The organism is Mycobacterium sp. P4_H6 (genome assembly GCF_056400845.1).
Window position 1 is genome coordinate 1 of record NZ_JBFUKN010000054.1, and the last position, 41,601, is coordinate 41,601.

At 68.8% G+C, this 41,601-nt stretch carries 38 protein-coding genes; 21 read left to right on the forward strand and 17 right to left on the reverse strand.

Annotated elements, in window-relative coordinates:
• From AC1DTF_RS20840 to AC1DTF_RS20850, 3 genes are all read left to right on the forward strand, one after another.
• A partial coding sequence (locus AC1DTF_RS20840) for an acyl-CoA dehydrogenase C-terminal domain-containing protein (RefSeq protein ID WP_477475438.1) occupies positions 1–501 on the forward strand: 501 nt, incomplete at its 5' end.
• A 184-nt stretch (positions 502–685) separates the two neighbouring features.
• Complete coding sequence (locus tag AC1DTF_RS20845) at positions 686–1,285, forward strand: ClpP family protease (RefSeq protein WP_477475439.1); 600 nt, start codon at positions 686–688, stop codon at positions 1,283–1,285.
• A gap of 61 nt (positions 1,286–1,346) precedes the next feature.
• Positions 1,347–1,937 (forward strand): ClpP family protease, encoded by a 591-nt coding sequence (locus AC1DTF_RS20850; RefSeq protein WP_477475440.1) that lies wholly within the window; start codon positions 1,347–1,349, stop codon positions 1,935–1,937.
• 10 nt (positions 1,938–1,947) lie between these two features.
• On the opposite strand, the gene AC1DTF_RS20855 is transcribed toward AC1DTF_RS20850, so the two are convergent.
• Together AC1DTF_RS20855 and AC1DTF_RS20860 are read right to left on the reverse strand one after the other, a co-directional pair.
• Entirely contained in the window at positions 1,948–2,307 is a 360-nt protein-coding gene (locus AC1DTF_RS20855; RefSeq protein WP_477475441.1) for a helix-turn-helix domain-containing protein, read from the reverse strand.
• Positions 2,308–2,525: 218 nt separating this feature from the next.
• On the reverse strand, positions 2,526–3,482 hold the full coding sequence (locus AC1DTF_RS20860) for a TIGR03564 family F420-dependent LLM class oxidoreductase (RefSeq protein ID WP_477475442.1): 957 nt from the start codon (positions 3,480–3,482) through the stop codon (positions 2,526–2,528).
• Positions 3,483–3,554: 72 nt separating this feature from the next.
• Here AC1DTF_RS20860 and AC1DTF_RS20865 point away from each other — a divergent pair, with 72 nt between their 5' ends.
• The gene (locus AC1DTF_RS20865) at positions 3,555–4,613 is read left to right on the forward strand and encodes a TDT family transporter (RefSeq protein WP_477475464.1); all 1,059 of its coding nucleotides are present in this window, start codon (positions 3,555–3,557) and stop codon (positions 4,611–4,613) included.
• Between the two features lie 194 nt (positions 4,614–4,807).
• Here AC1DTF_RS20865 and AC1DTF_RS20870 read toward each other — a convergent pair whose 3' ends face one another.
• Positions 4,808–6,109: an acetyl-CoA C-acetyltransferase gene (locus tag AC1DTF_RS20870; protein WP_057169892.1), complete on the reverse strand. Its 1,302-nt coding sequence runs from the start codon at positions 6,107–6,109 to the stop codon at positions 4,808–4,810.
• A 46-nt stretch (positions 6,110–6,155) separates the two neighbouring features.
• On the opposite strand from AC1DTF_RS20870, the gene AC1DTF_RS20875 reads away from it, so the two are divergent.
• Positions 6,156–7,508, forward strand: coding sequence for a 3-oxoacyl-ACP reductase (locus tag AC1DTF_RS20875; protein WP_477475443.1), 1,353 nt, complete (start codon positions 6,156–6,158; stop codon positions 7,506–7,508).
• Between the two features lie 33 nt (positions 7,509–7,541).
• Entirely contained in the window at positions 7,542–8,387 is an 846-nt protein-coding gene (locus tag AC1DTF_RS20880; RefSeq protein ID WP_057169894.1) for a MaoC/PaaZ C-terminal domain-containing protein, read from the forward strand.
• On the opposite strand, the gene AC1DTF_RS20885 is transcribed toward AC1DTF_RS20880, so the two are convergent.
• From AC1DTF_RS20885 to AC1DTF_RS20895, 3 genes are read right to left on the reverse strand one after another with little or no spacing between them, the layout of a single operon-like run.
• The gene (locus AC1DTF_RS20885; protein WP_057169895.1) at positions 8,384–8,986 is read right to left on the reverse strand and encodes a TetR/AcrR family transcriptional regulator; all 603 of its coding nucleotides are present in this window, start codon (positions 8,984–8,986) and stop codon (positions 8,384–8,386) included. The two genes, AC1DTF_RS20880 and AC1DTF_RS20885, sit on opposite strands and share 4 nt — an antisense overlap.
• Positions 8,987–9,005: 19 nt before the next feature.
• Positions 9,006–10,166 (reverse strand): glycoside hydrolase family 3 N-terminal domain-containing protein, encoded by a 1,161-nt coding sequence (locus AC1DTF_RS20890; RefSeq protein ID WP_477475444.1) that lies wholly within the window; start codon positions 10,164–10,166, stop codon positions 9,006–9,008.
• Positions 10,167–10,206: 40 nt separating this feature from the next.
• On the reverse strand, positions 10,207–10,500 hold the full coding sequence (locus AC1DTF_RS20895; RefSeq protein ID WP_477475445.1) for a hypothetical protein: 294 nt from the start codon (positions 10,498–10,500) through the stop codon (positions 10,207–10,209).
• Between the two features lie 31 nt (positions 10,501–10,531).
• Here AC1DTF_RS20895 and AC1DTF_RS20900 point away from each other — a divergent pair, with 31 nt between their 5' ends.
• Positions 10,532–10,705: a DUF2613 domain-containing protein gene (locus tag AC1DTF_RS20900; RefSeq protein ID WP_082614413.1), complete on the forward strand. Its 174-nt coding sequence runs from the start codon at positions 10,532–10,534 to the stop codon at positions 10,703–10,705.
• Positions 10,706–10,739: 34 nt separating this feature from the next.
• Positions 10,740–14,897, forward strand: coding sequence for an alpha-(1->3)-arabinofuranosyltransferase (locus AC1DTF_RS20905; protein ID WP_477475465.1), 4,158 nt, complete (start codon positions 10,740–10,742; stop codon positions 14,895–14,897).
• Here the strand turns inward: AC1DTF_RS20905 and AC1DTF_RS20910 are convergent.
• Positions 14,869–15,939, reverse strand: a complete 1,071-nt coding sequence (locus AC1DTF_RS20910) for a PDR/VanB family oxidoreductase (RefSeq protein WP_477475446.1) — start codon at positions 15,937–15,939, stop codon at positions 14,869–14,871. The genes AC1DTF_RS20905 and AC1DTF_RS20910 overlap by 29 nt on opposite strands.
• The gene (locus AC1DTF_RS20915; RefSeq protein ID WP_477475447.1) at positions 15,936–16,832 is read right to left on the reverse strand and encodes a metal-dependent hydrolase; all 897 of its coding nucleotides are present in this window, start codon (positions 16,830–16,832) and stop codon (positions 15,936–15,938) included. Before AC1DTF_RS20915 ends, AC1DTF_RS20910 begins: the two co-directional genes overlap by 4 nt.
• An 86-nt stretch (positions 16,833–16,918) precedes the next feature.
• On the opposite strand from AC1DTF_RS20915, the gene AC1DTF_RS20920 reads away from it, so the two are divergent.
• Positions 16,919–17,896: a phosphotriesterase family protein gene (locus tag AC1DTF_RS20920; protein WP_477475448.1), complete on the forward strand. Its 978-nt coding sequence runs from the start codon at positions 16,919–16,921 to the stop codon at positions 17,894–17,896.
• Here the strand turns inward: AC1DTF_RS20920 and AC1DTF_RS20925 are convergent.
• Positions 17,890–19,053, reverse strand: coding sequence for an acyltransferase family protein (locus AC1DTF_RS20925; protein ID WP_477475449.1), 1,164 nt, complete (start codon positions 19,051–19,053; stop codon positions 17,890–17,892). The two genes, AC1DTF_RS20920 and AC1DTF_RS20925, sit on opposite strands and share 7 nt — an antisense overlap.
• A 215-nt stretch (positions 19,054–19,268) precedes the next feature.
• Between AC1DTF_RS20925 and pgfA the strand changes: the two genes are divergently transcribed.
• Complete coding sequence (gene pgfA, locus AC1DTF_RS20930) at positions 19,269–20,480, forward strand: cell envelope lipid trafficking protein PgfA (protein WP_057169902.1); 1,212 nt, start codon at positions 19,269–19,271, stop codon at positions 20,478–20,480.
• Positions 20,481–20,518: 38 nt separating this feature from the next.
• Entirely contained in the window at positions 20,519–22,108 is a 1,590-nt protein-coding gene (locus tag AC1DTF_RS20935) for an MmpA family trehalose lipid delivery protein (protein ID WP_477475466.1), read from the forward strand.
• A 59-nt stretch (positions 22,109–22,167) separates the two neighbouring features.
• Here AC1DTF_RS20935 and AC1DTF_RS20940 read toward each other — a convergent pair whose 3' ends face one another.
• Positions 22,168–23,340 (reverse strand): glycosyltransferase family 4 protein, encoded by a 1,173-nt coding sequence (locus AC1DTF_RS20940; RefSeq protein WP_477475450.1) that lies wholly within the window; start codon positions 23,338–23,340, stop codon positions 22,168–22,170.
• Between the two features lie 78 nt (positions 23,341–23,418).
• Here AC1DTF_RS20940 and AC1DTF_RS20945 point away from each other — a divergent pair, with 78 nt between their 5' ends.
• The 3 genes from AC1DTF_RS20945 (at position 23,419) to AC1DTF_RS20955 (ending at position 26,682) form a co-directional block, all read left to right on the forward strand.
• The gene (locus tag AC1DTF_RS20945; protein WP_477475451.1) at positions 23,419–24,180 is read left to right on the forward strand and encodes a class I SAM-dependent methyltransferase; all 762 of its coding nucleotides are present in this window, start codon (positions 23,419–23,421) and stop codon (positions 24,178–24,180) included.
• Positions 24,181–24,227: 47 nt separating this feature from the next.
• A complete protein-coding gene (locus AC1DTF_RS20950; RefSeq protein ID WP_477475452.1) occupies positions 24,228–25,700 on the forward strand; it encodes an aldehyde dehydrogenase in 1,473 nt (490 codons plus the stop codon).
• A gap of 178 nt (positions 25,701–25,878) precedes the next feature.
• Complete coding sequence (locus AC1DTF_RS20955; protein WP_477475453.1) at positions 25,879–26,682, forward strand: transglutaminase-like domain-containing protein; 804 nt, start codon at positions 25,879–25,881, stop codon at positions 26,680–26,682.
• A 73-nt stretch (positions 26,683–26,755) separates the two neighbouring features.
• Here AC1DTF_RS20955 and AC1DTF_RS20960 read toward each other — a convergent pair whose 3' ends face one another.
• Positions 26,756–28,591: an acyl-CoA dehydrogenase gene (locus AC1DTF_RS20960; RefSeq protein ID WP_477475454.1), complete on the reverse strand. Its 1,836-nt coding sequence runs from the start codon at positions 28,589–28,591 to the stop codon at positions 26,756–26,758.
• A 178-nt stretch (positions 28,592–28,769) separates the two neighbouring features.
• Between AC1DTF_RS20960 and AC1DTF_RS20965 the strand changes: the two genes are divergently transcribed.
• Positions 28,770–28,892, forward strand: a complete 123-nt coding sequence (locus AC1DTF_RS20965) for a hypothetical protein (protein ID WP_268766330.1) — start codon at positions 28,770–28,772, stop codon at positions 28,890–28,892.
• Here AC1DTF_RS20965 and AC1DTF_RS20970 read toward each other — a convergent pair.
• The gene (locus tag AC1DTF_RS20970) at positions 28,889–29,413 is read right to left on the reverse strand and encodes a dihydrofolate reductase family protein (protein WP_477475455.1); all 525 of its coding nucleotides are present in this window, start codon (positions 29,411–29,413) and stop codon (positions 28,889–28,891) included. The two genes, AC1DTF_RS20965 and AC1DTF_RS20970, sit on opposite strands and share 4 nt — an antisense overlap.
• Position 29,414: 1 nt before the next feature.
• Entirely contained in the window at positions 29,415–30,329 is a 915-nt protein-coding gene (locus AC1DTF_RS20975) for a helix-turn-helix domain-containing protein (RefSeq protein ID WP_477475456.1), read from the reverse strand.
• A gap of 110 nt (positions 30,330–30,439) precedes the next feature.
• Here AC1DTF_RS20975 and AC1DTF_RS20980 point away from each other — a divergent pair, with 110 nt between their 5' ends.
• Both AC1DTF_RS20980 and AC1DTF_RS20985 read left to right on the forward strand, forming a co-directional pair.
• Positions 30,440–31,585 carry an acyl-CoA dehydrogenase family protein gene (locus AC1DTF_RS20980; RefSeq protein WP_477475457.1) on the forward strand — a complete coding sequence of 382 codons (1,146 nt, stop codon included), beginning with the start codon at positions 30,440–30,442 and terminating at the stop codon, positions 31,583–31,585.
• Positions 31,582–32,568 carry an acyl-CoA dehydrogenase family protein gene (locus AC1DTF_RS20985; RefSeq protein ID WP_477475458.1) on the forward strand — a complete coding sequence of 329 codons (987 nt, stop codon included), beginning with the start codon at positions 31,582–31,584 and terminating at the stop codon, positions 32,566–32,568. Before AC1DTF_RS20980 ends, AC1DTF_RS20985 begins: the two co-directional genes overlap by 4 nt.
• 3 nt (positions 32,569–32,571) lie before the next feature.
• Here the strand turns inward: AC1DTF_RS20985 and AC1DTF_RS20990 are convergent, their stop codons facing one another.
• Positions 32,572–33,393, reverse strand: a complete 822-nt coding sequence (locus AC1DTF_RS20990; RefSeq protein ID WP_477475459.1) for an arylamine N-acetyltransferase family protein — start codon at positions 33,391–33,393, stop codon at positions 32,572–32,574.
• Between the two features lie 108 nt (positions 33,394–33,501).
• On the opposite strand from AC1DTF_RS20990, the gene AC1DTF_RS20995 reads away from it, so the two are divergent.
• From AC1DTF_RS20995 to AC1DTF_RS21005, 3 genes are read left to right on the forward strand one after another with little or no spacing between them, the layout of a single operon-like run.
• The gene (locus tag AC1DTF_RS20995; RefSeq protein WP_477475460.1) at positions 33,502–34,311 is read left to right on the forward strand and encodes a 1-acyl-sn-glycerol-3-phosphate acyltransferase; all 810 of its coding nucleotides are present in this window, start codon (positions 33,502–33,504) and stop codon (positions 34,309–34,311) included.
• The gene (fadD12, locus tag AC1DTF_RS21000; RefSeq protein WP_477475461.1) at positions 34,311–35,978 is read left to right on the forward strand and encodes an acyl-CoA ligase FadD12; all 1,668 of its coding nucleotides are present in this window, start codon (positions 34,311–34,313) and stop codon (positions 35,976–35,978) included. The genes AC1DTF_RS20995 and fadD12 overlap by 1 nt, the downstream gene beginning before the upstream one ends.
• Complete coding sequence (locus AC1DTF_RS21005; protein ID WP_477475467.1) at positions 35,956–37,167, forward strand: alpha/beta hydrolase; 1,212 nt, start codon at positions 35,956–35,958, stop codon at positions 37,165–37,167. The genes fadD12 and AC1DTF_RS21005 overlap by 23 nt, the downstream gene beginning before the upstream one ends.
• 70 nt (positions 37,168–37,237) lie before the next feature.
• On the opposite strand, the gene AC1DTF_RS21010 is transcribed toward AC1DTF_RS21005, so the two are convergent.
• The 3 genes from AC1DTF_RS21010 to AC1DTF_RS21020 are packed head-to-tail and all read right to left on the reverse strand — an operon-like array spanning position 37,238 to position 40,727.
• On the reverse strand, positions 37,238–38,017 hold the full coding sequence (locus AC1DTF_RS21010; protein WP_477475462.1) for a hypothetical protein: 780 nt from the start codon (positions 38,015–38,017) through the stop codon (positions 37,238–37,240).
• Positions 38,018–38,059: 42 nt separating this feature from the next.
• Positions 38,060–39,475 (reverse strand): WS/DGAT/MGAT family O-acyltransferase, encoded by a 1,416-nt coding sequence (locus AC1DTF_RS21015; RefSeq protein ID WP_057169917.1) that lies wholly within the window; start codon positions 39,473–39,475, stop codon positions 38,060–38,062.
• A 28-nt stretch (positions 39,476–39,503) separates the two neighbouring features.
• Entirely contained in the window at positions 39,504–40,727 is a 1,224-nt protein-coding gene (locus tag AC1DTF_RS21020) for an alpha/beta hydrolase (RefSeq protein WP_057169918.1), read from the reverse strand.
• Between the two features lie 126 nt (positions 40,728–40,853).
• Between AC1DTF_RS21020 and AC1DTF_RS21025 the strand changes: the two genes are divergently transcribed.
• Positions 40,854–41,601: acyl-CoA dehydrogenase family protein (locus AC1DTF_RS21025; RefSeq protein ID WP_477475463.1), on the forward strand; the 748-nt coding region annotated here is incomplete at its 3' end.

Here is a 41,601-nt window from a genome sequence, read left to right on the forward strand (position 1 = left end):
TACGAGGGCACCACCGCGATCCAGGCGCAGGACTTCTTCTTCCGCAAGATCATCCGCGACAAGGGCCAGGCGCTGGCCTACCTGTCCGGTGAGATCGACACCTTCGTGAAGAACGCGACCGGCAACGGCCGCCTGAAGGCCGAGCGCGCACTGCTGGCGACCGCCCTGGAGGACGTGCAGGGCATGGCCGCCACGTTGACCGGTTACCTGATGGCCTCGCAGGAGGATCCGTCCGCCATCTACAAGGTGGGCCTGGGTTCGGTGCGCTTCCTGATGAGCGTCGGCGACCTGGTCATCGGCTGGCTGCTGCAGCGTGAGGCCGCCGTGGCGATCGAGAAGCTCGACGCCGGCGCCACCGGTGCGGACAAGGCGTTCTACGAGGGCAAGATCGGCGCCGCGTCGTTCTTCGCCAAGAACTTCCTGCCGCTGCTGACCAGCACCCGCACGGTGCTCGACGCCATCGACAACGAAGTGATGGAACTGGACGAAGCAGCTTTCTGAGTCTCTGAGTTCCAAAGACCAAGGACCCCCGGCGATCCCGGGGGTCCTTGCGTTTGGTGGCGAAACTCGCGTACCCGGGGTAATCCGCGCTCGAATCGGCCCCGGTACGCGAGTTTCGCCGAGTCGTTCTGCTCACAGCAGCACCGCATGCGCGAATGCCGTTGCGCGCGGCAGTGTCTAACCCATGACCGAGAAACCACCCCTGTTCGGCCGGCAGCTACGCGAGGATCTGTACCGCAAGCGCGTCCTCGTGCTCGACGGCCCCCTCGACGACGACAACGGCGCCGTGCTGATGGCGCAACTGCTGACGCTGGCCTCCGATTCCGATGACGATGTCGCCCTGTGGATCCACTCCCCCGGCGGTTCGGTGCCGGCCATGCTCGCGATTCGCGATGTGATGCGGCTGATTCCCGCCGATGTGTCCACGCTGGCGCTCGGACTGGCCTGCAGCGCAGGACAATTCCTGCTGTCGTCCGGCACGCCGGGCAAGCGGTTCGCACTTCCGCACGCACGCATCCTGATGCACCAGGGGTCGGCGGGTATCGCCGGTTCCGCGGTCGAGGTGGAGGTGCAGGCCGACGATCTGCGGCACACCCGCGACACCGTGCTCGCCATCATCGCCGCGGATACCGGCCAGGACGTCGAGCGCATCTTCACCGACTCCCTGCACGATCGCTGGTTCACCGCCGAGCAGGCACGCAGCTACGGGTTCATCGACCACATCGTCGGCGAGTTCGGGCAGATCGCCCCGAACCGTAAGCAGCAGTTGGGAATTCACGCATGAGTGAGGCTCGCCGAACGAATCGACAGACGACATGCGGGACCCGAGCCTGCGAGGGAACCGCATGAGTACCTACACCATCCCCAATGTCATCGCGCGCACCCCCAGCGGCGAGCGCATCATGGACGTCTACTCGCACCTGCTCACCGAGCGCATCGTCTACCTGGGCACCGCCATCGATTCCGGCATCGCCAACGCCCTCATCGCCCAACTGCTGCATCTGGAGGCCGACAACCCGGAACAGGAGATCGGGCTCTACATCAACTCCGAGGGTGGCGATCTGTCGGCGATGCTCGCCGTCTACGACACCATGCGCTTCATCAAAGCCCCGGTGGCGACCACGTGCGTCGGGCAGGCCGTGGCGACCGGGGCCGTACTGCTGGCCGCCGGTGAGCCCGGGCGTCGTTCGGTGCTGCCGCACACCAGGGTGGTGCTGCACCAGCCGGCCGCCCAGGGCCGCGGCACCATCCCGGATCTGATCCTGCAGGCCGACGAGGTGGTCCGGATGCGCAATCAGCTGGAATCGATCCTGTCCCGGCACACCGGCCGCGGCGTCGAACAGCTCCGGCACGACACCGACCGCGACCGGGTGTTCGACGCCGAGGGCGCGGTGGCCTACGGCCTGGCCGACCGGGTGCTGGATCAGCGGGCCTAGGACCCGCCGCCTAGGCAGCCAGCAGCGTCACACCGCCGGTGCYCCCGTCGGGCAGGAGCGGAGCGACCCGGGAAGTCGCGGAAGTCGGGCGCCGGGTGAGATCGGCCGAGATGCCGCCGAGCAGCCGCCCGAGCTCGATGTTCAGCGCCCCGCACACGGCGGCGATCATCTCGCTGGACGGCTCCTTGCGGCCGCGCTCGATCTCGGAGAGGTACTGCGGTGACACCCCGGCACGGGCGGCGACGTCGACCAGCCGGTCACCGCGGCGCCGGCGGGTGTCGCGGAGCCGCCGGCCGAGGACTTCCCGCCACAAGGGCTCCGGCTCGCGCGACGGCCTGCGGTCCGGGTGGATGCGAATGATGTCGCCCATGCCAGCATCATGGCCGCAATCATCGGGCTGCGGCGCGTTGTTCACCATGGGCAGAAGACGTGTGGGCGGGTTCGGGAGGACTGTCGGTCTTTCGACCTCGAGGGCGTCCTCATATACCTTTCGGTATCTCGCGCGGCCGGAGTTTCACCTCGTCCCGGCTCTTTGGATGTGTCACTCCCGAACCCGTCGTGCGGTCGACTGTACGCCTGTGACGACAATCACACCAGAGGTTTTTCGGCGCCTTCCAGGTCGACGTCCAGCGCCCGCAACAACGCCCTCGTTCGGTCCCTGACCTCGGGCGACTTGTCGTAGACCACGCCCACATATTCGTGCACGCCGGCGGCGCGCAGCTCGTCGATACGGGCGGTCACGGTCTCCTCGTCCCCGATCAGCACGGCGTCTTCGGGCCCGGCGTAGCCCTCCCGGTCGAGCATGGCGCGGTAGGACGGCAGGTGCCCGTACATCGCGAACTGCTCGGCGGCCTGGCTGCGCGCGCCGTCGACGTCATCGGTGACGCTGATGGGCAGCGCGGCCACCACCCGGACCGAACGCCCTTCGGGGGCGGCCGCGGCCCGCAACGCCGGGCCGACATGTTCGGCCAGCGTTTTCGGCCCGGTCATCCAGGTCACGGTTCCCGCGGTGCGGCGCCCGGCAATTTTCAGCAGCTGCGGGCCCAGCGCGGCGATGTACACATCGGGTTGCGGTGCGCCGGGGATCTGCAGCGCGCCGCGGGTCGTGTAGATCTCGCCGGGCGCATCGGCGGGTTCGCCCGCCAGCAGCGGCAGCAGCCCGTCCAGATACTCGTTGAGCCGTCGCACCGACCGGTCCCACGGAATGCCCCACATGCCTTCGGTGACGGCCGCGTGCGTCATCCCCAATCCGAGGATGAAGCGACCTCCAGCGATCAGGTTGAGCGTCAGCGCGCGCTGCGCCAGCTGCATCGGATGTTGATTCTGGATCGGCACCACCCCGGTGCCGACCTCGATGGTGTCGACCTCACGCAGGGCCACCGCCAGCACGGTCAGCAGGTCCGGCTCGTACGGCATCTGGGTCATCCAGATCCGGCGGAAACCCTCGTCGCGCAACTTTGCGAATTCCGACACGACGCCGTCGACGAGGGACGTGCCGCCCGATCCGGACAGTGACCCGAGGATGCTGATCTGCATGCACCTCATGATGCCCGCCGAATCGTGACCGAAACCGAGACACGGCTGGGAAACTTCGGCCCGAACTGGTTCTCGTCGGTGATGGGGACCGGGATCATCGTCGTCGCGGGCGCGACGCTGCCGGTCCAGCCACCCGGGCTGCGGGTGTTCACCGACATCGTCTGGGTCTTCGCGGCGCTACTTCTGGTGGCGCTCCTCATCACGGTCACCGTGCAGTGGTTCCGCCACCCCACCGTCGCACGCGGGCATGCGCGCAATCCGCAGATGGCGCATTTCTACGGCGCCGCACCCATGGCGCTGCTGACCGTCGGGTCCGGCACCATGCTCGTCGGCAAGGATCTGATCGGCGAAAGCCTGGCCGTCGACATCAACTGGGTGCTGTGGTCGGCGGGCACCATCGGCGGTCTGTTCACCGCGATGACCATCCCGTACCTGATGTTCACCCAGCTCAACGTGGGCCCGGACGCCGCCTTCGGCGGTTGGCTGATGCCGGTGGTGCCGCCGATGGTGTCCGCTGCGTCGGGGGCGATGCTGATCCCGCACATGGCCCCGGGCACGGGACGGACGACCATGTTCTACGGCTGCCTGGCGATGTTCGGGCTGTCACTGATCGCCGCGCTGATCATCATCACGATGATCTGGAGCCGGCTGGCCCTGTACGGCACCTCCGGCACCGCGCGGGTCCCGACGCTGTGGATCGTGCTCGGTCCGCTGGGCCAATCGATCACGGTGGCCGGGCTGCTCGCCAACGAGGCGCACCTGGCCGTCGCACCGCAGCTCGCCGCCGGAATGGGGATCTTCGCGATCCTGTTCGGGGTGCCGGTCTGGGGTTTCTGCGTGCTGTGGATCGCCCTGGCCACCGCGCTCACGGTCCGCACCCTGCGGCGCGGGATGCCGTTCGCGTTGACCTGGTGGAGCCTGACGTTCCCGGTCGGGACATTCGTCACCGGGACCACCCAGCTGGCGGTGCACACCGGGCTGCCGGCGTTCGAGGTCGCCGCCTCGGCGGCCTACGCCGGCCTGCTGTGCACATGGGCCCTGGTCGCGGTGCGGACCGCGCGCGGCAGTCTGGCGGGCAGCCTGTTCGCGCCACCCGGAGCGGGGCCGGTCACCGCATCCAAGGACGTGGGCGAGAAATAGAGAAGCCCCGTGTTGCCGTCGGGTCGGGGGGTCAGACGGSAACACGGAGCTATCCCATGTATCGACGGTGCTCCGGCGAGCGTTACAGGAATCCGAAAAACTTTTTTCTGCAACTTTCCGGGCCGGGCCGAAACTGTATTCCAGCAGGGAAAACGCGAGTAGGCGCCGTCCGGAACACAGTTTCGGCGACGTGACTAGGCCTCCAGGATGGCCGTCACACCCTGCCCACCTGCGGCGCAGACCGAGATCAGGCCGCGCACCGGCTGCCCGGTCTCCTTCTTCTTCTCCGCCAGCTGCTTGGCCAGCTGCGCGACGATGCGCCCGCCGGTCGCGGCGAACGGGTGCCCGGCCGCCAGCGAGGAGCCGTTGACGTTGAGCTTGCTGCGGTCGATGGCACCCAGCGGGGCGTCCAGTCCGAGTCGGCCCTTGCAGTAGTCCGGTGACTCCCAGGCCGCCAGCGTGGCCAGCACCACGGAGGCGAATGCCTCGTGGATCTCGTAGAAGTCGAAGTCCTGCAGGGTCAGGCCGTTGCGGGCGAGCAGCCGCGGCACCGCGTAGGTCGGCGCCATCAGCAGCCCGTCCGGCCCGTTGACGTAATCGACCGCGGCGGTCTCCCCGTCGACGAAGTACGCCAGCACCGGGAGGTTGTGCTCGGCGGCCCACTCCTCGGTGGACAGCAGCGCCACCGATGCGCCATCGGTCAATGGCGTGGAGTTGCCCGCGGTCATCGTCGCGTCACCGTTGCGCACACCGAAGACAGGCTTGAGCTTGGCCAGCTTCTCCGGCGACGAATCGGCACGCAGATTGTTGTCGCGGTAGACGCCGAGGAAGGGGGTGACCAGGTCATCGAAGAACCCGCGGTCATAGGCGGCGGCCATGTTGCGGTGGCTGGCCGCGGCGAGCTCGTCCTGATCGACGCGCTTGATGCCCATCTCCTTGGCGGTGATGGCGGCATGCTCGCCCATCGACAGCCCGGTGCGGGGTTCGCCGTTGGTGGGGATCTCCACACCGAGGGCGGCGGGCAGCTTGCCGACCAGCTTGAGTCGATCGAGGTTGGACTTGGAGCGGCGCAGGCTGAGCAATACGCCGCGCAGGTCGTCGCCGAACGCGATGGGCGCATCCGAGGTGGTGTCCACGCCGCCGGCGGCAGCCACCTGGTAACGGCCGCGGGCGATCCCGTCGGCGGCGGCGATCGCCGACTGCAGGCCGGTGCCGCAGGCCTGCTGCAGGTCGATGCCCGGGGTGTAGGGCGACAGGGAGCTACCCAGCACGCTTTCGCGCATCAGGTTGAAATCGCGGCTGTGCTTGAGCACCGCGCCACCGATCACAGCGTCGAGCTTCTCGCCGCGCAATCCGAACCGTTCGGCGAGGCCGTCCAGGACGGCGGTGAACATGTCCTGGTTGGAGGCATTCGCGTAGGCGCCGTCGGAGCGCACGAAGGGGATCCGGTTTCCGCCGAGGACGGCGACGCGGCGGTCATTGGTTTCTGAAGGCATGCCCCAAGGTTACCCGCAAACCTTACTCTGGAGTAAGTTAGTACCCATGGCTTCCGACCTGTTCTCCCAAGTGGTCAATTCCGGGCCCGGATCATTCCTGGCCAAACAACTCGGCGTTCCGCAGCCCGAAGAGCTGCGCCGCTACCGCGCCGGCCAGCCGCCGCTCGCCGGATCGCTGCTGATCGGCGGGGAGGGCCGGGTGGTCGAACCGCTGCGCGCCGCCCTCTCCGACGACTACGACGTCGTCTCCGACAACATCGGCGGGCGGTGGGCCGACTCGTTCGGCGGGCTGGTGTTCGACGCCACCGGTATCACCGAACCCTCCGGGCTCAAGGAGCTCTACAAGTTCTTCACCCCGGTACTTCGCAACCTCGGCGCCTCGGGCCGGGTGGTCGTCATCGGCACCACCCCGTCGGGCACCGGCACGGCGCACGAGCACATCGTGCAGCGCGCCCTGGAGGGGTTCACCCGATCACTGGGTAAGGAACTGCGTCGCGGCGCGACGGTCTCACTGGTGTACCTGGCCGACGACGCCGACGCGGGCGCCTCCGGCCTGGAATCGACGCTGCGTTTCATCCTGTCCGGCAAGTCCGCGTTCGTCGACGGGCAGGTCTTCCGGGTCGGTGCCGCCGCGTCGCAGGCGCCTGCGGACTGGGACAAGCCACTGGCAGGCAAGGTCGCCGTGGTGACCGGCGCCGCCCGCGGTATCGGCGCGACCATCGCCGAGGTCTTCGCCCGCGACGGCGCCGCGGTGGTCGCCGTCGACGTACCGGCCGCCGAGGAGGCGCTGAAGGAGACCGCCGAGAAGGTGGGCGGCACGGCGCTCGCGCTGGACGTCACCGCGCCCGACGCGGTGGACCAGATCGTCGCGCATCTCACCGAGCACCATGGCGGCAAGGTCGACGTCCTGGTCAACAACGCCGGTATCACCCGCGACAAGCTGCTCGCCAACATGGACGAGCCGCGTTGGGATTCGGTGGTCGCGGTGAATCTTCTTGCGCCGCTGAATCTCACCGAGGGCCTGGTCGCCGCCGGTGTGCTCGGCGAGGGCGGCCGGGTGGTCGGCCTGTCGTCGATGGCCGGTATCGCGGGCAACCGTGGCCAGACCAACTACGCGGCGACCAAGGCCGGCATGATCGGCATCGTCGAAGCCCTGAGCCCGTCCCTGGGCGAGAAGGGCATCACCATCAACGCCGTGGCTCCCGGGTTCATCGAGACCAAGATGACCGAGGCCATCCCGCTGGCCACCCGCGAGGTGGGCCGCCGGCTGAACTCGCTGTTCCAGGGCGGCCAGCCCGTCGACGTCGCCGAGACCATCGCCTACTTCGCGAGCCCGGCGTCGAATGCGGTCACCGGCAACACCATTCGGGTCTGCGGCCAAGCCCTGCTGGGGGCGTGATGAGCGCTTGCGCGAAGAACAAAGGACACCGGTATGTCGCAACCTAACGGTCTCGTCAACATGGCACGGGCCGTCGCCGGCGCGCTGCCGTTCGTACCGCGTGCCGGTGGCCTGCCCGACCGCACCGTCCACGTCCCCGAACTCCGGATCGACCCGGCCAACGTCGCCGCGTACGCGAACGTCACCGGGCTGCGCTTCGACAATGCCGTGCCGCTGACCTACCCGTTCGCGCTGACCTTCCCGACCATGATGTCGCTGGCCACATCGTTCGATTTCCCTTTTGCGGCAATGGGTTCGGTGCACACCGAGAACCACATCACCCAGTACCGGCCGATCACCGTCAGCGATGCGCTGGACGTGTCGGTGCACGCGGAGAACCTGCGCGAGCACCGCAAGGGCCTGCTGGTGGATCTGGTGACCAGCATCAAGATCGGCAACGATCTGGCCTGGGAGCAGACCACCACCTTCCTGCACCAGCAGCGCACCAGCCTGTCCGGCGAGCCGCGGCCCGAGCCGCCCAAGCAGAAGAAGCTGCCACCGCCGAACGCGGTGCTGAGCATCTCGGCGGGCCAGATCCGCTCCTATGCCTCGATCGGCGGTGACCACAACCCGATCCACACCAGCTCACTGGGCGCCAAGCTGTTCGGGTTCCCCACCGCCATCGCGCACGGGATGTTCAGCGCAGCAGCCGTGCTCGCCAATATCGAGGGCCGGCTGCCCGATGCGGTGAAGTACTCGGTGCGCTTCGGCAAGCCGGTGCTGCTGCCGGCGCGCGCCGGGCTCTACGTGGACGCCACCGACAATGGTTGGGAGTTGGCGCTTCGGCACCTGTCGAAGGGCTACCCGCATCTGACGGCATCGGTGACCGGGCTGTCCTAACCCTTGTCGGTCGGCTTACCCTTCAGGCCGCGCCAGAACAGGTTGATCATCAGTTCGGTGGCGTCGTGCACGCCGGCGTCACCGGTGCTGACCCGGTCCGCGATGGCCTCGCCGGCACCCACCAGCGCAACGGCCATCATGTTGAAATCGGCGTCCGGCTCCGGGTTTCGGGTACCGGACTGCAACAGCCTGCCGACCAGATCGATGATCCGTTCCCGACCCTCACGCACGGTGTGCGCGAACGCCTGCGAACTGGTCGCCTGGCTGTAAAGCACGATCCACGACGCGCGGTTGCTGTCGATATAACCGAGGAACGCGCCAACGGCGTTGCTCAGCATGTCCTTTGGGCTTTGCGTGAAGTCGATCTTGCCGCGCACCTCGTCGACGAATCGGTTCAGTTCACGGTCCAGGCACGCCCCGAAGAGATCTTCCTTGGAGCCGTAATAGAGGTAGAGCATCGGTTTGGAAATCTGCGCCTCGGCGGCGATGGCATCCATCGACGTCTCGTGATAGCCGTTGATGGAGAACATCTGCACGGCAGCGTCGAGCATCTGCTGCTCGCGCACCGCGCGCGGCAACCGCTTGGTTCCACCGGCCATCGGCTCAGAGTACGGGTGATCAGCGGCCGCAGTTGGGGTTAGGCCCCTTGGAGGCCGCCACCCGCTGCACCGACGCATCCACCGCGGCCTGGGACAGCTCGCCGGCGGCGACCGCCTGCTCGAGGCGGTCCAGGACGGCGGGAACCTCGGCGGTGGTGATCCACAGCGCGACATCGGCGCCGGCCTGCAAGGACTTCAGCACCGCCGCCGCGACTCCGTACTGCTGGTTGATCGCGGCCATGCTGGACAGGTCGTCGGTGTAGACGAGGCCACCGAAACCGAACTCGGTGCGCAGCAGGTTGTAGGCCGCGGGACTCAGGCTGGCCTGCTCGCCGCCGGTCAGCCCGGGCACCTGCATGTGGCCCACCATCACCGCCACCGGCGGCTGGGCAGTCAACGTGCGGTACGGGACCAGGTCGTCGTTCTGCAGTTCGGCCAGCGGCGGGGTGGACACGGCACCGGTGTGCGAGTCACCCGAGGCGCGCCCGTGGCCGGGAAAATGCTTGAGCACCGGCAGCACGCCGGCGTCGCGCAGGCCGCGCGCATAGGCGCCGGCGTACTCGGTCACCGTCTCCGGATCGTCCCCGAACGAGCGGTCACCGATCGCGGCGCTCTCACCGGTCACGTCGACGACCGGCGCGAAATCCACGGTGATGCCCAGGCCGCGCATGGCCCGGCCGCGCTCGAGCGCGATCCCGTACACCTCGTCGGGGGTCTTGGTCTGGGCCAGCTCCCGTGCCGAGGGCTGGCTGCCGATCACACCGGCCAGCCGGGACACCCGGCCGCCCTCTTCGTCGACGCTGACGGCCAGCGACAGCGGGCCCGAGTTCGCCGCGATGTCGGCCAGTGGCGCACCGAGCATCGACTTGTCGGTCCAGCTGCCGATCATGATGCCGCCGACATGCTGGTCGGCGACCACCGCGCGGGCGTCGGCGGCGTTGCTGACACCGACCATCAGCAGCTGGGCGAGCTTGTCGCGCGTCGACAGGGTGGCGATATCGCAGGAGCCGGGCGCCGGTGCGGCCGGCAGCGGCTGATCGAAGGAGGCGTTGCTCGGCACGGGCGCGCCGCTGCTCGCCGGGGCCGGCGGGGCGGCCGCCTCCTGCGGTTCGGCGGGCGAGCAGGCCAGCAGGAGACCGGACAGCGCGGTCAGGGCACAGAGTGCGCGCGACATCGACATGGGTCTCGAGACTAGCGGTCCGTGCTCGATCGGCAGCCGTTCACCAGACCTGCAGTGCGCACGGGACCCCGTGGGACTGCAGCCAGCTGCGCTCGCCGACGGCCATGATCGTGTCGGCTGCGGCACACACCGCGTCGAGCAGGTCGGCGTCCGGACCGACGCCCAGTGCGGCCCGCAGCGCCGGCAGGTCCTCGGGGTCCACCGACACGTGATATTCGTATCCGTCCAGGTAGGCGCGGTCGAACCCGGCGAACACCACGGCGCCGGTGGGCCCGAGGCTCACCCACACGGTGCACGTCGCCGAGCGCCAGAACTCCCGCTCCGCCGAAGTCACCCCACCATTCTGACGTGCTAGGTTGGCGGGCATGGAACGGTTCGTCGTGCCCGCTGCGGCCAGCGTTGTGGTCGGCCTGCTGTTGGGCGCGGCGGCGATCTTCGGCGTGACGCTGATGGTCCAGCAGGACACCAAGCCACCGGTGCAATCGGGAGACCCGGCGTCCTCGGTGCTCAACCGCGTTGAATACGGCGACCGGGCCTGACCCGGGCGCGCCGGCAGCCGGAGTTCGGAATCAACTGTCGCGGCGTTGGCTGTGGCTGGTCGGCACCGCATTTCTGATACTGGCGTTCATCCAGTCGCCGGGCCGCATCTCTCCTGACACCAAACTCGATCTCACCGCCAACCCGCTGCGGTTCCTCGCACGTGCCGCCGATCTGTGGAACAGCGACCTGTCGTTCGGGCAGGCCCAGAACCAGGCCTACGGCTACCTGTTTCCGCACGGCGCGTTCTTCCTGGCCGGCGATGTGCTGGGCGTGCCGGGCTGGGTGACCCAACGGTTGTGGTGGGCGCTGCTGCTCACCGTCGGGTTCTGGGGCCTGCTGCGGGTGGCCGAGGCGCTGGGGATCGGCACCACCAGCGCGCGGATCATCGCCGCGACGGCGTTCGCCCTGTCCCCGCGGGTGCTGACCACCCTGGGCGCCATCTCCTCGGAGACGCTGCCGATGATGCTGGCGCCGTGGGTACTGCTGCCCGTGATCTACGCCATGCGAGGCGACGACCGGATCCGGTTGCTGGCCGCGCGTTCGGCAGCGGCCGTGGCGCTGATGGGCGCGGTCAACGCCGTCGCCACCCTGACCGGCTGCCTGGCCGCCGTCATCTGGTGGGCGGCGCACCGCCCGAACCGGCAGTGGTGGCGGTTCACCGCATGGTGGGCGCTGTGCACGGCGTTGGCCATCACCTGGTGGTCGGTCGCGCTGGTGATGCTGGGCCGCATCAGTCCGCCGTTCCTGGATTACATCGAGTCCTCCGGGGTCACCACTCGCTGGCTCTCGCTGACCGAGGTGCTGCGCGGCACGGACAGCTGGACGCCGTTCGTCGCGCCCACCGCCACCGCAGGTTCGACGCTGGTCACCAGTTCGGTCGCGGTGCTGGCCACCACCCTGGTCGCGRCGGCCGGGCTGGCCGGCCTGGCGATGCGCACCATGCCGGCCCGGGGCCGGCTCATCGCGATCCTCTTCGTCGGCATCACCCTGCTGGCCGTCGGTTACTCGGGCGGGCTGGGTTCCCCGATCGCCACGCAGGTGCAGTTGTTCCTCGACGCCGACGGCACCCCGCTGCGCAACGTGCACAAGCTGGAACCGTTGATCCGGCTGCCTCTGGCGCTGGGCCTGGCGCATCTGCTGGGCCGGATACCCCTGCCCGGCACCGTGTCCCGGCCCAGCTGGGTGCGCGCGTTCGCCTACCCCGAACGTGACAGGCGGGTCGCCGTCGGCCTGGTCATCCTGACCGCGCTGGCTGCGGGCACCTCACTGGCCTGGACCGGCCGGCTGACCCCGCCGGGGAGCTTCGAGGCGATCCCCGGCTACTGGCACGACACCGCGGACTGGCTCGATGAGCACAACACCGACCGCGGACGGGTGCTCGTCGCGCCGGGCGCCCCCTTCGCGACCCAGGTGTGGGGCAACAGCCATGACGAGCCACTGCAGGTGCTGGGCAGCAACCCCTGGGGTGTGCGCGACTCGATCCCGCTGACCCCACCGGAGACCATTCGGGCGCTCGACTCGGTGCAGCGGCTGTTCGCCGCCGGGCAACCCTCGGCCGGCCTGGCGGACACGCTTTCCCAGCAAGGTATTTCGTTTGTGGTGGTGCGCAACGACCTGGATCCGGACGCCTCACGGTCCGCACGCCCGATCCTGGTGCACCGTGCCATCGACGGGTCGCCCGGCCTGACCAGGGTGGCGGAATTCGGTGATCCGGTGGGGCCGGGAACCCTGGAGGGGTTCGTCACCGACAGCGGCCTGCGTCCCCGCTACCCGGCGATCGAGATCTACCGCGTCGACGACGCCCGGCCCGCGCCGTATCTGACCGACCTGGATGCGATGGCCCGCGTCGACGGCGGCCCGGAAGCCTTGTTGCGCCTTGCCGAACGACGCCGACTGATCGGGCGTGAACCCCTCGGGCCGATGCTGCTGACCGCCGACGCACAGCGTGCCGGTGTCGGCGCCCCGCTGGTGACGGTGACCGACACGCCACTGGCCCGCGAAACCGATTACGGCCGGGTGGACAACCATTCCTCGGCGGTGCGCACCCCCGACGAGCGGCGGCAGACCTTCAACCGGGTGATGGACTATCCGGCCGGCACCGACCCGCTCTATGCGAGGTGGACCGGCGGCAATATCAGCGTCTCCAGCTCTGCGGCGGATTCGACTGCGCTACCCAATGTTTCGCCGTCCTCCGGGCCGGCCGCGGCCATCGATGCCGATTCCTCGACAAGTTGGGTGTCCAACTCGCTGCAGACCGCGCTGGGCCAGTGGATGCAGGTCGACTTCGACCATCCGGTGACCAACGCCGCGGTCACCATCACCCCCAGCGCCACCGCTGTCGGCGCGCAGGTCCGCCGCATCGAGGTGTCCACGATCAACGGCACCACCACCCTGCGATTCGACGAGCCCGGTAAACCGCTGTCCGCGGCGCTGCCGTTCGGTGAGACGCCGTGGATGCGGATCACCGCCGTCGGCACCGACGACGGCTCACCCGGCGTGCAGTTCGGCATCACCGATCTGTCCGTGACCCAGTACGACGCATCGGGTTTCGCCCATCCGGTCACGCTGCGGCGCACCGTGGACGTGCCGGGTCCGCCCGCGGGATCGGCGGTCGCGCAATGGGATCTCGGCTCCGAGCTGCTGGGCCGGCCGGGCTGCGCGGAAGCACCCGACGGCACCCTCTGTGCGGCCACCATGGCGATCGCCCCCGAGGAGGCGGTGAACATGAGCCGCACCCTGACGGTGCCGGAGCCCACCGCGGTCACCCCGACGGTGTGGGTGCGGGCGCGGCAGGGTCCACGGCTGGCCGATCTGATCAGCGAGCCCGGAAACACCCGCGCGACCGGCGATTCGGATCTGATCGACGTACTCGGCTCGGCCTACGCCGCCACCGACGGCGATGTGCGCACCGCGTGGACGGCACCGCAGAACAATGTGCAGCTCAAGAAGCCGCCGACGCTGACGGTGAAACTGCCCGAGCCCACCGAGGTTTCCGCGCTGACCCTGACACCGAGTGCCACGGTGCTGCCGGCACATCCGACGATGGTCGCCATCGACCTGGGCGCCGGCCCGCAGGTCCGCCGCCTCGACGGCGACGGGCCCCAGACGTTCGACCTGTTCCCCGCGGTGACCGATACGGTGCAGGTGTCGATCCTGGACTGGACCGATGTGATCGACCGCACCGCACTGGGTTTCGATCAGCTCAAGCCCACTGGCCTGGCCGAGGTGACCGTCCTGGACGGCGCGGGCAAGCCGATTGCGGCGGCCGACCCGGCCGACGGGGGCCGCCCGATCACGTTGCCGTGCGGCAGGGGGCCGATCATCGGTGTGGCCGGGCAGTTCATCCAGACCTCGGTGGCCACCACCGTCGGTGCGCTGCTGAACAACGAGCCCATCGCGGCGAAGCCCTGCCAGACCGAGCCCGTCACGCTGCCTGCGGGACAGCAGGAACTGGTGGTCAGCCCGGGCGAGGCATTCGTGGTCGACGGCGTCCAGCTGGACACCCCGCGCGCCGGTGAACTGCGCCCGGCACCGATCGTCGACGCGCCCACCGGCAAGTGGACCTCCGATCACCGCGAGGTGGAGGTGGAYGCGGTGGATCACGACCGGGTGATCGTGGTGCCCGAGAGCGTGAATCCCGGCTGGGTCGCCCACAGCCAGGACGGCACGGCACTACGCGCCATCACCGTCAACGGGTGGCAGCAGGGCTGGGTGGTCCCCGCAGGCACCAGCGGCACGCTGACGCTGACCTTCCCCTCCAACCTGACCTACCGGATCGGGCTCTTCGGCGGGCTGGCGCTGCTCCCGATACTGGCTTTGCTTGCGCTGCTGCCGGTCCGGCGTGAGAGTACCGGCGAGTCGGTGCAGCCGTGGGTGCCCGCGCCGTGGCTGTCGGGCGCCGCGGTCCTCGCGGTGGGCGCGCTGATCAGCGGGGTCGCCGGGATCGCGGTGGTAGCGGCGGCGATCGGCGTGCGGTACCTGCTGGCGGGACGGGCCTGGTCGGAGAGGATCACCGTCGGGGTGTCCGCCGGTGGGCTGATCGCCGCCGGCGCGGCCCTGTCCCGTGGTCCGTGGCGCTCGGTGGACGGGTACCTCGGCCATTCGGTCGGCGTGCAGTTCCTCGCGCTGTTGTCGGTGGCGATGCTCGCGGCGTCGACGATTGCTATAGATCGAGCACGAGACGCGAAGTGAGCGAACGGGATACGCAGGTCAACATCGAGGTCTCACGCTCTTCGGCGGTGAGCCTGTTCTCGCGGTGCTCGGGTGTGCCGGCCAGCACCCCGACGCGGCAGGTACCGCAGAAACCCTGGCGACACGAGTAGGCGGTGTCGGGGCGGTGCCGTACCAGCGCGTCGAGCACCGATTCGTCGGCGGCCACCGGCAGCACCTCACCGCTGCCGGCCAGTTCGATCTCGAACGCCGTGCCGTCGCGCACCGGCGGAGCGCTGAAACGCTCGAAATGCAGTGCCGCGGCGCCGGATCCGTCGAAGTTCTGGCGCACCGTCTCGATCATCGGCGGCGGCCCGCACACGTAGACCGCCCCGCCGGCGGGTGCGTGACCCAGCAGGTCCTCGACGGTCGGCAGTCCGTGTTCGTCATCGAACCGGATGGTCACCCGGGACGGGTCCCAGGAGGCGATCTCGCCGAGGAACGGAATGCTCTCCGCGCTGCGCCCGCAGTACACGAAATGCCAATCGGTGCCCAGCCGTTGGGCCGCGAGCACCATCGGCAGCACCGGAGTGATGCCGATACCACCGGCGATGTAGAGCGCCCGGTCGTAGGGAATGAACGGGAAACCGTTGCGCGGGCTACGCACGCTGACCGAATCCCCCACCGACAGCGCATGCATCTCCAGTGATCCGCCACCACCGCCGGGGATCCGGCGCACCGCGATCCGGTACTGCGACCGGTCCTGCGGGTCACCGCACAGCGAGTACTGCCGGCGCCGCCCGGACGGCAGGTGCAGATCGAGGTGACTGCCGGGCTGCCACGCGGGCAGCGTGGCGCCGTCGGGCGCGGCGAAGGTCAGTGCGACCACGTCGTTGTCCTGGGCGACGACGGTGCGTCCGGTCACCTGCAGCGTGAGCGCGGCGTCAGCGCCGCGAAGGGCACGTTCGTCGCCGTAGTCGGCCTGGGTGACGCGCCCCAGCCAGAACCGTTCCAGAAGCGACACAACAAAATTCGTCGCCCGGTCGTCGAGCGGTGTGCCCAGCGGCGGTGCGGGACGCTTCACCGCGCCGCGGCCCGCGCGGCGGGCGAGGAGGCCAGGTAGGCGACGGCCTGGGCGGTATCCCCGACATCGCCGGGGTGATCCCGCGGCGAGAAGTACTGCATCCCACGCCATGCGGTGTGCGTGATCGACGGGGTGACGCCGCGGCGTCCGGAACGGATCAGGCCGCGCCAGATTGCTTTTCGCTTGCGCCGCGACATCGTCAGGTACGGGTCGACCCGCATCAGGTACCGGGTGGCCTGCCACAACAAGTACAACAACATCGGGCCTGCCACGACCTGCGCCCAGGCGCGCCGCGCGTAGTTGCGGTCGAAATAGCGCAGCACGTCGTGGGACACCATGCGGTGCTCGACCTCTTCGGCGCCGTGCCAGCGCAGCAGGTCGACGATCGTCGGGTGCGCCGTCTGGCCGTTGAGCCGTTTGGCGTTGAGCACCCAGTCGCCCAGGAACGAGAAGATGTGTTCCAGCGCGGCCATCACGGCCAGCCGCTCCACCAGATAGTTGTGCGCCTTGGCGCCGGTGGCGTCGCGCGGGCCCAGGAGGCTGCCGAACACCCAGTGCGCGCGGTCGAGCACCGGGGCCGGGTCGATGCCGTGCCGCTCCAGGTACTCGTTGATGCCGGAGTGGGCGTTGGCGTGCATGGCCTCCTGGCCCATGAAGCCGATGACGTCCTCGCGGAGTTTCTCGTCCTCGATGTGCGGCAACGCCTCTTTGAGGATCGAGACGAACCACTCCTCACCGGCGGGCAGCAGCAGGCTCAGCCCGTTGTACAGGTGCGATGCGTACGGGTCGTCGTACACACACTGCGCAGGCACGTCGGTGAGATCGAACTGCACCGCACGTGCGTGCAGCGCGATCGCCGCACCGTCCGGGGTGTCCGTGTCCAACTTCTCCATCGGCAAAACGGTACCCCGGGTACCGGGTAGATGTCGATACTCGCGAACCGCCTCGGCCGCCGTGGGCGGCTCCTAGCATCGGCGGGGTGGCCGATACGAACACCGCACGCGGGCCGGTCGATACCGCTGACCTCGGCGTCACGCTCATGCACGAGCACGTCTTCATCATGACCACCGAGATCGCGGAGAACTATCCGGAGGGCTGGGGCGATGAGGATCGCCGTGTCAGCGACGCCATTGCCCGGCTCAACGAGCTCAAATCCCGCGGTGTGGACACCGTCGTCGACCTGACCGTCATCGGGCTGGGCCGCTACATCCCGAGGATCGCGAAGATCGCGGCGGCCACCGAGATCAACATCGTGGTGGCCACCGGCCTCTACACCTACAACGATGTGCCGTTCCGGTTTCACTACCAGGGTCCGGGCACCCTGCTCGACGGACCCGAGATCATGACCGAGATGTTCGTCCGCGATATCACCGAGGGCATCGCCGACACCGGCATCAAAGCGGCAATCCTGAAGTGCGCCACCGACGAACCGGGCGTCACCGCGGGGGTGGAGCGGGTGCTGAGAAGCGTGGCCGCCGCGCACCGGGAGACCGGTGTGCCCATTTCCACCCACACCCATGCCGGCAGCCGGCGCGGCCTGGAGCAACAGCGGATCTTCGCCGAGGAGGGCGTCGACCTCAGCCGCGTCGTCATCGGGCACTCCGGGGACAGCACCGACCTGGACTACCTGGAGGAACTCATCGCGCGCGGCTCCTACCTGGGCATGGACCGGTTCGGCATCGATTCGATCCTGCCGTTCGAGCAGCGCGTCGACACGGTGGCCCGGATGTGCGAACGCGGCCACGCCGAGAAGATGGTGCTCTCCCACGACGCGTCCTGCTATTTCGATGCGCTCCCCGAGGACATGGTGTCGGTGGTGATGCCCAACTGGCATTACCTGCACATCCACAACGACGTGATCCCGGCGCTGAAAGAGCGCGGGGTGACCGACGAGCAGCTCAAGACCATGCTGGTCGACAATCCGCGGCGGATCTTCGAACACGGCGGCGGTTACTGAGCGGTGTCGCGCACCGCACTGTCCAGCGGCGCCGAACGACGGTGCCGGGCCTCCCAGCGCAGCAGCGCCTCCCGGCACGGTGACTCGACCAGGGCATAACTGACCGCTGCGATCGCGAAGCCGAAGATCAGCGTCAGCACCAACACCACCGGCATGTGGCCGTTGAACGGGAAATACCCCATGACCGGGAACACCATCGCCAGGGCAGCCAGGTGCCAGATGAACAGCCCGTAGGACCAGCGACCCAGCGTCACCATCACCGGGCTGCCCAGCACCCGGTGCGCGGTGTCGGGAGCGTCGAGCACCAGGGGTGCCAGCAACGTCCCGGCCACGATCGCGCCCATCGTGGTCTTCACCACGAACTGGCCCACCGTTCCCGGCGTCAGCCCCTCCGGGCCGGCCAGCGGCGAGGCCGCGATCAGAAACGCCCCCACCGCCACCGCCGCCATCAACAGCCGGCGCCGCGCCAGCCGGTGCGCCCAGCCGACCCGGCTCACCGACAGCTCGGCCAGCACGATGCCCGCGGCGAACCAGGAGAAGAAGGCCGGTGGCCAGTTGAGCGGGTTCACGCCGTAGGGCGGGTCGAACGGGATCAGCCCCCAGGCCAGGCTCGCCGCCGCCAGCGCGACGACGGCGGGGATGCGCGCACCCACCGGCAGCCGCCGGGCCAGCAGCGCCAGCACCGGTAGCGCGATGTAGAAGCAGACCTCCACCGACAGGCTCCACATCTGGGTGAGCCCGTTGGTCAGCGTCAGCGGAACATAGATCTGGGTGAGCGTCAGATTGGCCAGCCAGACCGTGAAGTCGGCGTTGGTATCGGGCATCAGCGTCAGGATCACGATGACGGCCACCAGGTAGCCGGGCATGATGCGGACCAGCCGCGAGCGCAGGTAATGCCCGGTCGGAGGGCGACGGCGCAGGCCGCGTTCTGCTGCCGCGTGCCCCCGCCACAGCAGGAAGCCCGACAGCGCGAAGAACACGGCGACCGCCAGGTCGAAGCGGCCCAGCAGCCTGCCCGTGACGCCACCGGTGTTGCCGGTCTGGAACGCCACGTGGGTGATGACGACCCCGACCGCGGCGCAGGCCCGCATTCCCTCGACGGCGGGCAGAAAGCTGCGCGCGGCACCTGAGGTGGTGCGATCGCCGGGCGCCGTCATGGGGACCAGTGTGCCTGCCGGCGGGCAGGAGCGAAGCGACCGGGGAATGAGACCGGCGGGCAGGAGCGAAGCGACCGGGGAATGAGACCGGCGGGCAGGGGGCACCACCCGCTTGCGGGGGAGAGCGAAGCGACCGGGGAGTGCAGAAGCCATCGTCACAGTTCTCGCCCTCACAGAGTGCTGTTAGGGTCGTCAGCGACCGAAGGGAGCACGGGTTGAACCGCGCCGTAGCCCTGCGAATTGCCGCATGTGGACTTCTGGGGCTGGGTGCTGCCCTGTTGATCGCAGCCCTGCTGCTGTCCACGTACACCCAAGGCAAGATCGCCAAGATCCCGCTGGATCTCGATGCCGACCTCATGAGTGAGGGCACCGGCACCGCGCTCGATCCGGCGTCGCTGTCCTCGGGGGAAGCGTTCGTCATCAACGAGAACGTCCCGGTGGCGCTGCAGCAGCAGCTCAGCGTGGAGGCTCCGGCCAACGCCGAGGTGGTGACCCTGCAGGTCGGTAGCACGCTGCGGCGCACCGACAAGCAACAGGACGAGGGGCTGCTGCTGGCCCTGGTCGACACCGTCACCCTGGATCGCGCCAGCGCGCTCGCAGTGTCCAGCGACACCAATCCCGGCGGCGCGGTGCAGAAGCCGCGCAGCATCGAAGATGACAACCCGCCGACCAACGTGGCGTTGCCGCACGAGGGACTGTCCTACCGGTTCCCGTTCGACACCGAGAAGAAGACCTACCCCTACTTCGATCCGATCGCGCAGAAGGCGTTCGACGCCAACTACGACGGCGAAGAAGACGTCAACGGACTGACCACCTTCCGGTTCACCCAGAACGTCGGCTACGACGCGGACGGCAAGCTCGTCGAGCCGGTCCGGTACGCCTCGCTGTACGACAACGACGAGGACGGTGAAGTGACCGCCCGCGCGTCGCTGTGGGGTGTGGAAGCCGAGAGCCCCGAAGATCCGATCACCATGACGCGTTACTACGCGGCACAGCGCACCTTCTGGGTGGATCCGGTGACCGGCACCATCGTGCGGGCCAAGGAACACGGATTCCATTACTACGCACGTGACGAGCTCAGGCCCGAGGTGACGTTCGCCGACTACACCGTGAACTCCACCGAGGAGACGGTCGAGTCGCAGGTCGCCGCCGCGCGCGACGAGTCCGATCATCTGGCGTTGTGGAGCCGGGTCCTGCCGATCACCTTCACCGCGCTGGGTCTGGTGGCCCTGGTGGGCGGCGTGCTGCTGGGCTCGTTCGCCTTGCGCGCCGAGTCCGCGCTGATCGATCCCGGCCTCGACGGATCGGACCGCGGCTTCTTCGGCCGGCGTGACGACGAATCCGGGCCGATGCCCGCAGCCGAGGCGCAGACCGAGAAGATCCCCACCCGACGGCCCACCGACCTGCCGCCGGACCGACCGGTCTGACCACCCCTGCATCACCGGCCACCGCCCACCGRCGGTGGATCGCGCCTGCATACGCGTTCGCGCTGGCGCTGATCGTCACCGGGCCACTGCTGGCACCGGGCTACCTGCTGCTGCGGGACGCCGTCTCGACCCCGCGGTCGCACCTCTCCGACGCCGCGCTGGGCCTGACCCAGGCCGCGCCGCGGGCGCTGCCGCAGGACTTCGTGATCGCGCTGCTCTCGCCGGTGATCGACGGCGGCGTGCTGGTGAAGCTGCTGCTGATCGGTGGGCTGTGGTTGGCCGGCTGGGGTGCGGCACGGCTGGTCGCGCAGGTGCTGCCGGAGGCCGGAGTGGCGGGTCAGTGCGTGGCCGCGACGGTGGCCACCTGGAATCCGTATGTCGCCGAGCGGCTGCTGCAGGGGCATTGGAGCCTGTTGGTCGGCTACGGCTGCCTGTCCTGGGTGGCCGCGATGATGCTGCAGCGCCGGTACTGGCCGGCGGTGTTCTGGATCGCGCTGGCGGGCCTGACGCCGACCGGGCTGCTGCTGGCGGCGGTGGTGGCGCTGGTGTGCTGCCGGGGGTGGCGCGATATCGCGATCACCGCGGCGGCGGCGGCCGGTGCGGCACTGCCCTGGCTGGTGGCCGCGGTGGTCGCGGACTCGCTCTCCTCGACGGCCGGTGCCGGGGTGTCGGCGTTCGCGGCCCGCGCCGAGCCCGGTCTCGGGACCCTGGGCAGCCTCGCCGGCCTCGGTGGTATCTGGAATGCCCAGGCGGTACCCGATTCACGCACAACACTTTTCGCGCTGCTGGGCACCGTCGTGCTGTTGGCCACGGTGTGCGCGGGACTACCTGCGGCGATCCGCTGTGCGCAGGCACGCCCCCTGCTGGTGCTTGCCGTGATCGCGGTGGTGCTGCCCGCGGCGATGGCCACCGGGCCCGGGATGGCGGCGCTGGAAGCGGTGATGCGCGCGGTGCCCGGAATGGGCCTGCTCCGGGACGGGCAGAAGTGGGTGGCGCTGGCCGTTCCCGGCTACGCGCTGGCCGCCGCCGGGGTTGCGCGCCTGGGCCGTTCGGCGGCGGTGCTGGGCTGCGTCGCCCTGATCGGGGTGCTGCCCGATCTGGCCTGGGGTGTGGGCGGGCAGGTGCGTTCGGTGACCTACCCGGCGGGGTGGACGACGGTCGTGGCCATGATCAACGCCGACCCGCGACCGGTGGCGGTGCTACCGCCGGACAGCATGCGCCAATTCTCCTGGGCGGGTGAGGCTCCAGTGCTCGATCCGCTGCCCCGCTGGGTGTCCGCCGAGGTACTCAGCAGCGGCGACCTGGTGATCGGCGGGCAGACGGTGCCCGGCGAGGGTGCGCGCGGCCGCGAGGCGACCCAGCTGCTGCTCGACGGGGCCTCCCAGCGTGAGCTGGCCGACGCCGGGATCGGCTGGGTGGTCGACGAATCAGGCTCCGGTGCACTGGATTTGCCGGTGGCCTACCGAGACGGCGACATCGCGCTGTATGACATCGGCGGGACGGCGCCGGCGGCTTCAGGACGTGGGTTGCTGATCACCGCGCACGTGGTGTGGCTGGCGATCCTGATCGGCGCCGGGGTGGGCGCGTTGGTAACGCGACGCCGACCGGTTCTCGTGCCTAGACTGTAATCCTGAAGGCGTTCACCCGCACTTCGCCGTCTGGAATACAGTTTCGGCGCGTGGGTTGGTCAGACGACGCCGCTGACGTAGCGGCCCGCATGCACCGATTCGAGGACGGTGCGCATCGCATCCGCGCTGAGCACCCAGGAGAATTCCGCGCTGCGACTCCGCGCCTTGGCGCCGAGTTCGTCGCGCAGCACCCGGTCGGTGAGCAACCGGCGCAGCCCGTCGACCAGTTCGTCGGGACCGTCCACCAACAATCCGGTGACACCGTCGACGACGGAGTCCGTCAGGCCACCGGAGCTGCGGTAGCCGATGGTCGGCACCCCGTGCTGGGCGGCCTCGATGACGGCCAGCCCCCACCCTTCCTTGCGGGAAGGCATCAGGTGAACCCAACTTTGCTGCACCACATGGTGTTTGGCTTCATCATCGATATGGCCGTGGAAGGTGACGGCATCGGCAATCCCGAGCACGGCGGCGTGGTCGACCAGCCGCTGTTCCCACCAGCCGCCGCCCACGATGTCGAGGTGCAGGTCCGGAATCCGGCGGCGCAGCACCGCGACCGCGTCCAGGGCGTCCTCGATCTGCTTGTGCGGCACCAGCCGTGAGAGCACCGCGACCCGCGGGGTGGCGGAGCGCTGCGCGGTCAGCGATGCCTGCGGCGCCTCATCGACCCCGTTGCGCACCACCGCAATCTGGGCGGGCGCCACACCAAGATCGGTGAGCTCGCGCGCCGAGGGCAGCGACACGGTGACGTACTGATTGCGCCGGTGCAGGGCCGGAGACAGCCGCGATTCGACGAACCAGCCGAACCGGCCGGTGCGCCGGCCTGCCACCGGCCACTGCTCGCGGTGGCAGTGGTGTACCAGCAGCACCGAGCGCGTGCCGTAGGCGAGCCGGGCCAGGAAGGGGATGCCGTTCTGGGTGTCGATGACGACGTCGGGCCGGGCACGGCGCAGCGGCCCCAGCCCGACCCGCGCGGCCACCATCGCCAGCCCCGCCCAGACGTAGACCGAGTAGGGCCCGCCGCCGCGGCTGACCGTCACCCCGTCCAGGCTGTCGCGGCGTGGGGCACCCGGGTAGCGGGCGGTGCGCAGGGTGACCGCCACCCCGGCGTCGGCCAGTTGGGCGCCGATGCGCTGCAGGTAGGCCTCGCTGCCGCCGCCCTGCGGATGCCCGGTGTCGCGCCAGCCCAGCAACAGCACACGCTGCACCTGGGGGTCACGGGATGTTCGGGGCATAACGTCGCCCAGCCTAACCGGCCCGCCGGCAACGCCTCGGCTCGCTGGTGGGCCACGGTTGAACCGTAGGCTGACCCGGTGCGGCCCACCCGTGACTTCGCCCGCCGGGCCACCCTGCGCCGCTCGGTCCGCCTGCTCAGCGCGTTCCGGTTCGAACAGTCCGACCCCGCCCGGTTCTACGGCGCGCTGGCCGAGGACACCGTCGACATGGTCGGTGAGCTGTGGACGGGGCTCAACGCCACCACCCCGGCCGGGCGCACCGCGCTGGACGTCGGCGGTGGCCCCGGGTACTTCGCGTCCGCGTTCACCGCGGCCGGGATGCATTACATCGGTGTCGAACCGGACCCCACCGAGATGCACGCGGGTCCGGCCGGCGAACCGGGCGGGGGCGCCTTCGTCCGGGCCTCGGGCACCGCGCTGCCGTTCGCCGATGACAGCGTCGACATCTGTCTGTCCTCCAATGTCGCCGAGCATGTGCGCCACCCGTGGCTGCTGGGCAACGAGATGCTGCGGGTCACCCGGCCCGGCGGCCTGGCGGTGCTGTCCTACACGGTGTGGCTGGGCCCGTTCGGCGGGCACGAGATGGGATTGACGCATTACCTGGGCGGGGCCAGGGCCGCCGACCGGTACGCCCGCAAGCACGGGCATCGGCCCAAGAACGACTACGGATCGTCGTTGTTCGCGGTGTCGGCGGCCGACGGGTTGCGCTGGGCCGCCAGCACCGGCGCGCTCGTCGCCGCTTTTCCCCGCTACCACCCTCGATGGGCCTGGTGGATGACCGCGGCGCCGGGCCTGCGCGAATTCACGGTGAGCAATCTGGTGCTGGTCCTGCAGCCCTGAACTGCAACAGGTTCTCGTTTCGCCGGATTCTGGGTAATGTGACGTCCATGACACAGACGGCGTTCAAGACAACGTGGGACAAGCTGTTCATCGGTGGCCAGTGGGTCGAACCGTCGACCTCAGAGGTCATCGAGGTCTTCTCCCCCGCGACCGAGCAGAAGGTCGGCCAGGTTCCGCTGGCCGCGAAGGCGGATGTGGACGCCGCGTGCGCCGCAGCGCGCACGGCATTCGACGAGGGCCCGTGGCCGCGGATGTCCCCGAAGGAGCGCGAGGCGGTCCTCGCCAAGGCCGTCGAGCTGATCGAGGCCCGCGCCGAAGAGTTCAAGCATCTGCTCAAGCTGGAGACCGGCCAGCCGCAGACCATCGTCGACATGATGCAGTACGGCGCGGCGATGTCGACGCTGCAGTTCTACGCCTCCGGTGCCGACAAGTTCGCCTGGCAGGACATCCGCGACGGGCTCTACGGCCAGACCCTGGTGCTCAAGGAGCCCATCGGCGTCGTCGGCGCCGTCGTGGCCTGGAATGTGCCGTTCTTCCTGGCCGCCAACAAGCTGGGCCCGGCCCTTCTGGCCGGCTGCACCATCGTGCTCAAGCCCGCCGCCGAAACCCCGTTGACCACCAACCTGATGGCCGACGTGTTCGCCGAGGCCGGCCTACCCGAGGGTGTGCTCTCGGTGGTGCCCGGTGGTGTCGAGACCGGTCGTGCGCTGACCGACAACCCGGCGCTGGACAAGTTCACTTTCACCGGGTCGAGCGCGGTCGGCAAGGAGATCGGCAAGATCGCCGCCGAGAAGCTCAAGCCGTGCACGCTGGAACTCGGCGGCAAGTCCGCCGCGATCATCCTGGAGGACGCCGACCTGGACTCGACGTTGCCGATGCTGATCTTCTCGGGCCTGATGAACTCCGGGCAGGCCTGTGTCGGGCAGACCCGCATCCTGGCGCCGCGGTCGCGCTATGACGAGGTCGTCGAGAAGGTCGCCGCTGCGGCGGCCGGTATGCAGGCAGGCACGCCCGACGATCCGGCCGCGATGATCGGGCCGCTGATCTCGGAGAAGCAGCGCGAGCGTGTCGAGGGCTACATCAAGAAGGGTGTCGACGAGGGCGCGCGCATCGTCACCGGCGGCGGCCGGCCCGAGGGCCTGGACAGCGGCTGGTTCGTGCAGCCCACCGTGTTCGCCGATGTCGACAACTCGATGACCATCGCCCAGGAGGAGATCTTCGGACCCGTCCTGGTGGTCATCCCCTTCGACGACGAGGCCGACGCGGTGCGCATTGCCAACGACTCGGTGTACGGGCTGGCCGGTTCGGTGTACACCACCGATTACGGCAAGGCCGTGGAGATCGCCAAGCAGATCCGCACCGGCACATACGGAATCAACATGTACGCCTTCGATGCGGGTGCGCCGTTCGGTGGGTACAAGAACTCCGGTATCGGTCGCGAGTGTGGCCCCGAGGGCATCTCGGGCTACTGCGAGTCCAAGAGCGTGCTGCTGCCGTTCGGGTACACCCCGGAGCAGTAGCTCCACCATCTTCTCTGCGCAAGCAGACACGAATGGCTCCCAAAACCGCGGTTTTGGGGGCCATTTGCGTCTTCTCACCAGCTAATTCGCCGTGTGCGGTGCGCTGCGGATCACAGTTTCGCCGGTTGACGGGCCGGGTAGACAGCGCCGTCACACTTACAACAGAAAGCACCAGCCCATGAAACGTGATGTGAGAGCCGAACTCGATGTGGACATCACCGCGCCGACCACCCTCGAATTCCAGATCGCCGTCGCTCCACACCCTGGTGCCGAGGTCACCGAATCGCTGACGTTCGTGTTGAACGGCAAGGAGATTCAAGCCCGCGAACTGTCCAGCGCGCACGGCACCCGGATCCATGTCTTCAACGCACCCGAGGGCAACCTCAAGGTCGACTACACCGCGACGGTGATCGGTCAGACCGAACCCGCGCCGGTGGCCGATGTCGACCTGTCCACCTACCTACGGCCCAGCCGGTACGCCGAGGCGGACAAATTCTTCGGTTTCGCCGCAACCGAATTCGGCCAGTACGCCGACTCGGCCACCTTGTTGGAGAAGGTGTCCTCCTGGGTGGGCACCCGGCTCAGCTACGTGCCCGGATCCAGCGATCCCATCGACGGCGCGGCGGACACCCTGTTGGCCGGGGCCGGGGTGTGCCGCGACTACGCGCACCTGGTGGTCGCGTTGCTGCGGGCGGTGAACGTGCCGGCCCGCTTGGTGGCGGTCTACGCGCCCGGGTGCTCGCCGATGGACTTCCACGCCGTCGCCGAGGCCTATGTCGACGGGCAGTGGCGCGTGGTCGACGCGACGTGCCTGGCCCCCAGGCAGAGCATGGTGCGGATCGCCACCGGCCGCGATGCCGCGGACACGGCCTTCCTGGACAACCACAAGGGTTCCATCACGCTGAACAGCGCGACGGTGACCGCCGTCGTCGACGGCGACCTCCCCCAGGATTCGATCGATCAGCTGGTGTCGATCCGCTGAGGCCCGGCGAAACCCGCGTACCCGGGGTTCCGGCGGCCCGGATTGCCCCGGGTACGCGAGTTTCGGCGAAGGGTCAGAACGCATCCTCCGGCAGGTCCATCGCACCCAGCTGCATCGACTCGATGACGGCGCGGTCCGAGGACAGCCGCGGAAGGATGTGCCGGGCGAAGAACTCCGCCACCCCGACCTTTCCCTCGTAGAAGGCGCGGTCGCGATCCGGTGCGCCCTCATCGAGCGCATCGAGGGCGATCTCGGCGTGCTCCAGCAGCAACCAGCCGATCAGCAGGTCACCGATGGCCATCAGGAACGGCACCGAGGCCAGGCCCACCCGGTACAGCTCGCGGGGCTCCTGCTGCGACTCGACCAGGTAGCCGATCAGCGCGCCGACCATGCCCTGGGCGTCGCCGACCGCCGTCGCCAAAGCCCCTCTGCCATCGGCGATCTCGGGCCGGGCGGTGTCCTTGTCCAGGAAGGCCTGCACCCGGCCCAGCAGGTGTGACAACGCGGCGCCCTGGTCGCGGGCGATCTTGCGGAAGAAGAAGTCCTGCGCCTGGATCGCGGTGGTGCCCTCGTASAGCGAGTCGATCTTGGCGTCGCGGATGTACTGCTCGAYCGGGTAGTCCTGCAGGWAGCCGGACCCACCGAAGGTCTGGAGCGAATCGGTGAGGTAGCGGTAGGCGCGTTCGGACCCGAACCCCTTGACGATGGGCAGCAGCAGATCGTTGACGTGTTCGGCCATCCGGGCGTCCGCCCCGGACACGATGGCCGCGACGCTCGGGTCCTGATGCGCCGCGGTGTACAAGTAGAGCGCGCGCAGACCCTCGGCGTAGGCCTTCTGTGTCAGCAGCGAACGGCGCACATCCGGGTGGTGCAGGATCGTCACCCGCGGCGCGGTCTTGTCCGTCATCTGGGTGAGGTCCGCGCCCTGCACGCGGGTCTTGGCGTACTCGAGGGCGTTCAGGTAACCCGTGGACAGTGTCGCGATCGCCTTGGTACCCACCATCATTCGCGCATACTCGATAATCTTGAACATCTGGGCGATACCGCTGTGCTCATCGCCCACCAGCCAGCCGACGGCCGGCGTGCCGTGCTGACCGAAGGTGAGCTCACACGTCGCGGAAGCCTTGAGCCCCATCTTGTGCTCCAGGTTGGTGACGTAGACGCCGTTGCGCTCACCGATCTCACCGGTCTGCGGGTCGAAGAGGAACTTCGGCACGAAGAACAGCGACAACCCCTTGGTGCCCGGGCCCGCGCCGGCGGGCCGGGCGAGCACCGCATGCACGATGTTCTCGTAGATATCCCCGGTGTCACCGTTGGTGATGAACCGCTTGACGCCGTCGAGGTGCCACGAACCGTCGGGCTGCTCGACGGCCTTGGTGCGTCCCGCGCCCACATCGGAGCCGGCATCCGGTTCGGTGAGCACCATGGTGCCGCCCCAGTTGCGTTCGGCCATCAGCGACGCCCAGTGCTTCTGCTGTTCGTTGCCGAGGCCGTGGACGATGTCGGAGAGCACCGGTCCGGAGTGACAGATGTAGGCCGCGGGCTGCGCGCCCAGTGCGAACTCACCGATGGCCCAGGTGAGCATGGCCGGCGCGGGCAGTCCACCCACGGCCTCGTCGAGCCCGACCCGGAACCACTCGCCGTCCTGCCAGGCCTGCAGCGCGGCCTTGAACGGTTCGGGGTAGCTGACGGTGTGCGTCGACGGGTCGAATGTGGGTGGGTTGCGGTCGGTTTCGGCGAACGCCTCGGCCAGCGGCCCTTCGGCGAGCCGGGCAGCTTCGCTGAGCATCTCACGGACCGACGCACCGTCGAGGTCGCCGAAGTCACCGGTTGCCAGCGCTTTGTCGATGCTCAGCGCCTCGAACAGGTTGAACTCGACATCACGGACGTTGGAAATGTAGTGCCCCATGCCGGTGAGAATAATCCGGCAACCGGCTCACGTCCCAACGATTCGGATAGCTGTGAATGCCGCACCGCGTCGGGTGTTCATCAGTTGTTCACGTGCGACCTGCGGGTATGCCGGAATATCGGATGCCGACCTCGGCGTTCATTCTTTATGCTTGACCCATAGAACAGGAGGGGCACCGATGTTGCTCATCGAGCTCAACGTCGCCGGCCGTCGCTTCACCCGACAGCTGGGTGATCGCCGACGCCCCGTGGAACTGCTCAACCGGCTCAACCGGCAGTTACGGTCCTCGCGCGCCGCTTAGGCGGCCGTGCGCCAGCGCGCACAGACGAATTCACCGTTGCGACCCACGTCGGCCAATACCCATTCCGAGCGCATCGGTAGCAGCCGCGCACCGGCCCCCAATGTGCACGGCGCGTAGGTGACCACCATCTCGTCGACCAGGCCTGCGGCCACGAATTGCGCCGCGGTCCGACCACCACCGACCACCCAGACATCCTTGTCCCCCGCGGCGGCCAACAGTTCGCCGTGCAGCCTCGTGATGTCGCCGTCGAACGTCTGCACCGGGTGCCCGTCCTGCACGATCCCGGGCCTGCTGGTGAGCACCCAGCTGGGCTGCGAGTACATCCACTGCCCCGGTTGATTTTTGACGATCCACTCGTAGGTGGATGATCCCATGGCCAGCGCGCCGATATCGGCGACGAAGGCCTCGTACCCGAACGGTCCGTTCGGGTCGAAATCACGGGTCAGCAGCCAATCCAGGCTGTCGTTCTCGTCGACGATGAACCCGTCCAGGGTGGAGGCCGTGAAGTAGATCGTTGCCATGTCAGTCCTTTCGCATCCATTCGAGTGGGTCGCCGCGGTGCACCGTGATGCCGTGGCGGATCAGCATGGCGCGCACCACTTCCCGGCGATGCGCCGAGTAGGTGAGGACGTGCGCGATGATGCCGTACAGCTGGAAGGATTCGGGTGGATCGCACAGCGCGTCGATCACGGTGTCGGCCAGCCGGCCCTGCTCGCCATGGTCGCGCACCATCGCCGTCCAGCGCGCCGACACCTCGTCGTGGTCGGYGGCCAATTGCCGGACCGAGCGGACACCGGGATGGGCGGGCTGGTCGCGGCCCTCGATGCTGGCCAGCCAGACCTCCTTGGTCCACACCAGCGCACCGAGCACCGCCGCGACGCTGGGCTCCTCGCCGTCCCAGTCCAGGATCACCTGGCCGGGTGAGACGGCTTCGGCCCATTGAGATTCCGACAACACGGCGGCCGCGCCGATGAGCGCCGCCGTGTCGGCGACATCGTGCGCGATCATCAGCAGCGAGATGTCGGGGCGCTGCGCGTCGCCGGGGCTGTCCAGCCACAGCGACTCCGGCGGATGGAAATGCACCCCGTTGGGGGCGGGCAGCCGGAACCCGACGTCGGTGGCCTGCGACGGCGGCACCCCGAACGCGCGCCGGAACGCGCGGGAGAACACCTCCGGTGCCGACCATCCCTCGTCGAGGGCCACCGCGGCCACACCTTCCCCGCGCTGCAGCCGCCACGCCGCTCGTTCCAGCATCACGCGGCGGCGCAGCGCGGCGGGCGGTTCGCCGGTGAGCCGGCTGACCTCGCGGGAGAAGTGGAACTCCGAGGCGAAGCTGCTGCGGGCCATGTCGGCGACGTCGGTGTTGCCGCTGTCGACGACCGAGTCGAGCAGCTCACGGAGCCGGTCACGGCGCGGCACATTCGGCTGAACACTCACAGCTTCCGAGTATCGCGGCAGACGCCGACCGGCGACATGACTATTCCTGCTGGAGAACCAGCATTCCCGTGTCGCTGCGCTCCAGCCCGCCGAACTAGACTCCGGAACCGGTGAGTGAATTCGATGCGCTGTGCGCCAACGACGGTGACCTGGCCGACCTACGACTCAAGGTTCGGCAGTTCGTGCGCGCCGACCGGGAGAGCTTCGGCTGGCAGCCCGAGATCGACTCCTGGCTGACCAGCTGGGACGCCGGATTCAGCGAACGGCTGGCCGACGCCGGTTTCGTCGGGCTGACCATCCCCACCGAGTACGGCGGGCACGGGCGGGGGTTCCTGGACCGCTACGTCGTCACCGAGGAACTGCTCGGGGCGGGCGCCCCGGTGGCCGCCCACTGGTTCGCCGACCGTCAAGTCGCGCCGTCACTGCTGAGCTACGGCAGCGAGGAGCAGCGCCGACGGCTGCTGCCCGGTATCGCGGCCGGCCGGCTGTACTCGGCGATCGGGATGAGCGAACACGGCGCCGGCTCCGACCTGGCCGCCACCGCCACCCGCGCCACCCGCACCGACGACGGCTGGGTGCTCAACGGCACCAAGGTGTGGACCAGCGGCGGGCACCGCGCCCAGTTTGCGATCGTGCTGGCCCGCACCAGCCCGCTGGATCCCGACCACCGGCATGCCGGCTTCAGCCAGTTCATCGTCGCCCTCGATGCTCCCGGCATCACCATCAGCCCGATCATCACGCTGGACGGCCACCACCATTTCAACGAGGTGACCTTCGACGATGTCGCCGTCGGTGACGCCGACGTGCTGGGCGAGGTCGGCGACGGCTGGCATCAGGTCACCGCCGAACTGGGTTTCGAACGCAGCGGCCCGGAGCGCATCCTGTCCACCGCGATCCTGATCTTCGGGGTCATCCGAGCGCTCGGCGCCCAGGATGTCGACGACCGTACCGCCGCGGAGGTCGGCGACCTGATGGGGCGGGTGATGGCGTTGCGGCAGCTGTCGGTCTCGGTCGCCCGGGCGTTGTCCGACGGCCAGGACGCGGCGACACGGGCCGCCCTGGTGAAGGATCTGGGAACGCGTTTCGAGCAGCAGTCGGTGGAGCTGTGCGCGGACCTGCTGGAGTACGTCGACGACGATCGGGACCTACGGACGATTCTCGGCACCGCGCGTCAGCATTCGCCGATGTTCACGCTGCGCGGCGGGACCAACGAGGTGCTGCGCGGTGTGATCGCCCGCGGTCTGGGGGTGCGATGAGCGAGTTGGATGAGCTGAAGCAACTGGTCGACGACATCGGCCGCCGGTCCTATGACGCGCAGTTCGGCAAGCGCCGGCTGCCCGAGGTGTTCGACGCCGACCTGTGGCGCACGCTCGATGAATCCGGGCTGACCCGGGTCACCACCGAGCAGGAAGCCGGGCCGCGCGAGGCCGCCGTCGTGCTGGCCGGACTGGCCCGCCACAGCGCCGCCGTGCCGATCGCCGAGACCGATCTGCTGGCGGGCTGGCTGGCCGGGGAAGCGGGGCTGGAGATTCCGGCCGGTCCGCTCACGGTGGCGATCGGCGCCGGCGGGACTGCCCGTGAGGTGCCGTGGCCGTCGGACGCCGCGATCGTCCTGGCCGCCCGTGAGTCCGACGGACTGTATGTCGGTCTGCTGGACGACCCCGAGGTCACCCTCGGGCACAACCTGGCCGGGGAGCCCCGCGGCACCCTGGCCTACGGAACCGACGGGCTGACCCGGCTGGAGCCGGCCGTCGCGGACGAACTGGTGCGCCGCGGCGCGTGGGCGCGGTGCGTGCAGATCGTCGGCGCCTTCGATTCCGCATTGGAGCTCACCGTCGCCCACGCTGGCGAGCGGGTGCAGTTCGGCCGCGCGTTGAGCAAGTTCCAGGCCGTGCAGCACTCACTGGCCGCCATGGCCGGTGAGATCGAACAGGCAAGGGCGGCAACGGATCTGGCCACCGCCGCGGTGACCGATCATGGCTTCGGCAGCAGCCGGGCCGATTACGCGGTGACGATCGCCAAGATCGCCGTCGGCCGGGCCGTCACCCCGGTGACGACCATCGCCCATCAGCTACACGGCGCCATCGGCGTCACCATCGAGCACCAGTTGTGGTCGGCGACGATGCGGGCGCGCAGCTGGTCCGACGAGTTCGGCAGCACCGCGTCCTACGCCCGGCGTCTGGGACGGCTGGCGCTCGACGCCGCCGATCCGTGGGACGTGCTGATCAGCTGTCCGTGACCCTCAGGTGTCCAAGACCTGACCGATCCGGGCCTCCACATCGCCGAGCCCGGACACGTCGATGCCGAATCGGTTGACCAGCTGGTCGACCACGTCGGCGGCGGAGCTCAGCCGGATCTTCTCGGTGTCCCTGCCGGAGTGGATGGCGAGATTGCGGCCGCGCAGGTTCCAGCGGGCGTCGTCGGTGACCAGCGCGGCGGACAGCCCGACGACGAAGACGGCGTGGGGATAGGTCGAGGAGTACCAGCTGCCGATGCTCAGATCGACCAACGGCTGGGTGCGCAGGCTGAACTGATAGAGCGGCTGCCATTCGCCGCGCACCTGCGCCTGGAGTTGCAGGCCCTCCGGATGCTCGATGAGGCGATAGGGCTCATGCCGGGTCTGCTGCACCGGCCCGGCCTCCAGCCGGATCGGCGAGGACAGCGTCTGACCGCCGAAGCCCACGTCGACCAGGAAGCGTCCGTCTGCACCGGGCACGGCGACCGCCAGCACGTTGTGGGTCAGCCCGGACTGCGGCGCGCCCGGCGGCTGCATCCACACCACCCGGCCGGCCAGCCGGTCCACCTCGTACCCGAGCGCCTCCAGCGCGTAGCCCATGACACCGTTGTTCTCGTAGCAGTAGCCGCCACGGCGGCGGCGCACCAGCTTGGCGGTCAGCGCCTCGGCGCTGAGGTCGTGCACCGGGATACCCATCAGCGGGTCGAGATTCTCGAACGGGATGGACCGGTTGTGCGCGGCGACCAAGCCGTGCAGGGTGTCCAATGTCGGCTCCGCCGGCCCCTGGTAGCCGATCCGAGCGAGGTAGGCAGCGATGTCCGGTGTCATGCCCTCATCCTGTGGCCTCAACCCCGGTTCAGGTCAACGGCCCTTTGACCGCCTACCGGTTCCATGCGAAACTAGAACACGTTCTAGTTTCTACATCGGAGGCATCCCATGAGCTCGCCCGATATCGATCCCACCGAGATCACCAAGTTCGACCCCAGCCTCACCGAGCGGGTGATGGGGCTGCTGCGGCCGTTCCTGAAGGCGTATCACCGCTCCGAGGTCCGCGGTCTGGAGAACTTCCCCAACGGCGGCGCGCTGGTGGTGTGCAACCACTCCGGCGGCATGTTCCCCATGGATGTGCCCATTTTCGCGGCCGACTTCTACGAGCGGTTCGGCTACGGGCGCCCGGTCTACACGTTGAGCCACGCCATGCTGATGATCGGGCCCACCGGCGACTTCTTCAAGAAGACCGGCTTCATCCTCGCCAGCCACGAGAACGCCGATGAAGCGCTGCGCTCCGGCGGAGTCGTGGTGGTGTTCCCCGGCGGCGACTACGACGTCTACCGTCCCAGCAGCGAAGCCAACAAGATCGACTTCGACGGCCGCCAGGGTTACGTGCGCGCGGCCATCAATGCCGGGGTGCCCATCGTGCCGATGGTCGGCATCGGCGGGCAGGAGACCCAGCTGTATCTGTCCCGGGGCACCTGGCTGGCCAAGCGGCTCGGCCCGATCGCCCGGCTGGCGCGCACCAAGATCGTCCCGCTGTCCTTCGGTTTCCCGTTCGGGCTGTCCGCCGTGGTCCCGATGAACGTGCCGCTGCCCGCCAAGATCGTCATGCAGGTGCTGCCGCCGGTCGATATCGAGGCCCAGTTCGGCGAAACCCCCGATATCGACGAGGTCGACGCGCATGTCCGCCGCGTCATGCAGGGCGCCCTGGACGAACTGGCCGCCGAACGTCGCCTGYCGGTCATCGGCTGATGGGGCTGTTCGACCTCCCCCGTCGCTTCGCTCGCCCCACCGTCGACCGGGTCACCGATACGGCCGGCCTGATCGGCACCATGGTGCGCGCCGGTGTCATCGCACCGCTGCGACCCGACAAGTATCTGCGCATCGGCGCGGCAATGGCCCGCGAGAACATGGGCATCACTTCGGGTTTCGCCAGCGCCGCGCAACGCTGCGGTGACCGGGTCGGCCTCATCGACGAGCTCGGGGCGCTGACCTGGCGCGAGATCGACCAGCGCGCAGACGCGTTGGCGGCAGGGTTGCAGGCGCTGCCCTCCGGAGAGCCGCACGTCCTGGGCATCATGGCCCGCAACCACCGCGGTTTCGTCGAAGCGCTGATCGCGGCCAACCGCATCGGCGCCGACGTGCTGCTGCTCAACACGTCCTTCGCCGGTCCGGCGCTGGCCGAGGTGTGGGAACGCGAATCCGCCGGCCGCACCGGCGCGGTCATCTACGACGAGGAGTTCGCCCCGACCCTCGACCGTGCACTGGCCGACGCCCCGGAGGTGGCCCGCATCGTCGCCTGGACCGATACCGCGCAGACCGGGCTCACCGTGGCGCAGCTGATCACCGCGCACGCCGGGCAACAACCCCGACGCGCCAAGGAGAAGTCCAAGGTCATCCTGCTGACCTCGGGGACCACCGGAACACCCAAGGGCGCCAAGCATTCCGGGGGCGGACCCGAGGTGCTCAAGGCCATCCTGGACCGCACCCCATGGCACACCGAGGAGCCGGTGGTCGTCGCCGCGCCGATGTTCCACGCCTGGGGGTTCTCCCAGCTGGCCTTCGCCGCCTCGATGGCCTGCACCGTCATCACCCGCCGCAAGTTCGATCCGGAGGCCACCCTCGCGCTGGTGGACACCCACCGGGCCACCGGGTTGTGTGTCGTGCCGGTGATGTTCGACCGCATCGTCGAGTTGCCCGACGAGATCCGCAACCGCTACAGCGGGCGCACCCTGCGCTTCGCCGCGGCATCCGGTTCCCGGATGCGTCCCGACGTCGTCACCAAGTTCATGGATCAGTTCGGCGATGTCATCTACAACAACTACAACGCGACCGAGGCCGGCATGATCGCCACCGCGACGCCGACCGATCTGCGCGCCGCACCGGACACCGCCGGAAAACCGGCCGAGGGCACCGAGATCCGGATCCTGGACCCCGACCTGCGCGCGCTACCGCCCGGCGAGACCGGCACCATCTACGTGCGCAACTCGACCCAGTTCGACGGTTACACCTCGGGCAAGACCAAGGACTTCCACGACGGGTTCATGAACTCCGGTGACGTCGGCTACCTGGACGTCGACGGCCGGCTGTTCGTGGTGGGCCGCGATGACGAGATGATCGTGTCCGGCGGTGAGAACGTCTACCCCATCGAGGTGGAGAAGACGCTGGTGACCCACGACGCGGTGGCCGAGGCCGCCGTCATCGGAGCGGACGACGAACAGTTCGGTCAGCGGCTGGTCGCCTTCGTGGTGCTGCGCGGCCCCGACGCCTCCGTGACCGCCGATGTTTTGAAACAGTATGTCCGGGACAATCTGGCCAACTACAAGGTGCCGCGGGACATCACCATCCTGGATGAGTTGCCGCGCAACAGCACCGGAAAGATTCTGCGCAGTGAACTTGAGGACCGCATTACGGGTTAGGCCCAGGCCGCTGCTGGGCGCGCTGGCCGAGCTGACCAACGCCGCCAACGCGGTACGCCCGTTGGGCCGGAAGGGTTACAGCACCCTGCCGACGTTCGCGTTCGGCTGGCCGACATCGGAGAACGCTCCGCTGCTGTTCACCGGTTCGGTGCTGGACGTGATCCGGCGCGCCCTGCTGGGTCATTACCGAACCCGCAACGGGCGGATCTCGTTGGCGGTCAAGGCCATCACCTGGGGACTGCTGGCGTTGCTGCAGCGCCGGGAGGCGGAGTCGAAGCGGTACTTCGAGGATCCGTTGAAGGCAGCCCTCGGTGCGGACTATCTGGAGTCCAAGGAACCCGAGCGCCGCCCGCGCGGTGTCTTCGGAACCGGCTGGACACGTCGGCGCTACGTGCACGAGACGGCCCGCTACGGGCCGCACGGCCCCAACCTCGCCGATATCTGGATGCGGCCCGACCTGCCCCGCGACGGCAAGGCGCCGGTGCTGCTGCAGATCCCCGGCGGCGCCTGGATGATCGGGATGCGGCGCCCGCAGGCCTATCCGATGCTGAGCAGACTGGCCGAGCGCGGCTGGATCTGTGTGTCGATCGGTTACCGGATCAGCCCGAAATACACCTGGCCCGACCACATCGTGGACGTCAAACAGGCGATCGCCTGGGTGAAGGAGAACATCGCGGCCTACGGCGGTGATCCCGAATCCGTGTACATCAGCGGCGGTTCGGCGGGCGGGCACCTGACGGCGCTGGCCGCCCTCACCCCGAACGACCCGAAGTGGCAGCCCGGGTTCGAGGACGCCGACACGTCGGTGGCCGCGGCGGTGCCGATCTACGGTCGTTACGACTGGTTCACCGATACCGGCAACGGCAGGCCGGAGTTCATCAAGATCCTGGAGAAGTTCATCGTCAAGCTGCCGTTCACGCAGAACCGGCAGGTGTTCCTGGACGCCTCACCGATCACGCTGGTGCACGAGGATGCGCCGCCGTTCTTCGTGCTGCACGGTGAGGACGATTCGGTGATCCCGGTGCGCGAGGGCCGCGAATTCGTGAAGGCGCTCAAGGGCGTTTCGAAGGCACCGGTCGTCTACGCCGAGATCCCGCACGCCCAGCACGCGTTCGATTTCTTCGGTTCCGCGCACGGGCACAACACCGCGGCCGCGGTGGAGCGATTCCTGAACTGGGTGCGCGGCTGACCCAGCCTGCCGAACGGCCACCTGGTGCACGCTTTTTCGCGGTCAGCGTGTCATGACCGGCCGCTGGGCCTCAGCACAACGTCGTGTGGCGGCAGACCGACGGTGGTGGTGGCGGAAGCTGTGGCGGCGGCGGTAACTGCGGCCGCGGAAGTTGCGGCGGCGGTGGCAGCCGGGGCGGCGGTGGCAGCCGCGGGCCACCGTTGCCGCCGGTGTCGCTCGCCGGCGGTGGTGCCGGAGCGGGCTCGGCCGGCGCCGGGGGCCTGGCCGGAGGCAACGGGCCGGGCGGGGCCTCGGGCCCGGAGGCCGCGGGCAGCCCCGACATCGCCCAGATGGCAATCGGCTGCGGGTCGAGCATGTAATTCGCGGGAGCGGCGGTGAGCTGCAACTGCGTCGGCAGGACACCGGGTCTGACGTGGAAGAACACCCACCCGGTCACGTCGCCGATCACCCGCGCGGGCAGCGGGCGCGATTTCAGGACGACCGGCCGGGACGGGGGGATCTGTTCCCCGCCGCTGACCAACAGGCGGAAACCGCCGTTCGGGCCCGTTGCGTCGATGGGGGCGGACACATCGGCGAAGGAGACTTCGATGCCGAGTTCCTGCTCGTCGACGGAGTCCTGACGGACCAGGGCCATGGTGTCGGCGCGCGGGGTGACGGTGGCGCCCTTCGCGGTCAGCGGGGCACCCAGCAGCGCAGTGCCGGGAAGAATGGACACCTCGGGGTGCTCGGCGTCCGAATTCGTCGCGGTGGACGAACTCGCCGGTGCCGAATGAGGGGCCGGTCCGTAGGAGCAGCCGGTGACCAGGACCGGCGCCACGACGACCGCGGCCACGGCGCCCAGGAGTTTCATGACGTCATTCTCGCCCATCCCCGACGCCGGGGCGCGACCATGTCACGTCAGCGCGGTCTCGATGACCGTCAGTTCCTCGGAAATCCCTGCCGCATGCCGAATGTCGCGGAGCTCCTGGACCATCGCGTCGGTCACCTCGTGCGGATCCTTGACCGTGTCGGTGTCGGAGATGACCGAGATGTTGAGCTGGTCCACATAGCTCCACACGGTGATGTTCAGACCGCTGGCCGCGGTCAGCGGACCGACCGAGTAGATCTCGGTGACGGTGGCGCCGCCGACCTTGCCCTGTTCACGCGGGCCGGGCACATTCGAGATGTTGAGGTTGAGCACCTTGTTCTGGCCGTCCTTGTCCGACAGCCGGCGGAACAGCGCCTCCACGGCGGCCGGCGGCATGTAGGAGGCCCAGCGGGCCACCAGTTCGGGCCCGATCAACTGGCTGCTCTCCTTGGCCAGCGATGCGGCCGCACTGGCCTGACGTACCCGCTCCAGGACGTCGGGTTCGTCGACCGGCAGCGCCATCAGCACGCCGGTGAACCGGTTGCCCGAGATGCGATCGGGTGAGAAGTCGAAACTCATCGGCACCGAGGCCAGCAGCGGATGGTCGGCCTTGCCCTCGTATTCCAGTTGCAGTTTGCGCAACGCACCGGAGGACATCGCCAGCACCATGTCATTGATGGTGGCGCCCAGCTGTTTTCCGGTCGACTTCACGTCGGCCAGCGCGAGCGAGGCGGTCGCGAACCGGCGTCCGGGGGTCAGCACATGATTCATGAAGCTCGGCGGCGGAGTGAACGGTCTGGTCAGTTCCGGACCGAACTTGTGCTGGCTGCGGCGCACCCTGGCGACACCGCCGGCGGTGTATTTGACCAGGCCCGGGATCCGCCCGATCTGGCGCAGGTGGTCGGTGAAGGCCGTGCGCACCAGCTCGGACCTGGACGGGTCGGGATCGGTGGCGTAGGAGTCGCGTTCCCGCTGCGGACCTTCCTGCAGATCCATCCCGCGGGCGAGCAGATTGGCCGAGGCCACCCCGTCGGCCAGCGCGTGGTGGATCTTGCCGACCACGGCGATCCGGTCGTCGGCGAGTCCCTCGACGAAGTACATCTCCCACAGCGGCCGGCTGCGGTCCAGCGGAGTGCTGGCGATCTCTCCGATGGCTTCGTCGAGTTCGCGGCGGCCGCCGGGGGCGGCGACCCGCCACGGCCGAACGTGGTACTCCAGATCGACGTCGGTGTTCTCCCGCCACATCGGGTGGTGGAATTTGAACGGGATGTCGACGAGCTGATAGCGGAACGGGTCCAGCTTGTAGAGCCTGCCGTGCAACACATTACGGAAGTCCTCGACGCCGAAAGTGCGGTCGCCGAGCCCGTGCAGGTCGATGATGGCGATCTTCAAGGTGTGCATGTGCACGTTGGGCGCTTCCGTGTACAGCAGGAACGCGTCCCAACCGCTGAGCCTTTTCACCGGCTATTCCTCCCCTGCCTGGAGGAGTCTATATAACCGCCTTGGCCTTGCGTGCCGCCGAGTTTCGGTGGATCTGGTTGAGGAACAGTCCGATTGCCTTCGCCATCGCGCCGGTACGGGCACCGTCGGTCATGTCGAACCCGTGACCCGCGCCGGGGAACTCGACGTAACTGACCGGTGCGGCCGAGGTGGTTTCGAGACGGTCGACGAAGCTTCGTGCCTGGTCGACCGGGATCACGGTGTCCCCGCTGCCGTGGATGACCAGGAACGGCGGGGCGTCGCGGTGCACCCTGGCGATCGGGGACGCCTGCCGGAAGATCTCGGGATGACGGCCGATCTTGCGGCCGACGACGACGCGTTCCAGGAAGTCGACGAATCGATCCCGCTCGACGGTGGAGCGGTCCTCCCAGTCATAACGGCCGTAGATGCCGACGACGGCGTCCACCGAGGTGTCCGCGTCGTCCGGCAGATCGCCCTGCAGTTCAGGATCATTCGGCGTCAGCCCGGCCAGTGCCGCCAGGTGCCCGCCCGCCGAGCATCCCGCGATGGCCACGAAGTTGCGGTCACCGCCGAACTTGTCGACATTGGCCCGCGCCCACGCGATTGCCGCTTTCACATCGGTCATGTGGCGCGGCCAGCGGTGGTGTGGCGCCACCCGGTAATCGATGGACAGGCAGACCCAGCCCTGCTCGGCCAGGTGCGACAGCATCGCGTAACCCTGCAGCATGCGGCTGCCGTGCACCCAGGCACCGCCCGGGACGAACAGCAGCACCGGTGCGGGCTCGCTGGGCAGTTCCGCGGGACGCCACACGTCCAGCAGTTGCATCGGGTGGTCGCCGTAGCGCACCGAGGTGCGGTGCACGTTGCGCCGGTACTCCATGGTGTTCCACAGCGGCGGCAGCTGCTCGGGGGCCGGCCAATCCCCGGCCAGGTCGGCTGCGGGGACCACGCTGCGCAATCCGTCCTTGGCGACCGTCACCGTCTGGTCGCGCTCGGCCTTGCGCACCGCCCCGTTTCCGGGCGCGAACCAGGCTTTGGCGGTCGACGACATCATCTCGGGGAACTGACGAAAACCCCACACGCCCATGGCGGCCAGGCCACCGAGTGGCTCGAGTTGCTTGCCGATCACCGGCAGCGAAGCCGAAGCCACGGATAATGCGAGCATACGGTCCGCGTGATTGGCCTTCAGCAACCAGCGTGCGCGGCTCATCAGCGTGGGTCCGGGGTACCGGGTGTCCGGTGTGGCCGTCATCACGCGAGCGTACCCGCGCAGCCCCCTCCCTAAGCAGACATTCTCGAGGATCTGTCTACACAGCCGTCAAATTGTGATCCGCATCACGAACGACCGCGTAGGTGGTGCCGGTAACTTCAATTCATCATGAGCAAGTCTGCGCTGGCCATCACCGAAGAACACCAGGATCTCGCCGCCGCGGCCATCGGGCGGCTCCAACGCTCCGGCAGCCGCGCCGCCGCCCGCGTCACCCTCGATCAACCCGGCAGCTATCCGCGCGAAATCTGGTCCGCAGGAGCAGAACTGGGCTGGAACGGGTTGGCATTGGCCGAAGAGTTCGGCGGATCGGGCTTCGGGCTCGCCGAGTTGGCGATCATCGCCGAGATCACCGGCCGCGAGCTCACCCCGGGCCCATTCCTGCCGACCGTGGCCGCGGCCCTGGTGATCGACCGGTGCGCCCCCGATTCCGTGCGGGCCCAGCTTCTCCCGGGCCTGGCCGACGGCAGCACCGTCGCGGCCCTCGGTCTCAACGGGCAGGTGAACATGGAGTCCGATCTGACCGCCACCGCCCAGTGGCCCGCGGTCCTCGGTGCCCCGGATGCCGATGTGCTGGTGCTCGCGGCCGGCGAGGACCTGGTGGTGGTCGAGGCGGCCGCCGACGGAATCACCGTCACCGCACTGCCGTCACTGGACACCACCCGCTCGGTCGGGTCGGTGGCGATGCGGGGCGCCGCGATCTCCGCCGACCGGGTGCTGCGCGGCGCGGCCCGCCACGCCCGCACCGTGTTCCGCATCCTGGCCGCTGCGGAGTCCGTCGGTATCAGCTGGGCCACCCTGGACATGGCCGTCGAGTACGCCAAGGTCCGTGAGCAGTTCGGCCGTACCATCGGTACCT

Coding starts and splice junctions, on each gene's coding strand:
- AC1DTF_RS20850 (WP_477475440.1), top strand. CDS start 1,347: ATGAGTACCTACACCATCCCCAATGTCATCGCGCGCACCCCCAGCGGC.
- AC1DTF_RS20900 (WP_082614413.1), top strand. CDS start 10,532: ATGGAACGGTTCGTCGTGCCCGCTGCGGCCAGCGTTGTGGTCGGCCTG.
- AC1DTF_RS20845 (WP_477475439.1), top strand. CDS start 686: ATGACCGAGAAACCACCCCTGTTCGGCCGGCAGCTACGCGAGGATCTG.
- AC1DTF_RS20970 (WP_477475455.1), bottom strand. CDS start 29,413: ATGGCAACGATCTACTTCACGGCCTCCACCCTGGACGGGTTCATCGTC.
- AC1DTF_RS20885 (WP_057169895.1), bottom strand. CDS start 8,986: ATGGCCGGTGGAACCAAGCGGTTGCCGCGCGCGGTGCGCGAGCAGCAG.
- AC1DTF_RS21020 (WP_057169918.1), bottom strand. CDS start 40,727: ATGACGGCCACACCGGACACCCGGTACCCCGGACCCACGCTGATGAGC.
- fadD12 (WP_477475461.1), top strand. CDS start 34,311: ATGGGGCTGTTCGACCTCCCCCGTCGCTTCGCTCGCCCCACCGTCGAC.
- AC1DTF_RS20985 (WP_477475458.1), top strand. CDS start 31,582: ATGAGCGAGTTGGATGAGCTGAAGCAACTGGTCGACGACATCGGCCGC.
- AC1DTF_RS20990 (WP_477475459.1), bottom strand. CDS start 33,393: ATGACACCGGACATCGCTGCCTACCTCGCTCGGATCGGCTACCAGGGG.
- AC1DTF_RS20915 (WP_477475447.1), bottom strand. CDS start 16,832: ATGGAGAAGTTGGACACGGACACCCCGGACGGTGCGGCGATCGCGCTG.
- AC1DTF_RS20890 (WP_477475444.1), bottom strand. CDS start 10,166: ATGTCGATGTCGCGCGCACTCTGTGCCCTGACCGCGCTGTCCGGTCTC.
- AC1DTF_RS20880 (WP_057169894.1), top strand. CDS start 7,542: ATGTCGCAACCTAACGGTCTCGTCAACATGGCACGGGCCGTCGCCGGC.
- AC1DTF_RS20965 (WP_268766330.1), top strand. CDS start 28,770: ATGTTGCTCATCGAGCTCAACGTCGCCGGCCGTCGCTTCACCCGACAG.
- AC1DTF_RS20950 (WP_477475452.1), top strand. CDS start 24,228: ATGACACAGACGGCGTTCAAGACAACGTGGGACAAGCTGTTCATCGGT.
- AC1DTF_RS20875 (WP_477475443.1), top strand. CDS start 6,156: ATGGCTTCCGACCTGTTCTCCCAAGTGGTCAATTCCGGGCCCGGATCA.
- AC1DTF_RS20925 (WP_477475449.1), bottom strand. CDS start 19,053: ATGACGGCGCCCGGCGATCGCACCACCTCAGGTGCCGCGCGCAGCTTT.
- AC1DTF_RS21010 (WP_477475462.1), bottom strand. CDS start 38,017: ATGAAACTCCTGGGCGCCGTGGCCGCGGTCGTCGTGGCGCCGGTCCTG.
- AC1DTF_RS20860 (WP_477475442.1), bottom strand. CDS start 3,482: ATGAGGTGCATGCAGATCAGCATCCTCGGGTCACTGTCCGGATCGGGC.
- AC1DTF_RS20865 (WP_477475464.1), top strand. CDS start 3,555: ATGGGGACCGGGATCATCGTCGTCGCGGGCGCGACGCTGCCGGTCCAG.
- AC1DTF_RS20940 (WP_477475450.1), bottom strand. CDS start 23,340: ATGCCCCGAACATCCCGTGACCCCCAGGTGCAGCGTGTGCTGTTGCTG.
- AC1DTF_RS20955 (WP_477475453.1), top strand. CDS start 25,879: ATGAAACGTGATGTGAGAGCCGAACTCGATGTGGACATCACCGCGCCG.
- AC1DTF_RS20870 (WP_057169892.1), bottom strand. CDS start 6,109: ATGCCTTCAGAAACCAATGACCGCCGCGTCGCCGTCCTCGGCGGAAAC.